Source organism: Photorhabdus kayaii, from assembly GCF_025384895.1.
Lineage (GTDB): Bacteria > Pseudomonadota > Gammaproteobacteria > Enterobacterales > Enterobacteriaceae > Photorhabdus > Photorhabdus kayaii.
Genome location: NZ_JAJAFZ010000018.1, coordinates 1 through 57,671, shown reverse-complemented (window position 1 = coordinate 57,671; position 57,671 = coordinate 1). Strand labels below are relative to the sequence as shown.

Here is a 57,671-nt window from a genome sequence, read left to right as displayed (position 1 = left end):
TTGTGCATCAAACACCAAATTAGAATCATTCTGTTCCCAGGTCTCTAATCTACGATACGGCGCACTGCGCATCTGTAATACCGCATCCCATGCGCCAAGTTGTTTGAACAAATCGACAGAAGCACAACTGATTGCTGATACGCGTACATCTGGCTGACTCTGTGTATCATAAGATTGTGGTGGTTGATGATCCAATAAAGCGACTTTCCAACCTTCCTGTGCCAACCCCAATGCTGTTGCAGCGCCGATCATGCCAGCACCGACCACCACTACATCAAAAATCTGTTGTGAATTATTCATATCAGCCATGCTATTAACCCATTGATTAGTACAGTGTACCGAATTTTTAATTCTCCGGTAGAGAATATCCTGTTTAACAGTCTGGTCACTGCTCCTGCAAATGACTACAATATCCGACAACTTTATGCCTAATACACAATTGCTTTTGCCGTGTAATAACACTTTTCAGCGCGGTAGAAAGCTCGGATGCACAAGAAAATGTCGACGATAAAAAAACTGTATATTAAAACTTGGGGCTGTCAGATGAATGAATATGATTCATCTAAAATGGCCGACCTGCTGGAAAGTACTCACGGTTATCAGTTAACCGATGTCGCCGAAGAAGCAGACATTTTGCTATTGAATACCTGTTCAATCCGCGAAAAAGCACAGGAAAAGGTTTTCCATCAATTAGGCCGCTGGAAAAACCTAAAAGATACTAATCCTGATATCATCATTGGAGTCGGTGGCTGTGTAGCCTCTCAGGAAGGAGATTTCATCCGTCAGCGCGCTCAATGTGTGGATATCATTTTCGGGCCGCAAACATTGCACCGTTTACCTGAAATGATCAACCAGGTGAAAGGCACCCGCAGCCCGGTTGTTGATATCAGCTTCCCGGAAATCGAGAAATTTGACCGTCTACCTGAGCCGCGTGCTGAAGGTCCGTCTGCATTCGTTTCTATTATGGAAGGCTGCAACAAATACTGTACTTTCTGTGTCGTACCTTATACTCGCGGAGAAGAAGTTAGCCGCCCATGTGATGATATTCTGTTTGAAATCGCTCAACTTGCCGCTCAAGGCGTACGTGAAGTCAACCTTCTCGGTCAAAACGTGAATGCTTATCGTGGTGCCACTTATGATGGTGATATCTGCTCTTTCGCTGAGTTAATTCGTTTGGTAGCGGCTATAGATGGTATTGACCGTATTCGCTTTACGACTAGCCACCCAATTGAGTTTACAGACGATATTATCGCTGTTTACGAAGATACACCGGAATTGGTTAGCTTCCTACATCTACCGGTGCAAAGTGGCTCGGACCGTATTCTAACGTTGATGAAACGTGCCCACACAGCCCTTGAGTATAAAAGCATTATCCGCAAACTGCGTAAAGCACGTCCTGATATCTTGATAAGCTCTGACTTCATTATCGGATTCCCAGGTGAAACCCAAGATGACTTCGAGAAAACCATGAAACTGATCGCTGATGTCAATTTCGATATGAGCTACAGCTTCATCTATTCTGCTCGTCCGGGAACGCCGGCAGCCGATCTGCCTGATGACGTCAGCGAAGAAGAGAAGAAACAGCGACTTTACCTGTTACAACAACGTATCAACCAACAAGCTATGAGCTACAGCCGTGCTATGTTGGGCAGTGTACAACGTATTCTGGTTGAAGGAACTTCCCGTAAGAATGTGATGGAACTTTCTGGCCGTACCGAAAACAATCGGGTTGTCAACTTTGAAGGCCAGCCTGATATGATTGGCAAATTCGTTGATGTTGAAATTGTTGATGTCTACGCCAACTCACTACGCGGTAAAGTTATCCGTACCGAAGATCAAATGGATCTTCGTACACACGAATCACCTGAGTCCGTTATAGCCCGTACCCGTAAAGAAGATGAAATCGGGGTCGGCACTTATCAGCCATAAATATAGAGATAATCAGTGATTCAACAAATTCATTCACAAATAGCAACTCAGGAAATTTTCCTCGAACCCGCCGACAATCAGCGCCTAATGAGCCTGTGTGGTCCGTTTGACGACAATTTGAAACAGCTTGAACGTCGGCTAGGTATTGAAATTAACCGTCGTGATAACCGTTTTAAACTGATGGGCAAACCGCTGTACGTTAGCGCAGCCACCAATATCCTACGGCATTTATATGCGGAAACTTCCCCTGTCCGTGGTGTGATCCCAGATATCAAGCCAGAACAGATTCATCTGGCAATTACCGAGAGCCGGGTTCTGGAGCAAACTGCCGAGAGCATACCCGAATACGGTAAATCCGTTAATATTCGCACCAAACGCGGCATGGTGAAACCACGTACGCCCAATCAGGCACAGTATATTGCCAATATTCTTAGCCACGATATTACGTTCGGGATTGGCCCCGCAGGCACAGGAAAAACTTACCTGGCCGTTGCAGCTGCGGTTGATGCACTGGAACGACAAGAGATTCGCCGTATCCTGCTAACCCGTCCGGCCGTCGAAGCAGGCGAAAAATTGGGTTTCCTACCGGGTGACCTGAGCCAAAAAGTGGATCCGTACTTGCGCCCACTCTACGACGCTTTGTTTGAAATGCTCGGCTTTGAAAAAGTTGAGAAGCTGATCGAACGTAACGTTATTGAAGTTGCTCCATTAGCTTATATGCGAGGACGAACCCTGAACGACGCTTTTATTATTCTGGATGAGAGCCAGAATACAACCATCGAACAGATGAAGATGTTCCTGACCCGTATCGGCTTCAACTCCAAAGCGGTTGTTACCGGTGACGTTACGCAGATTGACCTGCCTCGTGGGCAAAAATCCGGCCTACGCCATGCCATTGAAGTTCTATCAGGCGTCGGCGAGCTGAGTTTCAACTTTTTCCACAGTGATGATGTTGTCCGCCATCCTGTTGTTGCCAAAGTTGTCATTGCCTATGAAGAGTGGGAAGCAACCGAGCAAAAACGCAAACAGGCACTCAGTGAACAACGCAAGCAGGAAGCACAATGAGTTCAGTAATACTTGATTTACAAATTGCCTGTGAGCATTCACAAGGTCTTCCTGAAGAAACCCTGTTCCAGCGGTGGCTGGACGGGGTTTTACCTCAATTTCAATCTGAAAGCGAAGTCACTATCCGCATTGTTGATAAGGCAGAAAGCCACGATTTAAATCTGACCTACCGTGGTAAAGATAAGCCAACAAATGTGTTATCTTTCCCATTTGAGGCACCACCAGAGGTTGATTTACCCCTGCTTGGCGATTTAATTATTTGTCGTCAAGTCGTTGAAAAAGAAGCGGAGGAGCAACAAAAAACAATAGAAGAACATTGGGCGCATATGGTTGTCCACGGCTGTCTACATCTGCTGGGTTATGACCATATCGAAGATGATGAAGCTGAAGAAATGGAATCTTTGGAAACAGAAATTATGCAAAAGTTAGGTTATACTGACCCCTATCTTGCAGAAAAAGAGTAACCATTCGTACCATTTTTATGCTAAAAAATACCAACAATAACTTATTTAATGGGAAATTTTCATTAAAACTCCATGAGCGACGACCATCCTTCAAATAACGACAACCCTGGCCCTAAGAAAGGGTTTTTCACTCTTCTTCTTAACCAGCTTTTCCATGGTGAGCCAAAAAGCCGTGATGAACTGGTGGAATTGATCCGTGACTCTGAACAAAACGATCTGATTGATCCTGATACCCGCGATATGCTCGAAGGGGTAATGGATATTTCCGATCAGCGTGTCCGGGATATCATGATCCCCCGTTCTCAAATCGTTACCTTAAAACGTAACCAAACCCTGGACGAATGTCTGGATGTAATTATCGATTCGGCTCACTCTCGTTTCCCTGTGATCAGTGAAGATAAAGATCATATTGAAGGGATTTTAATGGCAAAAGATCTATTGCCATTTATGCGCACCGATGCCCCACCATTCAGCATAGATAAGGTTCTGCGTCAGGCTGTCGTTGTACCTGAAAGTAAACGGGTTGACCGCATGCTGAAAGAATTCCGTTCTCAACGTTATCATATGGCAATCGTCATTGATGAGTTTGGTGGTGTATCGGGCCTAGTCACTATCGAAGATATTCTTGAACTGATCGTCGGTGAAATTGAAGACGAATACGATGAAGAAGAAGATGTCGATATTCGTGCTTTGAGCCGTCATACCTATACGGTACGAGCGCTGACTCAGATTGAAGACTTTAATGAAGCCTTTAGCACCCAATTCAGTGATGAAGAAGTGGATACTATTGGCGGTCTGGTTATGCAGGCATTCGGTCATTTACCCGCCAGAGGAGAGTCCGTTGATATCAACGGCTATCTCTTTAAAGTTGCTATGGCCGACAGCCGAAGGATTATTCAGGTTTATGTTACGATACCGGACGATGCGCCAATACCTAATCTTGAAGAAGAATAAAATCTGAATGAACAAAGCTTCATTATTAAATTGCCAGCGGCTGCGCGCCTTACTGGCACTGTTTTTTGGAGCCAGTGGAACACTGGCTTTTTCGCCTTTTGACTTCTGGCCCGCCGCGATTATCTCCCTGTTTGGACTACAACTTCTGACTTTAAACAGAACACCCCGACAAGCGGCATTTATTGCTTTTTGTTGGGGGTTCGGTCTGTTCGGCAGTGGTACAAACTGGGTGTATGTCAGTATTGCTAATTTCGGTGGCATGCCAACAGCAGTCAATATTCTGCTGGTCATATTACTTGCCGCCTATCTCTCGCTCTATCCTGCTTTATTCGCTGGCTTACTCAATCGTTTCTTCGCAAAAACGAACGGGTTGAGGCTGGCTGTAGCGGCACCTGTATTATGGCAACTCACAGAATTCCTGCGAGGCTGGATTCTAACCGGTTTCCCCTGGCTACAATTCGGTTACAGTCAATTAGATGGTCCGATGAAGGCTATCGCGCCAATTTTCGGTGTTGAAGCAATCACTTTCCTGCTAATGGCTATCAGTGGGTTATTCGTTCTGGCTGTGGTACACCGGAAAATTGTCGCGGGTATTATCGCTATCGTCATTCTACTGTTACCATTGCCTATGCGTCATTATCAATGGTACAGCCTACAACCTGAAAAAACCGTTGATGTAGCGCTAGTTCAAGGAAATATTCCACAGTCCCTGAAATGGGACCCTAAAATGCTCAGCGAAACTATAGACATTTACATGGGCAACAGCCTGCCATACATCGGTAAAATACCGATAATCATCTGGCCGGAATCCGCTATTCCTTCATTGGAAAGTTATCAACGCCACTTTCTAACAAAATTGGATGAGCTATTACGTAATCAACATACCAGCCTTATTACCGGTATTGTCGATGAAAGAGCCGTTGGCGACAGTGATAAAATCTATAATAGCGTGATTGTCCTCGGCGATAAAAGACCTTATCAATATCCAGCAGCTATTCGCTACGATAAATATCATCTGGTACCATTCGGTGAATTTGTCCCGCTGGAATCCCTACTCCGGCCTCTGGCGCCATTCTTCAACTTACCCATGTCTTCATTCAGCCGTGGCAACTACATTCAACCGCAGCTTTCTGTTGCAGGATATAACCTGACGGCTGCTATTTGTTATGAAATCACACTGGGTGAACAAGTTCGTGCGAATTTCAAGCCGGATACCGAATTCTTACTCACTGTTTCCAATGATGCTTGGTTTGGTGGTTCAATCGGCCCTTGGCAGCATTTCCAAATGGCGCGCATGCGTTCCCTTGAATTAGGACGCCCGTTACTACGTGGTACCAATAACGGCATTACAGCCGTTATCCGCCCGGACGGAAAAGTGCAAGCAGCACTTCCACAATTTACCCGTAATGTTTTGGTAGCTAAAGTGACACCTGCAACCGGGATAACACCCTATGCACGCTGGGGTAACTGGCCGGTATGGATAATTACCGTATTGTTTGCCCTGTTTGCCTTAACGTATAACCGCCGTAAATCTTAATCCAAATATCCATATAGCCAAAAGGGAGCAAAAATGCTCCCTTGAGATTGTCGATTTAACATTATTAATCGGCCTTATCAACCTATGGAATCGTCTGGCGATTAGTATGAAATATACCTTGCCCAATTCAATCGTTGACCCATCCTAAAATAATTTGGCATGGTTAATAATCAACTATGCCAACTCTCAATAACTGATATCACTCTATGTTATACAAATAACCTACTTAAACAACTTATTGGTATTAATTTTACCCTTCTTTATTATTTTGGCACGCTAATTGCTGCTATATCTATGAATGAAAAGGAAAATAGCTGTTTCACTAATAAAAAATGGGAACATGCACCAAAAAAATGATAATCACGTATCTTTATTGTGCAAGATAAACAACATTGTTCATTTATAGTGCGAGACAGCTCCCGAAATAGAAACAATTCATTTTCATTATCTAACCCTTTTGTACTATTTTTTAACACTATATGTACATATAACAGCAAATGATCCTCGATAAAAAACAAATCCCAGAGAGTCTTTTGCAAACACAACATCGCAAACGATAGCCACATTAAAGGAGTTATATATGCGTATGCGTAACCTAGTATTAACCATGATGTTACTTGGCATCGCGGGGGCTGCTCAAGCCGAAGAATTAACGGGAACACTGAAAAAGGTTAAAGATGATGGTGTGATCATTGTGGGACATCGTGAATCCTCCGTACCTTTTGCTTACTACGATAACCATCAAAAAGTCGTCGGCTACTCTCAGGATTATTCTAATCTGATTGTTGAAGCAGTGAAGAAAAAACTGGACATGCCAAATCTGCAAGTAAAATTGATACCCGTGACTTCGCAAAATCGCATCCCATTGCTACAAAATGGAACTTATGATTTCGAATGCGGTTCCACTTCCAATAACCTTGAACGTCAGAAACAAGTCACTTTCTCTAACAGCATCTTTATTATTACGACGCGTTTGCTGACTAAAAAAGGTTCCGGTATAAAAGATTTCCCAGATTTGGCAGGTAAAAATGTCGTTGTCTCAGCAGGTACGACTTCTGAAATATTGCTGAATAAACTCAACGATGAGAAAAACATGAAAATGCGCATCATCAGTGCAAAAGATCATGGTGACTCATTCCGTACTCTGGAATCTGGCCGTGCAATCGCCTTTATGGTAGATGATGCACTACTAGCAGGTGAACGCGCTAAAGCGAAAAAACCTGATCAATGGGAAATTGTTGGTACACCTCAATCTAGAGAAGCCTATGGTTGCATATCACGCAAAGACGATCTTCAATTCAAGAAGCTGATCGATGAGACCATTGTTCAAGCGCAAACCTCCGGAGAGGCAGAGAAATCATTTGAGCGCTGGTTCAAACACCCCATTCCACCCAAGAACTTGAACTTGAATTTCTCTTTGTCTGATGAAATGAAAGCACTATTTAAATCGCCAAATGATAAGGCACTTGACTAGAAATATAATTAGAAAAATGACTATTTGATTGGCATCACAGGGTGCGAGGTGGCCGTTCCCTACCTCGCTTTTTTTTCTCAGCCAATCAATCGTTTTCAGGGGATCAAGCTACACCCTAACAGGGAGTATTATTATGTCAATCGATTGGAATTGGGGCATCTTTTTGCAAGCTGCCCCTTTCGGCAATACGACTTATCTAGGCTGGTTGATAGCTGGATTTCAGGTGACGATTGCCGTGTCTATCTGCGCCTGGATTATCGCTTTCATTGTCGGCTCACTGTTCGGCATCTTACGCACTGTTCCCAATAAAATATTATCTGGAATAGGTACCTGTTATGTTGAGCTCTTTCGTAACGTACCATTGATAGTTCAATTTTTTATCTGGTATCTGGTTGTACCTGAACTACTACCAGAAAAAATCAGTCTGTGGTTTAAAACTGAACTGGACCCTAATATCCAATTTTTTATCTCATCCACTGTCTGTTTAGGTCTTTTCACTGCTGCTCGGATGTGTGAGCAGGTTCGTGCCGCCATACAATCACTACCACGCGGTCAAAAAGCGGCAGGGCTGGCAATGGGGCTAACTCTGCCACAAACCTATCGCTATGTCCTATTACCCAATGCCTATCGAGTGATTATTCCACCCATGACATCAGAAATAATGAATCTGGTGAAAAACTCCGCCATTGCCTCCACTATTGGTCTGGTAGATATGGCAGCACAAGCAGGTAAGTTACTTGATTACTCAGCACATGCTTATGAAACATTTACGGCGATTACACTAGCTTATATCGGAATCAATCTGGTGATTATGCTTGCCATGCACTTGCTTGAGAAAAAAGTGCGTTTACCGGGTAATATTGGAGGTCAATAAATGTACGAGTTTGACTGGAGTTCGATTATCCCCAGTATCCCATTTCTGCTACAAGGCTTAGTCATTACCGCAAAAATCACGATTATTGCTGTTGTTGTCGGTATTCTCTGGGGAACTGTACTGGCTGTTATGCGCCTCTCTTCGGTAAAAATATTGAGCTGGTTTGCCACTTTATATGTCAATCTGTTCCGTTCTGTACCATTGGTTATGGTACTGTTATGGTTCTATTTGATTGTGCCTAGCCTGGTGCAAAACGTTCTGGGGATTTCTCCAAAGACTGATATTCGTTTAATTTCAGCTATGGTAGCGTTTGCCTTTTTCGAAGCTGCTTATTATTCAGAAATTATCCGGGCGGGAATTCAGAGTATCTCCCGCGGGCAATCTTCGGCAGCACTGGCATTGGGTATGACACCAATGCAAAGTATGAGGCTGGTTATCCTGCCTCAGGCATTCCGTGCGATGACCCCGCTGTTACTGACTCAGGGTATCGTACTGTTTCAAGACACCTCATTGGTGTATGTGCTCAGTCTAGCGGACTTTTTCCGTACTGCGGCAAATATCGGTGAGCGTGATGGCACTCAGGTCGAAATGATCCTATTTGCTGGTTTGGTTTATTTTATTATTAGTATTGCCGCATCTATGCTGGTTAACTATTTGAAGAAAAGGACTGTTTGATGATCTCCCTGAAAAATGTATCCAAGTGGTATGACCAATTTCAGGTTCTCTCCGACTGCTCAACTGAAGTTAAAAAAGGTGAAGTCGTTGTGGTCTGTGGCCCATCTGGCTCAGGCAAATCCACCCTGATAAAAACGGTCAATGGCCTGGAATCCATCCAACAGGGTGAAATTCTGGTTAATGACATTAAAGTTAATGATAAAAACACCAATCTGGCACAACTACGCTCTAAAGTCGGCATGGTGTTCCAACATTTTGAGCTTTTCCCCCATTTATCCATCATTGAGAATTTAACTCTAGCGCAGATTAAAGTGCTTAATCGCAATAAAAAAGCGGCGGAAGAAAAGGGGTTGAAATTACTTGAACGCGTTGGGCTTGCCAGCCAAGCGGATAAATTCCCGTCTCAACTTTCCGGTGGTCAACAACAACGTGTAGCAATCGCCCGTGCTCTTTGTATGGACCCAATTGCTATGCTATTTGACGAACCTACCTCCGCACTCGATCCTGAAATGATCAATGAAGTGCTCGATGTCATGGTTAAACTGGCAAATGAAGGGATGACCATGATGGTTGTTACTCACGAAATGGGCTTCGCTCGTAAAGTAGCCAACCGAGTTATCTTTATGGATGAAGGCAGAATTGTTGAAGATAGCAAAAAAGAAGATTTCTTTGCGAATCCAAAATCAGATCGCGCCAAAGAATTTCTAGCTAAAATTCTTCACTAACCTCATTTCATCCCCGGTGGTGGCTCCCGTCGCCATCGGATTTTCCCTCATAACCTCTGTTTCTTATATATCAAATCAGATATGCTATGCCGACCTCATATTTTACCAACTAAATGATTGCTACAAACGTAGCTTTTTACTCACCATAGGATCATCGGTGCCATGCAAGAACAATACCGTCCAGAAGATATAGAGCCGCAAGTTCAGCTTCACTGGCAAGAGAAGCAAACTTTCAAAGTGACAGAAGACAACAGCAAAGAAAAATATTACTGCCTGTCCATGCTACCTTACCCTTCTGGTCGACTACACATGGGCCATGTACGTAACTACACTATTGGCGATGTTATCTCCCGCTATCAACGTATGCTTGGTAAAAACGTCCTGCAACCTATCGGTTGGGATGCGTTTGGCCTGCCTGCGGAAGGTGCTGCGGTCAAAAACAATACCGCACCTGCTCCGTGGACCTACGCCAACATTGAATATATGAAAGGTCAATTGAAAACACTGGGCTTCGGTTACGACTGGGATCGTGAAGTCACAACCTGTACCCCGGAATATTACCGTTGGGAACAGTGGTTCTTCACCAAATTGTATGAAAAGGGCTTGGTTTATAAAAAAACCTCCGCAGTTAACTGGTGTCCCCACGATCTGACTGTTCTGGCTAATGAACAAGTGGTCGATGGCTGCTGCTGGCGTTGTGATAGCAAAGTTGAACGTAAAGAAATTCCGCAATGGTTTATCAAGATCACTGATTATGCCGAAGAGTTGTTAAATGATCTGGATACGCTGGAAGAGTGGCCTGAACAAGTCAAAACCATGCAGCGCAACTGGATTGGTCGTTCTGAAGGGGTAGAAATCACTTTTGATGTGGCTGATAGTCAGGAGAAGCTGACCGTTTATACCACTCGTCCTGATACGTTCCTGGGTGCCACTTATGTTGCGGTTGCCGCAGGTCATCCTCTGGCAAAACAAGCAGCAGAAAATAACCCCGAACTGGTTGCTTTCATTGATGAGTGCCGTAATACCAAAGTTGCAGAAGCAGATATGGCAACAATGGAGAAGAAAGGCATGGCAACCGGTATGTTTGCTATTCATCCATTGACCAAAGAAAAAGTGGCAATCTGGGTTGCAAACTTCGTCCTGATGGAATACGGCACCGGTGCTGTCATGGCAGTGCCTGGTCACGATCAACGCGACTGGGAATTTGCGACAAAATATAACCTGCCAATAAAAGCCGTTATTCTGGATAGCGAAGGCAATGAACCAAACGTCCATGAAGCGCCTGTAACAGATAAGAATATCCTGTTTAATTCCGGTGAATTTAGCGGTCTGAATCACGAAGATGGTTTCAATGCTATTGCTGATAAACTGGTGGAAATGGGCGTAGGTAAGCGTAAAGTCAACTATCGTCTGCGTGACTGGGGAGTTTCTCGTCAACGTTATTGGGGCGCTCCTATTCCAATGGCAACGCTGGAAGATGGCACAGTTGTTCCGGTTCCAGCAGCTCAACTGCCAGTTATTCTGCCAGAAGATGTCAAAATGGACGGCATCACCAGCCCAATTAAAGCTGATCCTGAGTGGGCGAAAACCACTATTAACGGCCAGCCAGCACTACGTGAAACAGATACCTTCGATACTTTTATGGAGTCTTCCTGGTACTACGCTCGCTACAGCTGTCCAGATTATGACAAGGGCCTGCTCAATCCAGCAGCAGCTAACTATTGGCTGCCAGTTGACCAATACATCGGTGGTATCGAACATGCTATCATGCATCTGATGTATTTCCGTTTCTTCCATAAACTGATGCGTGATGCTGGCCTGGTCAATTCCAATGAACCTGCTAAGCGCCTGTTATGTCAAGGCATGGTTCTAGCCGATGCTTTTTATTACATCGGCAAAGATGGTGAAAAAATCTGGGTTTCCCCAGCTGATACTATTGTTGAGCGTGATGATAAAACCCGAATCATTAAAGCGACGGATAAAGAAGGCCATGAACTGGTTTATACCGGCATGAGCAAAATGTCTAAATCCAAAAACAACGGTATTGACCCACAATTGATGGTAGAAAAATATGGGGCTGATACCGTTCGCCTGTTTATGATGTTCGCGGCTCCACCAGAGCTGACGCTAGAATGGCAAGAATCCAGTGTTGAAGGGGCAAATCGCTTCCTGAAACGTGTATGGCGCCTAGTTTATGAACATAGCAGCAAAGGGGCAACTCAACCGCTAGACATCACAAACCTGACAATGGAACAAAAAGATCTATTCCGAGATCTGCACAAAACCATTGCTAAAGTCACAGATGATGTCGGTCGCCGCCAGGCATTCAATACTGCTATCGCTGCCGTAATGGAATTGATGAATAAACTGGCCCGCGCACCACAGGAAACTGAACAGGATCGCGCTCTGATGCAAGAGGCTCTGCTGGCAGTTGTCCGTATGTTGTCACCAATAACTCCCCATGCTTGCTTTATTATGTGGCAAGCTCTGGGAGGTGAAGGTGATATTGATACGGCTGATTGGCCACAAGCTGATGAACAAGCAATGGTTGACGATACCAAGTTAGTCGTCATTCAAGTTAACGGTAAAGTGCGTGGTCGTATTACTGTGCCAGCTGAGGCGACTAAAGAATATGTTCATGATATGGCAGCAAAAGAGTATGGTGTGACGAAATATCTTGAAGGCGTCACTATTCGCAAAGTCATTTATGTACCAGGCAAACTGCTGAATCTGGTCGTCGGCTGATAAAGGAGGCAATGTGCGACATCGTATTTTAGCGTTGTTGCTGGGGTTAGCGGTGCTGGTCACCGCTGGCTGCGGTTTTCATCTGCGCGGTACCACCCAGGTGCCACCTGAACTCAAAAAGCTGCAATTAACAAGCAGTGACCCATATGGGCCACTGGCCCGTTCCGTTCGCCAACAGCTTCGTCTGAATAATGTCACTATCCTTGAGGATGGTAGCGCTGATGTTCCTGTTTTGAAGTTAATTAACTCTTCTGAAAATAAAGATACTGTCTCTATTTTCCAAGATGGTAAGGCGGCTGAACGTCAATTGACACTGAATGTCGATGCTCAGGTTATTATGCCAGACGGTAGCGTATACCCGCTGCGATCCAGGGTTGACCGCTCTTTTTTCGACAACCCATTAGAGGCCCTGGCGAAAGATGCTGAAAACGAGATAATCAATCAGGAAATGCGCGAACAAGCTGCTCGCCGGTTAGTTCGCCAGTTATTGACCGTTCACAACGCAGAAAAGCAGAAAGCCAGAGAAAAACAGGTGGGACAGCAAGCTGCGCAAGCACAATGATCAAACTCTATCCCGAACAACTGATTTCGCAGCTCAATGAGGGGCTGCGAAACTGTTATCTAATATGGGGTAATGAACCCCTACTATTACAGGAAAGCCAGGATCATATCCGCAAGGCTGCTGAAAAACACGCCTTCACTGAACACTTCACCTATACACTGGATAATCACACCGAGTGGGATGAGATATTCAGTGTTTGTCAGTCACTAAGTCTGTTTGCTAGCCGTCAAACACTCACTTTACTACTGCCGGAAAATGGCCCTAACACAACCATAGCCGAACAACTGGTGAAACTGGCAGGACTACTTCACCCAGATATACTGCTAATACTACGCGGTTTGAAATTGACCAAGGCTCAGGAGAACAGTAACTGGTTCAAAATACTAGGAAAAAATGGTGTTTATGTCAGTTGTCAGCCCCCCGAACAGAACCGTCTGCCGCAATGGGTTGCACACCGGGCCAAAGCCATGAAATTGGCACTGGAAGAACAAGCCAATCAACTCCTGTGTTATTGTTATGAAGGAAATTTACTGGCGTTAGCTCAGGCACTTGAGCGACTTTCCCTGCTATACCCAGACGGTAAACTAACCTTACATCGTGTCGAAAATGCGGTGAATGACGCGGCTCATTTTACACCTTATCACTGGGTAGACTCGCTATTATCAGGTAAAGCAAAACGAGCCTGGCATATTCTGAAACAGTTAAAACAGGAAGATTGCGAAGCTGTTATTCTATTACGTACCGTACAGCGTGAATTACTGCTGCTGCTCACTCTGAAACGTCAAAGTACCACAACCCCGATGAAAACACTGTTAGATCAGCATCGGGTATGGCAAAACCGCCGTCCATTACTGACAAGCGCACTGCAACGTCTCACTCAACATGATTTGCAGCGAGCAATTCATTTACTTGTACAGATGGAACGCCAGATCAAACAGGATTACGGCCAGTCTATTTGGTCAGATTTAGAAACTCTTTCCATGCTGTTATGTGGAAAAACCTTACCTGAGAGCTTTTTTAATGCCTCATACCATTGATTCTACTTGCCCGAAACAACCCGTTATTAAAGCATTATTTGGTGGAACATTCGATCCCATCCATTACGGGCACTTACAACCAGTTGAAACCCTGGCATATCAAACTGGCCTGAATCAAGTGATTTTACTACCAAATCACGTCCCCCCACACCGCCCACAACCGGAAGCCACTGCACAACAGCGGCTTGAAATGGTACAACTGGCAATACAGGATAGCCCACTGTTTACCGTCGATAAGCGTGAACTGGAGCGCACTATCCCCTCTTACACAATTGATACGCTAGAGTCATTCCGTCAGGAACTTGGTAACAAACAACCACTAGCATTTATAATCGGCCAGGATGCTTTGTTATCACTGCATACTTGGCATCGTTGGTCAGAACTACTGAGTTTCTGCCATTTGCTAGTTTGTGCTCGTCCTGGTTATCAAACTCAGTTTTCCACAACTGAAATGCAACAATGGCTTACAAAACATCAAATCTGCGATCCAAGCCAGCTTGGCAGTAAACCTAACGGTTATATCTATCTGGCAGATACACCTCTGCTGTCGATCTCAGCAACAGACATCCGTCAACGCCACCAGCAAGGGTTAAGTTGTGACGATTTACTCCCCCTTTCAGTACAAAAGTATATAGATTCACAGGGGTTATATCGCCAATAGCGGAATCTGCCTCGATTAGTCGCTTAGTTGACTTACCCTTAAGTGACCTGACATGCTATTATTCCGCACTATTTAATCAATTGTGATAAAAAATAAGGATGAGCCTTTTGCAAGGTAAAGAACTCCAACAGTTTGTTATTGATAAGCTTGAAAACTCCAAAGCACAGGATATTGTTTCCCTTGATGTCCAAGGGAAATCAAGTATTACCGATTGCATGATTGTCTGCACCGGAACTTCCAACCGCCATCTGATGTCTGTCGCAGATAATCTGGTTGATGACTGTCGTGCGAGCGGCCTGATCCCACTTGGCGTTGAAGGACAAGGCGTATCTGACTGGATTGTCGTAGACCTCGGTGAAGTTATCGTACATGTCATGCAAGAAGAGAGCCGCCGCATGTACGAACTCGAAAAGCTCTGGAGCTGAGTTTGAAGCTGCAATTAATCACTGTAGGTACAAAAATGCCGGACTGGATACAGGCCGGCTTTACAGATTATTTGCGTCGTTTTCCCAAAGACATGCCATTTGACCTGATAGAAATTCCGGCTGGCAAACGGGGGAAAAATGCGGATATTAAACGCATTCTGGAAAAAGAAGGCGAACAAATGCTGGCCGCTGTCAGCAAAGGCAGCCGTATTGTCACCCTGGACATTCCGGGTTCCCGCTGGGAAACGCCTCAATTGGCGCAACAGCTTGAACATTGGAAACGGGATGGTAGAGATGTCAGTTTGTTGATAGGTGGGCCCGAAGGTCTCGCTCCGGCATGTAAAGCTGCCGCAGAACAAAGCTGGTCACTGTCACCGCTAACCTTACCCCATCCTCTGGTGCGAGTTTTAGTTGCGGAAAGCCTGTACCGGGCATGGAGTATTACGACCAATCATCCCTATCATCGGGAATAATTTGGTTATCAACGGATAAAAGCGAATTTCTGGCAATGGGATGAAGAATAAACGTACCCCTTTTCGTGATTATACGGCTGAATCAGCCCTATTTGCTCGCCGCGCATTGGTGGCGTTTATTATCATCCTGGTACTGACTGGTATCCTGATGGCCAATCTTTACCATTTACAAATCACCCGCCACGAAGACTATCAAACCCGCTCAAACGAAAACCGTATTAAACTGGTTCCAATTGCGCCAAGCCGCGGGATCATTTATGACCGAAACGGCACGCCATTGGCACTTAATCGAACTATCTATCAGTTGGAAATCATACCTGAAAAGGTAGAACACCTTGAGCAAACGCTGAATGATTTACGTAATGTTATCGATCTGACTGACGAAGATATTGCCAATTTTGAAAAAGAGCGTAAACGCTCGCGCCGCTTTACCTCTATTCCATTGAAAACTTCACTTGATCATATTCAAGTAGCACGCTTTGCCGTTAACCAATATCGTTTCCCTGGTTTTGAAATAAAAGGCTACCAACGCCGCTTCTATCCTTATGGTTCAGCACTGACACATATCATCGGCTATGTTGCTAAAATTAATGATAAAGATGTAGAACGATTGGATAAAGAAGGTATTTTACCTAATTACGCCGCTACCCATGATATCGGCAAACTGGGTATTGAACGCTATTATGAAACTGTTTTACACGGCAAAACGGGTTATGAAGAAGTCGAAGTGAATAACCGAGGCCGGGTGATACGCCAATTACATGAACAACCACCACAGGCCGGACAAGATATTTACCTAACTATCGATCTCGAATTGCAGATTTACATTGAGAAACTCCTCACAACCAGCCGCGCTGCGGTCGTTGTCAGTGATCCACGGAATGGGGAAATTCTGGCACTGGTATCTAACCCAAGCTATGATCCAAACCTATTCGTAAACGGTATCTCCAATAAGAGCTACCAAGAGCTATTAAACAATCCTGATAGGCCGCTTATTAATCGTGCTACTCAAGGAATCTATCCTCCAGCTTCGACAGTGAAACCTTTTATTACCGTCGCAGCACTAAGTACAGGCGTTATCAATAAAAATACCACTATTTTTGATCCGGGTTGGTGGCAATTACCGGGTTCAGAAAAACGCTACCGTGACTGGAAACGTTGGGGGCACGGTAGTCTCAATGCACACAGAGCCATTGTAGAATCGGCGGATACTTTCTTCTATCAAGTAGCCTATGATATGGGAATTGATCGTCTATCTGAATGGATGACCAAGTTTGGCTATGGCGAACATACTGGCATCGACCTAGCCGAAGAGCGCACCGGTATCATGCCTACCCGCGAATGGAAACAAAGAAAATATAAAAAACCTTGGTATCAAGGAGATACCATTCCTGTGGGTATCGGCCAGGGATATTGGACAGCAACCCCCATTCAACTGGTAAAAGCGCTGACAACCTTAATTAACGACGGTAATGTAAAAACACCACATCTTCTGCTAAGCAAAAAGCTGAAAGGTGAGATGATCCCTTATCAACAAATAGAAAATATTCAGATCGGTGATATCCATTCAGGATATTGGGAATTAGCAAAAAACGGTATGTACGGTGTTGCTAACCTGCCAAACGGTACCGGCCACAAGAGTTTTATCGGCACGCCTTACAAAGCAGCGGCCAAATCAGGAACAGCACAGGTCTACAGTTATGAAACCTACAATGCCAGTAAAATTGCTGAGCATTTACGGGATCATAAGCTGATGATCGCTTTCGCTCCTTATGAAAATCCGACAGTAGCCCTTTCCATTATTTTAGAGAATGGTGGTGCAGGTCCAGCAGTGGGAACCCTTGTTCGCCAAATCCTCGACCATGTACTATTAGGGGATAACAACACAACATTGCCGAATGCTGTCCCTACACCTCCCGGAACAGAAAGTGACTGATTAACACCATGACAGAAAACCAAAAAAGGGTTCCTCTCTGGACCAGATTACATATCGACCTACCGTTACTCCTGTGCATTTTAGCATTGCTGATATACAGCGCTTTTGTTATGTGGAGTGCCAGCGGTCAAGATATGGGTATGATGGAGCGCAAAATTGGCCAAATTGGTGCTGGACTGGTTGTCATGCTCATCATGGCGCAAATTCCACCAAGAGTTTATGAAAGCTGGGCGCCCCATCTCTATATTGTTTGTGTCATTTTACTGATTTTTGTCGATGCTTTCGGCCAAATAAGTAAAGGTGCCCAACGCTGGCTAGATTTAGGGATCATCCGCTTCCAACCTTCAGAGATTGCCAAAATAGCCGTACCTCTGATGATCGCACGTTTTATGAACCGCGATTTATGCCCCCCATCACTGAAAAATACGACTATCGCTCTGATGCTCATTTTTCTGCCCACTTTACTGGTTGCCGCTCAGCCAGACCTAGGGACTTCAATACTGATCGCGGCTTCTGGTCTGTTTGTCTTGTTCCTTTCGGGCATGAGCTGGAGGTTGATCGGTATCGCCGCTCTACTGTTAACCTGTTTTATCCCCATCTTGTGGTTCTTCCTGATGCATGGCTATCAGCGTGATCGCGTCATGATGCTACTTGATCCAGAAAGCGATCCACTAGGTAAGGGTTACCATATTATTCAATCAAAAATCGCGATTGGCTCCGGTGGTTTATCAGGTAAAGGCTGGCTATTAGGAACACAATCTCAATTGGAATTTCTGCCAGAACGTCATACAGATTTCATATTTGCCGTACTGTCAGAAGAACTTGGTTTGATTGGCGTACTACTATTATTAACATTATATATGTTATTAATTACTCGTGGGCTGGTTATCGCAACCAGAGCACAGAACACTTTTGGTCGGGTTATGGTTGGCGGCCTAATGTTAATTCTATTTGTTTATATCTTCGTCAATATTGGCATGGTGAGTGGTATCCTGCCTGTAGTAGGCGTTCCTTTGCCATTTGTCAGTTATGGCGGCTCTGCGTTAATCGTCTTAATGGCGGGTTTCGGCATTATCATGTCGATTCACACACACAGAAAATTGTTGTCCAAAAGTTTATAGAGAAGAGGTTTCAATGCGTCAACACTGGCTTATATTCGGCATGATTGCAGCCCTGCTATCTGGCTGTACTACTCCTGACAAACAAAAACCTGCCCCGTTACCCGTAGTACCAACGCAGGATGTTCTGGGTGCAGAACCTCGTTATGAGCCTTATCATCCTAGCGCCAATGATGATTATCAGATGAACGGACATACTTATCACATTGTGCAAGCCCCCTCTCAGTTTAGTGAGACAGGTTACGCTAGTTGGTACGGTGAAGAATCTAGCGGCAAAATGACCGCAATTGGTGAACGTTTTAATCCTTATGCTCTGACAGCCGCCCATCCTACCCTGCCAATTCCAAGTTATGTCCGTGTGACCAACTTGAGCAATGGCCGCATGATGATTGTTAGAGTCAATGACCGTGGTCCTTATAAACCAGGGCGAATTATCGATCTATCGAAGGCTTCCGCTGAACGGTTAAACCTAACTCAAAGTACCAAAGTTAAGGTTGATTTTATTGCGGTTGCCCAGGACGGTTCTGTATCCGGTCCCGGTACCATTGGCAGCCAGATAGTTAAACAGAGTTATGCTCTACCGGGTAGACCAACGCTGACAACCAGTCCATTAGGAACACCAACAATGGAGAATATCCCTGATCAGACTAGCAGCCAGCCCTTAACAAATCAGCCGATGAAACTGACGATACAACCGGAAGCGACTGAACAGCTCCCCGCAATGAAGCTGCAACCACCTAAGCCTGTTACAAACAGTACTTCAATAGTCACAACGCCAACAGCCGCCTCAACAAATGGTTTTATAGTTCAAGTTGGTGCTGTTAGCAGTGAGCAACGAGCAAAAGAGTGGCAACAAACACTGGCGCAACGCTTTAATGTTCAAGGCCGCGTAACTCAATATAATAACGTTTATCGTGTACAGTTAGGGCCATTCAACAATCGCCAGCAAGCTGCCGATTTACAACAAAAACTGGCTGACCAGATACAGCAATCTTCTTTTATCGTCAGTCCTTAATCGTTCTCTTACTGATATCTCACTTTGATTCAAATATCAGTAAGAGGAGTAAAAAAATGTAAACCTGAGTCTTGTCAAAATTTGGCAATGTCAGTATTTTTTTCATTTGCTATGATGTGGCTCGATATCAATCTTTTCTCACGGATGTTGTCAAACTAACCATGAAATATACAACCACTTCTCGTTTTATAAAAAGCACCACCTTGGGTATTGCGCTGGCAATAAGTGCTTCTGCCTTTGCCAATGGGAATGATGTCAACCTGAAAACGATGATCCCAGGAGTGCCTCAGATTGATGCGGAAGCTTATATCCTTATCGACTATAACTCAGGCAAAGTGCTGGCTGAGATGAATGCAGATGCACGCCGTGATCCTGCCAGTCTGACAAAAATGATGACCAGCTATGTTATTGGTCAAGCAATCAAATCAGGCAAAATCCACCCAAATGATATGGTCACTGTTGGCACTGACGCATGGGCAACCGGTAATCCGGTATTTAAAGGCTCTTCCCTGATGTTCCTCAAGCCAGGCGATCAGGTCTCGGTTTCTATGTTATCCCGCGGTATAAACTTGCAATCCGGTAACGATGCCTGTGTTGCAATGGCAGATTATGTTGCCGGTAGCCAAGAGTCTTTCGTTAATTTAATGAATGGTTATGTGAAATCGCTTGGATTAAAGAATACGAATTTCAAAACCGCTCATGGCCTGGATGCAGAAGGCCAATACAGCTCTGCCCGTGACATGGCATTGATTGGTCAAGCGCTGATCCGTGATGTTCCTGAAGAGTACACCATCTATAAAGAGAAAGAATTTACCTACAACAATATCCGCCAGACAAACCGTAATGGCTTATTGTGGGATAAGAGCCTGAATGTCGATGGTATTAAAACCGGTCACACTAGCGCAGCGGGCTATAACCTAGTTGCTTCTGCAACGGAAGGCGATATGCGCCTGATTTCTGCGGTATTAGGAGGCCACACTCATAAAGGCCGTGAAACAGAAAGTAAGAAACTGCTGACCTGGGGTTTCCGTTTCTTTGAAACTGTTGCTCCTCTGAAAGCAAGCAAAGAATTCGCCTCTGAACCAGTCTGGTTTGGAGATAACGATAGGGTTCAATTAGGTGTTGATAAAGATGTTTATCTAACTATTCCCCGTGGTCGTCTGAAAGATCTGAAAGCCAGCTATGTCATGAATAATAGTGAATTACATGCACCACTGGCGAAAAATCAAGTCGTAGGTACTATCAACTTTCAACTTGATGGCAAAACTATTGAACAGCAGCCTTTAGTCGTCATGAATGAAGTAAAAGAAGGCAGCATCTTCGGCCGCTTTATCGATTACATCAAGCTACTATTTCATCATTGGTTTGGCTAATTCTTGAGATAATGAAGCGATAAACAGAGTCCATCAAAGCGAATCGGACTACTGCCCGATCGCAATAAGCACCTCCGCGTTTTAAGGCGGAGGAAAGTATCAAATTTTACAGAAGAAACTGACCGTACGTATCGCGGAAAGCAAAACAGGAGCGCCCATGAAAACGAAATTAAATGAACTGCTTGAGTTCCCTTGTTCATTCACTTACAAAGTGATGGGTTTGGCGGAGTCTGAGCTAGTCAATCAGGTCGTTGAAGTGGTTCAACGTCATGCGCCGGGCGATTACTCTCCACAAGTGAAGCCAAGCAGCAAAGGTAACTACCACTCAGTGTCCATTACTATCAATGCGACTCATATTGAACAAGTAGAAACGCTGTATGAAGAATTAGGTAACCTTGAATTGGTACGGGTAGTATTGTAATACACATTAGAGAAATCCCCTATAATTTCACAGGGGATTCTTTATCTATCAGGAATACTACAGTTTCAGGTGCACTAAACTGGTGAGAAGCTCTTCTGAGGGTTATACTGACCAAATCTTATAGCTATCAAATGAAGTTTCAATTGCAACATAAAACGATTTTCTTACGTCAATTAGGAATACAACCCTACGAGCCGATTTCTGATGCAATGCACTTGTTTACTGAGCAGCGAGATACTAATACACCTGATGAAATCTGGCTGGTACAGCATCCAAAAGTCTTTACTCAAGGACAAGCAGGTAAAGCTGAGCATTTGCTGTCCCTCGGTGATATTCCGGTTATTCAATCCGATCGTGGTGGACAAGTCACCTATCATGGCCCTGGTCAGCAGGTTATGTATGTCATGATTGACATTAAACGCGCCAAAATTGGTGTACGGCAACTGGTTACGGCGATAGAGGATACTGTCATTAAAACCCTTGCTCACTTTGGTGTGAAAGCCCATGCCCGCCCGGATGCCCCTGGTGTCTACGTCAATGAAGCAAAAATTTGCTCTCTTGGATTACGGATACGTAAAGGTTGTTCTTTCCACGGACTAGCCCTCAATATCGCAATGGATTTAGAACCCTTCCAGCGTATTAACCCTTGTGGCTATGCCGGTATGAAAATGATTCAACTCAGTGACTTAGTTCCTGGAATTACTGTTGAACAAGTACAGCCTGTTTTGGTAGAGAAATTTTGCCAGCAGTTAGGATTTAACCTGAACAGTTAAAGATGCTATAATTTTTTAACATTTTTCAAAAATTTTTAATTTTTTATCATACAGTAGACTGAATGATAAATCTCAACCTGATGAATTTAACACTGGAACCAGCACGATTATGAGTAAACCAATTCAGATGGAACGCGGAGTTAAGTACCGCGACGCAGACAAAATGGCGCTGATCCCTGTCAAAACAGTGATGACCGAACGTACAGAAATCTTGCGTAAACCTGAGTGGATGAAAATCAAACTTCCTGCGGATTCCAGCCGCATTCAGGGCATCAAATCTGCCATGCGCAAAAATGGTCTGCATTCCGTTTGTGAAGAAGCGTCTTGCCCTAACCTGGCAGAATGCTTCAATCACGGTACAGCAACCTTTATGATCCTTGGCGCAATTTGCACCCGCCGTTGCCCTTTCTGTGATGTTGCGCACGGCCGCCCAATGGCACCTGACACCAACGAACCCATAAAACTGGCACAAACCATTAAAGATATGGCACTGCGCTACGTTGTCATCACCTCCGTTGACCGTGATGATCTACGTGACGGTGGTGCTCAGCACTTTGCTGACTGCATCTCTGCTATTCGTGAAAAAAATCCATCTATTAAGATTGAAACCTTAGTTCCTGACTTCCGTGGACGTATGGATCGTGCACTTGAAATACTGACAGCGACACCGCCCGATGTCTTTAACCATAATCTGGAAAACGTACCCCGGGTTTACCGTCAGGTGCGCCCTGGTGCAAACTATGAGTGGTCATTAAAATTACTTGAAAAGTTTAAAGAAACCCATCCTGATATTCCAACCAAATCGGGTCTGATGGTCGGTCTTGGTGAAACCAACGAAGAAATTCTTGATGTTATGCGTGATCTGCGCCGCCACGGTGTGACTATGCTGACTTTGGGACAATATCTACAACCTAGTCGCCATCATTTACCGGTACAGCGCTACGTCAGCCCACAGGAATTTGATGAAATGAAAGAAGAAGCGTTAGCTATGGGGTTCACCCATGCCGCCTGTGGTCCATTTGTCCGTTCTTCTTATCATGCTGACTTGCAAGCCAAAGGTGAAGAGGTCAAATAACCCAGTTTCTTATACCCTATGGATTTCAAGCTGCATCGCGACGGCAAGGGAGTGAATCCCCGGGAGCATAGCAAACTATGTGACCGGGGTGAGCGAGTGCAGCCAACAAAGAGGCAGCTTGAAAGATGACGGGTATATTATGACTAATATTATTCTGGCTGTATTTATCGGAGGTGGCTTAGGCAGCGTATTACGCTGGTTTATCAGCCTCCGTCTTAATAATATTTCTTCTAATATCGCGATTGGCACCCTTACCGTTAACTGTATTGGTGCATTAATTATCGGACTAGGGTTAGCCTATTTTAATAAATCTACACATCTTGATCCGGCTTGGAAATTGATGTTGACCACCGGTTTTTGCGGAGGTTTAACAACCTTTTCTACATTCTCTGTTGAAGTTGCTTATTTGTTACTGGACGGGAAACTAGGATGGGCACTGGGAACAGTTTTGCTTAACCTTTTTGGATCATTACTGATGACCATGTTAGCTTTCGTATTGATGCATGAACTTTAAATTAAAATCACCTACATATCGGCCTCATACAAGCCAAAAAAAACCCGTTGTAATAACGGGTTTTCGAAATATGGAGTTAAAATCAGATAGCGACAACGTTTACAGCAGATGGACCTTTAGCGCCGTCAGTGATTTCAAACTCTACTTTTTGACCTTCTGCCAAAGTTTTAAATCCGTTACTCTGAATAGCAGAGAAATGCACGAATACGTCTTTGCTACCATCTTCTGGAGTGATAAACCCGAATCCTTTAGATTCATTAAACCACTTAACGTTACCTTTAATTTTTGACATCAAACTTACCTTTAACGTGAAAATTAAGACACAAAATCTGCGTCGCATACAGTACAACAAATAAGTTGGCTCACTGTCTACAACCAAGATCACGAAAAGCATAATAAAATACGATAGATGTTATCTTTATTTAGTTTTACTACTAAATAATACACATATATAAATATCTATAATCCTCCCTGGTCTTTTATCACACAAGTTATCTAATAAACAAATGACTAGGTTTTTTCATGTTCTAATAGCCAGCTTTTAATATTCAGGCCACCGGTATATCCCACCAATTTACCATCATGTCCAATAACACGATGACAAGGCACAATTAATGAGATCGGATTACGAGAATTAGCCATTCCTACCGCACGACAATAATTAACTGAACCTAATGCTAATGAAAGTTGCTTATAACTCCACACTTCTCCAAACGGGATCTTACATAACTGTAACCATACACGCTGCTGGAATTCAGTTCCTGCCGGGTTGAGTGGAACGGAAAACTCAGTTCGCTTACCCGCAAAATATCCTCGTAACTCTTTCACGCACTGCTTAGTAATATCATTTTTCACTTCAGGCGCTGTTTTTTCATCAACAAAATATAGACTGGTCACTCCCTTATCATCCGCAGTGATATGAATATACGGTTTAGGAAATCCTTTGGGTGTATCAAAATAGTGATGATACATAACCACCTCCATTGAAAAAAATATCAATCATTATAGAGATTAGAGTAAATCGTCTTTTCGACAAATTGCAATGATGAATTCAGTTGCTCCCTTACCACCGACTAGAAAACTTAAACTTGTCTGAAGACGAAAAGCCTGCCAACAAACAGAGAATAACCCACATCGTAATTTTAATGATAGTCACTCGATGTAAAATTAACACCACATATAGTATGGTTGAAATAAAATTTCACTATATATAGTATGATTCAAGTTCTGGCCTTTAGGTAAATTATTACTCATGAACCAAATTTTGCCATCACATGCCCACAAACTGACAAAGGAGTCGTTAATGAGCATTACCATTTATAGCAAACCGGACTGCGTACAATGCAGCGCAACCTATCAGGCGCTAAGCCGAAGAAATATTCCTTATCAGATTGTCGATTTAACCGAAAACCCGCAGGCTTTAGCGACTATCCGTGCTATGGGCTACCAGCAAATTCCTGTGGTTGTAGCAGGTACACAGCATTGGTCAGGATTTCGTCCAGATAAAATCAACGCATTAACCGAGGATTTATAGGTTTATTATGAATATAAATCCGCTGATCTATTTCTCCAGTTCATCCAGTAATAGCCATAGATTTGTTCAGAAACTGGAGATACCAGCCTTTCGTATTCCAATAAATCAATCAGACAGCCCATTAAACGTAACTTCTCCTTACATTTTACTGACCCCCAGTTACGGTGGTGGCAGTACTAAAGGCGCTGTTCCACCACAAGTGATCCGATTTCTCAATATCGCCGAAAACCGGGCATTCATCCGGGGAGTCATCGCGGCCGGGAATACCAACTTTGGCGAAGCTTACGGCATCGCTGGGCGGATAATTTCAGAGAAATGCCGGATACCCCTCCTATACCGTTTTGAACTGTTGGGTACTGAAGAAGATGTACAACGGGTACGCCAAGGTATTCAAAGGTTCTGGCAACATGATTCATTAGAGAATATGTAATTATGACTTTTCAAATTAATGCACAACAGGATTATCATGCTTTAAATGCCTTGCTCAATCTGTACGATAGTGAAGAAAAGATTCAATTTGACAAAGACAAACTGGCTATTCATTATTATTTTCGCCAGCATGTAAATCCAAACACACTATTTTTCCATAGCCTAAAAGAGAAACTGGATTTCCTCCAACAAGAGGGATATTACGAAACAAACGTGCTGGAGCAATACGATTTTGCTTTTATTAAAAAGCTCTTTCAGCAAGCCTATAGCAAAAAATTCCGCTTTCAAACCTTTCTGGGCGCATTCAAATATTACACCAGTTATACTCTGAAAACCTTCGATAATAAACGTTATCTAGAACGCTATGAAGATCGGGTATGCATGGTAGCACTGACCCTAGCCCAAGGCGATCAAGTGCTGGCTTGTCGTCTAGTGGATGAGATGATCAATGGCCGTTTTCAACCAGCAACGCCAACTTTTCTTAATTGCGGTAAGAAACAGCGAGGAGAATTGGTTTCCTGTTTCCTGCTACGCATTGAAGATAATATGGAGTCCATCGGACGTTCAGTTAATTCAGCCTTACAGCTTTCAAAACGTGGTGGAGGGGTCGCATTCTTACTCAGTAATCTACGGGAAACGGGTGCACCGATAAAAATAATTCAAAATCAATCATCAGGTGTTATCCCTGTGATGAAAATGCTGGAAGATGCGTTTTCATACGCCAATCAACTCGGTGCACGCCAAGGTGCAGGGGCCGTTTATCTCCATGCACATCATCCCGATATTCTTCGTTTTCTGGATACAAAACGGGAAAATACCGACGAAAAAATCCGTATAAAAACACTCTCTATTGGCGTTGTTATTCCTGATATCACTTTTAAGCTGGCTAAACATAATGAAGATATGTATCTATTCTCCCCTTATGATATTCAGCGGATTTATGGTGTGCCAATGTCCGAAATTAGCATGACAGAAAAATATACTGAAATGGTAAATAACCAACAAATTAGGAAATCAAAAATCAATGCTCGTGAATTTTTCATGACGTTAGCTGAGCTCCAGTTCGAATCTGGTTATCCCTATATTATGTATGAAGACACGGTGAATAATGCTAACCCGATTAAAGGTCGGATTAATATGAGTAATTTATGTTCCGAAATTTTACAGGTTAACAATGCCAGCGAATATAAAGAGGATTTAAGTTACCACCATATTGGGAAAGATATTAGTTGTAATCTGGGATCAATGAATATTGCTCATACAATGGATTCACCTGACTTTACCCTCTCTATTGAAACGGCTATCCGTGCTTTAACTGCGGTATCAGATATGAGCCATATCCGTTCAGTTCCTTCTATCGAAAAAGGAAATCAGGATTCCCATGCCATTGGTTTGGGGCAAATGAATCTTCACGGCTATCTGGCAAGGGAAAAAATTCATTATGGTTCTGAAGAGGGAATAGATTTCACCAATATCTATTTCTATATCGTCACTTATCACGCTCTGCGTACTTCCAATCAGATCGCCATTGAACGCAATAGCTACTTTAAAGGCTTTAAAGATTCTCGTTATGCCAGTGGTGAATTTTTCAATAAATATACAGAAAGAGCATGGCAACCTCAGACAAAAAAAGTCTCTCAATTGTTTGAGCAAGCAGGAATAACCATTCCTAATCAACAAGACTGGCTTGAATTAAAAGCCTCAATTATGACTCATGGTATTTACAATCAAAATCTCCAAGCTATTGCTCCTACAGGTTCTATTTCATATATCAACAATTCAACCTCAAGCATTCACCCGATTGTATCCCGTATTGAGATCCGTAAAGATGGTAAAACAGGACGGGTATATTATCCAGCACCATTTATGACGAATAATAATCTTGAATATTACCAAGATGCTTACGAAATAGGGCCGGAAAAGATTATTGATACTTATGCTACAGCCACTCAACACGTTGACCAAGGATTATCCCTGACACTTTTCTTCAAAGACGATGCTACTACCCGTGATATTAACAAAGCCCAAATTTATGCCTGGCGTAAAGGAATTAAAACACTTTATTACATCCGTCTGAAACAAACTGCTCTAGAAGGCACGGAAGTACAAGATTGTGTTTCATGCTCACTGTAAAATGAATTCTGGAAATGTATTATGATCAGTAATCCTATATGTGCAATTAACTGGAACCGAATTGAAGATGACAAAGATCTAGAAGTTTGGAACCGACTGACAACTAATTTTTGGTTACCGGAAAAAATTCCATTATCCAATGATATTACTTCATGGAATACACTGACGACAGAAGAAAAAAAGCTGACTATCCGGGTATTCACCGGGCTGACACTACTGGACACAATTCAGAACACTGTTGGTGCTCCAGCGTTAATGGAAGATGCCCTGACACCCCACGAAGAAGCAGTTATGTCCAACATTAGTTTCATGGAAGCTGTTCATGCACGTTCTTATAGCTCCATTTTTTCAACATTATGCCTAACAACTGATGTAGATGACGCCTATCGCTGGAGTGAAAAGAGTTTTTCATTACAGAATAAAGCCAAAATTATACTAAATTATTATAGTTATCATCATCCATTAAAGAAAAAAATCGCCAGTGTTTTTCTAGAATCATTTTTATTCTATTCAGGTTTCTATTTACCTATGTATTGGTCAAGTCGAGGAATATTAACAAATACAGCCGATTTAATCCGACTTATTATCCGAGATGAAGCCATCCACGGTTATTATATTGGATATAAATTTCAACAATCATTAAAAAAACATTCAACACTAGAGCAAAAAGAGATTAAAGAATTCACTTTTTCATTATTATTAGAATTATACGAAAATGAAATCAAATATACAGAAGAACTTTATGATATTGTTGGCTGGACTGAAGATATTAAAAAATTCTTGCATTATAATGCCAATAAAGCATTAATGAATCTTGGCTATGAAACCTTATTTCCGCCAGAAATAACAAATGTCAGCCCTACAATCCTCTCTGCATTATCACCGAATGCCAATGAAAACCATGATTTCTTTTCTGGTTCAGGTTCATCATATGTTATCGGTAAAGCAGTGAATACTGAGGATGAGGATTGGAATTTCTAAAGAGAATGATTTTATTTTATATAGAAGGAATACTTCAAAATAACCATAATACTCTAATACTTTAAAAACCAATATTATTGATCCTGTTTTTTAAACGATAAAACGCCATAAAATCCTTATATTTTTATGGCATTTTTTCATGACTATTGCCATTTCTATGGATATTTTTTGCCATCTCCGCCTCTTATATCATCCGAAACGACAAAAAACATTAATGTAGCTAATTAATTTTAAATTAAATTTCATTCTAATAAGACATAATCAACATGATAAACTAATAATCGATTCTATTTACAACATAGTGAATAATTCATTTGCCGATCAAATTTAAAATTCATTAATAACAACAGCATATATACAATTAACCCTTACAATGACAACATGAATTTGGGTAAAAGGAATGACTAATAACCATGAAATGACTACAAATATATCTAATTTAAGTCATTCAATATCACTATTTTTTACATTAATTATCATTAACATAGGGTTGTCAGGCTCTCTCAGTATGTTAGGGTATATATATTCAAAGAATCATGCAGAGATGAATAATGCATAACACCATTAAATAACCATTGAAAGGAAAGTAACTATTTCATGGCAATTAAACTCGAAGTTAAAAACCTCTATAAGATATTTGGCGACCATTCAGAATATGCTTTCAAGTTACTGAATTCTGGTTTGAGCAAAGATCAGATATTTGAAAAGACAGGTATGGTTGTTGGTATACAAAATGCCAATCTGACTATTGAAGAAGGCGAAATATTTGTCATCATGGGATTATCTGGCTCCGGCAAATCCACAATGGTACGCCTTCTCAATCGTCTGATAAAACCGACTCGCGGCCAAGTATTAATTGATGGTGAAGATATTTCTGAGATTTCAACAGCAGCGTTAAGAGAAATTCGCCGTAACAAAATCAGTATGGTTTTCCAATCATTTGCACTGATGCCACATTTAAACATACTGGAAAACAGCGCCTTTGGTATGGAACTTGCCGGAATCACCAAACAAGAACGCAATAAAAAAGCATTGGATGCACTGAAACAGGTAAACCTGGAAAATTATGCACAATCTTATCCAGATGAGCTCTCAGGCGGGATGCGCCAACGTGTAGGGCTTGCCAGGGCATTAGCTAATAACCCAGATATTTTGCTAATGGACGAAGCATTTTCTGCCCTTGATCCATTAATTCGTACAGAAATGCAAGATGAACTGCTAAGCCTGCAAGGCAATCAGCCACGGACTATCGTCTTTATCTCTCATGATTTGGATGAGGCAATGCGTATCGGAGACCGGATTGCCATTATGCAAGACGGTGTTGTTGTGCAGGTCGGGACACCTGATGAAATCTTGAATAATCCAGCGAATAACTATGTGAAAACTTTCTTTCGTGGCGTAGATATCAGCCATGTATTCAGTGCTAAAGACATTGCCCGTCGCCGTCCTGACTCTCTGCTTCATATTGCACCCGGTTTTGGTCCTCTTTCTGCATTGAAAGTCCTCGATGACGAAAACAGAAACTATGGTTACCTGATCGAACGTGGACAAAAATTCGCCGGTATCGTTTCCGTAAATTCATTGGAAAAAGCATTACGGGAAAAAAAACCTATCGAACACGCCATATTGGCGGAACCAACCTCCGTTGCCGCAGATATGCCCCTCAATGAGCTGATTGCTGTTGTAGCACAATCACCTTGTGCAGTTCCGGTGGTTGGAAATAATGACAAATATATCGGCGTTATTTCCAAAGGGATGCTATTGCAGGCATTAGATAAGGAGACACCAAATGAGTAATCAAAACGAACATCAAACTCAGCCTGTACAGAATTCAGAGGATACCCCGTCCATCGCTGCCGATAATTCCGACCCCTGGAGCAGTGGAACCAATGCTGACGATGCAACGGGTTCTGACTGGCTGGATGCCCCCGCAACTGCGGTACAGCCTGAACATTTTAATATCATGGACCCATTCCAGCACCCACTTATCCCTTTAGACTCATGGGTAACCCATGCTATTGATTGGATTGTGCTAAATTTTCGTCCTGCATTTCAGGGAATCCGCGTCCCCATTGATTTTGTTCTCAGTGGCTTTGAACAATGTCTGACATCAATACCTGCTCCCATTGCCATCCTATTTTTTGCCCTGATTGCCTGGCAGTTATCAGGCATTGGTATGGGTATTACTGCTCTGATTTCTCTGGTAATTATTGGTGCAATTGGTGCATGGCACGAATCGATGGTCACTTTATCACTGGCTCTGACATCGCTATTGTTCTGCATTATCGTTGGTTTACCACTCGGCATATGGCTGGCACACAGCAAGAGAGCCGCGAAAATTATCCAACCTCTGCTTGATGCTATGCAAACCACACCAGCATTCGTCTATCTGGTTCCGATTGTCATGCTGTTTGGCATCGGTAACGTGCCTGGAGTTATCGTCACCATTATCTTTGCTCTACCCCCAATTGTCCGTCTGACAATTTTAGGCATCAAACAGGTTCCAGCAGATCTGATAGAAGCAGCCGAATCTTTCGGCGCCAGCCCTCGTCAGATGCTGTTTAAAGTTCAATTACCACTGGCTATGCCAACCATTATGGCCGGTGTCAACCAAACCCTGATGCTGGCCCTATCAATGGTCGTTATTGCATCAATGATTGCCGTTGGTGGTTTAGGCCAAATGGTTTTGCGAGGTATTGGGCGTCTCGATATGGGGCTTGCTACAGTAGGTGGGGTCGGGATTGTTATTCTTGCGATTCTCCTTGACCGCCTAACACAGTCTTTTGGCTACAGCAACCGGGCTAAAGGCGTAAATCGCTGGTATGCCACTGGCCCAATTGGATTAGTTACCCGTTTATTTAGCCAAAAAGCATAACCTTCCAAAACACCTATCAAGCAACAATTGTTTGGTAAACACATGATGACTGCAACAGGAGGAAAAACCATGCGCAAAATAGTTATCTGGGCTATATCCCTGTCATCACTGATAAGTTCTCAATTATTCGCTGTCGAATTACCGGGTAAAGGTATCAGTGTACAACCCATACAAAGCACCCTTAGCGAAGAAACATTCCAGACGCTGATCGTCAGTAAAGCATTGGAAAAACTTGGTTATGATATCAAACCCATCAAAGAAGTGGACTACAACGTCGCCTATTCCTCTATTGCTTCTGGTGACGCAACCTTTATGGCCGTAAGTTGGGAACCACTGCACAACACCCAATATCAGGCAGCAGGTGGTAATGCCAAATTTTACCGTGTTGGTAACTACGTAGAAAATGCAGCACAAGGCTACTTGATCGATAAAAAAACAGCGGAAAAATACAACATTACTAATATTGCTCAATTAAAAGATCCGAAAATAGCCAAATTATTTGATACCAACGGTAACGGCAAAGCTGATTTAACTGGCTGTAATCCCGGTTGGGGCTGTGAAATCGCCATTAATCATCACCTTAAAGCCTATGGTTTAAACAATAGCGTTGAACACAATCAAGGTAACTATGCAGCCATGATGGCAGATACTATTACCCGCTATAAAGAAGGCAAACCCATCTTATATTACACATGGACACCTTATTGGGTTAGTGACGTGCTGAAACCAGGTAAAGATGTTGTCTGGCTGCAAGTTCCTTTCTCCGCTATGCCTAATGATGAGAAAATAGAGACGAAATTACCAAATGGCGCTAATTATGGTTTTCCACCAAGTATTATGCATATTGCTGCCAATAAAAAATGGGCAGAAGACAACCCAACCGCCGCTAAGTTATTTTCTATCATGAGAATGCCCCTTGCGGATATCAATGCCCAAAACTTGCGGATGCATAATGGTGAGGCATCACAAGCGGATATTGAACGTCACGCCAACGGTTGGATTAAGGCTCATCAGAAATTGTTTGATAGTTGGGTTAAAACTGCCGTTGAAGCCGCTGGAAAAAATTAATATTTAGAGCGTAACAGTGAATTGGTATAAAACAATTCACTGTTATTTTTTCTGATTCAGAATTCTTATTAAAATTTATATTTCAACAATTTTATACCCTATGGATTTCAAGATGGATCGCGACGGCAAGGGAGTGAATCCCCGGGAGCATAGGTAACTATGTGACCGGGGTGAGCGAGTGCAGCCAACAAAGAGGCAACTTGAAAGATGACGGGTATATAGTCATTATCGCTATATTATGGAAAATAATAGGAATTAATATCGATTTTATATTTCATTCTCAGTTCAATTTGATAGTTAAATCACAAGTTAAAGCTACCTAAAACAATGAATACTCAATAGAATTTCTTTAGTAACCATCCTCTCGGATTTATCATTGAACCTGAATAAAAATTCATTACAATGCAAAAAGTTTAGCTCGTGACTACAGACCTTTAACGAGCTGTCCACTCACCCCTAACCTGCCGTTTAAATATAAGAAAATACATTTATGGAAGAAAATATTTCCCGTACACCATTAAGTCCAGCTTTGATTGCACTGATCGCCATTGCCACAGGTCTGGTTGTCGCCAGCAACTACTATGCACAACCGCTACTCGATACGATTGCGTTACAATTTAATCTGACCGTCAACGAAGCGGGGTTTATTGTAACCACAGCTCAATTAAGCTATGCCGTTGGTCTAACATTCCTTGTGCCATTAGGTGATATGTTCGAACGACGCAGTTTAATTGTCTCAATGACAATATTAGCCACCATTGGATTACTGATTACCGCCACGTCGCAGAACATCTGGCAAATGTTACTAGGAACGGCAATGACGGGATTATTTTCGGTGGTCGCTCAAATACTGGTCCCGCTGGCCGCAACACTTGCTCTTCCCCATCAACGAGGAAAAGCTGTCGGTACGATTATGAGCGGTTTACTGCTTGGAATATTACTAGCAAGAACCATCTCAGGAACAATGGCAACTCTTGGTGGCTGGCGAACTGTTTTCTGGGTTGCCAGTGTCTCATTAGTGATTCTTTCTCTGACACTGTGGCGCTACCTGCCCCGTTATAAACAAGTAACCAATCTCAATTATTTCCAGTTACTTGGCTCTATTGTAAACCTTATCACTACAAGCCCGCTTCTAAGAGTACGCGCCCTACTAGGTGCACTGACATTTGCCAACTTCAGCCTGCTATGGACATCAATGGCATTCCTGCTTTCAGCACCTCCTTTTAACTATTCCGAAGGAGTCATCGGCTTATTTGGATTAGTCGGTGCTGCCGGAGCATTGATGGCAACCCAAACCGGGCAACTCGTTGATAAAGGAAAAGGCCCTCTGACCACCAGCATTTCTCTGGTGCTACTACTTCTTTCATGGATACCGATCGGCTTAGTCAAAGAATCACTAATTGGCTTTATAATTGGTGTTTTTCTCCTTGATATTGCGATTCAAGGTGTTCACGTTACAAATCAAAGTACGATATACCGCATCATGCCAGAAGCTAGAAATCGACTCACCGCCGCTTATATGACCAGCTATTTTATTGGTGGAGCCCTTGGCTCTCTGGTTTCAGGCTATGCTTACAAACATTCAGGTTGGTATGGCGTTGCCACCGCTGGCATGGCTATCTGTATAATAAGTCTAATCGTGTGGTTTTTAGGCAAAAAGTACGAACCAAAGACGTTGTAAGAAACAGATCATAGTAAAAGAATGCTTAAATAAAAACATTTATGAAACATTTGTTAGGGATGATATTTTCTATTTGGTTTCCTTTTGTTAATGTTATATAACATTCATATAACCAGATAGATTTTATGCCTTTTTCTGATACATCATCCCCCTTAGCCAGTAAAAAATCTTCTTTTACTGAAGGAATAATAGACAGTTTACCCATTGTTATCGGTTATATTCCCGTCGCCTTTGCTTTTGGTCTCAATGCTGTCAAACTTGGCTTCAACCCAATAGAAGCCATTTTCTTTTCATGCATCATCTACGCCGGTGCAAGCCAGTTCGTCATCACAGCTTTACTGAGTGCGGGTACATCATTATGGATTTCTGCCCTAACAATCATGGCAATGGATGTCCGCCATATTCTTTATGGTCCATCTTTAAGGCACCGTATCAAAGATAAGTTAACGGAGAAAAAAACCGTTATCTGGGCTTTCGGCCTGACAGATGAAGTTTTTGCCGCCGCTACTGCAAAACTCATTAAGAACCACCGGAGCTGGAGTGAAAATTGGATGGTTGCTATTGCCATCTGTTCCTGGCTGGCCTGGGTCGCAGGTACCGTAGCCGGCGCATTTCTTGGTAACGGTTATTTGGAATCCTATCCTGCTGTAGAAGCTGCCATGATTTTCATGTTACCAGCACTGTTTCTCAGTTTTCTTCTTGCTTCTTGTAGAAAGCAAAATAGTTATTGTGTTGCAACCGCACTAACCGGGGCACTTTTAGGGATTACATTTTTCTCAATTCCAATTGCTATTCTGGCAGGTATTGTCGGTGGTTGTATCGCGGCACTGTTACAACCACAAAACAATTGCAATGACTCTTCTGAACAAAAGGAAACACCATGATTGATAGCAAGATTTTGCTCATTGGACTATTTGTTGGGTTAGCTAACTTTTCATTTCGCTATCTGCCACTACGATTTGGGAAAGCACGCCAATCTGCCGGCAGGAAAAGTGGAAAAACAAGCATTATTCTTGACAGTATTGGTATTGCATCCATTTGTTCTTTACTCATTGTATCAGGTGTACCTGATGTGATGAGAGAGAGTCAAAAACTACTCCCTACCCTCATAGGTTGTCTGACCATCTGTTTAGTCTTTTACAAAACAAAGCAAATTATACTCGCAACACTATTTGGTGCGCTACTTTTTGGACTAACATTCAAAATATTTATGAATTAGGTATCAATATCAAAAGAAATATGATGATAACAAATAACTACAATTGCTAAATTTATCTTTTAATATACCATTTGGATGTTTGATAACAAAAGTTATCTTACCAGTTGAAACTAATAAGGTATCTAAATAATGGAAAGTTCGTTTACGCCTACCGAAGAATTACTGAATATTCGTGCAGCACAGCAAGCCAAATTAAATAAAGATATCCCTTATCAAGAGATCCTGTTGACTAGGTTATCAATGCACGTCCAAAGTAAATTGCTTGAAAACCGTAACAATATGCTGAAAGCTCAAGGTATCAATGAAACTTTGTTCATGGCCCTGATGATCCTTGATACTAAAGAAAGCCACAGCATCCAACCATCAGAATTAAGTGCCGCATTAGGTTCTTCCCGTACTAACGCCACGCGTATTGCTGATGAATTAGAAAAGCAGGAGTGGATTGAAAGAAAGGAAAGTCATAACGACCGCCGTTGCCTTCATCTTCATCTGACAGAACAAGGTACAAAATTTTTAAATAATTTGCTTCCACCTCAACATGAATGCCTGAGAAGACTTTGGTCATGCCTTGACCAGGAGGAACAAAAACAGTTAGAAAAGTTAATGAGAAAATTACTGGTCAGACTTGATACAATGGGCGATTGTATCAAAAAATAGCTTGTTGTTTAATCGATCAATTTTTATCCAAACAATACTTTCTTGGTTCAATTGTTCGAAAAAATTTTCCAGTTAGCCAAGATGATATTTTCTGCAAAAAGCTAACGACTATTCTTCGATAACATTGGATCCTGTGTCATTCATCTTTCCAGTAGTGATCTATACCGCTACTGGAAAGTGATCTAAAAATAGTATTACTAGAAGATAAACAACAAGCATGGGGAGTTACTATGAGTGCAGATGAGTCAATAGAAGTACAAGTGGCACAAGATCCAACCAGTAGCAAAAAAAGGCAACGCAGTCGTGCCTTAGTGTTATTAACCCTTATTTTTACCCTGCTCGGTGTTGCCTACTTTTTCTATTGGTTTCTCATTTCACGCCACCATCAAGAAACAGATAACGCCTATGTTACAGGTAATCAAGTTCAGATCATGTCGCAAGTTGCTGGCACTGTAATCACAGTTAACTTTGATAATACTGACTTTGTGAAAAGCGGTAGTATATTGGTACAGCTCGATCCCCGTGATGCAGAATTAGCATTAGAAAAAGCAAAAACAACATTAGCTAACAGCGTTCGCCAGACTCATCAACAGATAGTTAACAGCAAACAATATCAGGCTAACATCGCGCTACGCAGATCCGAATTAACTAAAGTTCAAAATGATCTTAGCCGTCGTGAAATACTTAGCGCTCAAAAAGTCATTGGTAAAGAAGAGCTACAACATGCACAGGAAGCTGTCGCCAGCGCCCGAGCTGCTCTAGATATTGCAATTGAACAATACAACGCTAATCAAGCAATTGTCCTGGATACACCTTTAGAGAAGCAACCGGCTATTGAACAAGCTGCAACGGAAGTCCGTAATGCTTGGCTAGCGTTACAACGCACGAAAATAGTCAGCCCAATCGATGGTTATGTCTCACGCCGTAGTGTACAAGTTGGTGCACAAATCAATAAAAATACTCCACTGATGGCGATAATTTCGGCAAACGATATGTGGATCGAAGCCAACTTCAAGGAGACACAAATTTCTGGTATGCGTATTGGTCAACCCGTGGAAATCACCAGCGATTTCTATGGTGGAAACAGAGTATTTAGCGGCAAAATCACTGGCCTTGATATGGGTACCGGCAGCGCTTTCTCTTTATTACCCGCTCAGAACGCCAGTGGTAATTGGATTAAGGTTGTACAACGTTTACCCGTCCGCATTGAGCTTAATCCTGGACAACTAGAAAAATACCCATTACGCATCGGCCTCTCGACTAAAGTCAGAGTAGATACTACGAATCCTGATGGACCCGTTCTGTCTGATAGAACACGCACTAAATCAGCTTATCACACCACTGCTCTGACAATAGATATGTCTCCTGCCAATAAAATAGTTAATGACATTACTAATAGTAATGCTGGAAAATAATATCGGAGGTCAAGGTGATGAGACAGCCGCTTACAGGTGCCAAACTTGCATGGATGACCATTGCGTTATCCTTGGCAACGTTCATGCAAGTGTTAGATTCTACCATTGCTAACGTAGCGATACCCACGATTTCAGGTAACTTAGGATCATCAAATTCTCAAGGGATCTGGGTAATTACCTCTTTCGGGGTTGCCAATGCGATTTCTATCCCAATTACTGGATGGCTGGCAAAACGCATCGGCGAAGTTAAGTTATTCATCTGGTCAACCGCTCTATTTTCCATAGCTTCTTGGTTATGCGGTATTTCCAACAGTCTTGGTATGCTAATCTTCTTCCGGGTTATTCAAGGATTAGTTGCGGGTCCTCTTATTCCCCTTTCACAAAGTCTACTACTGAACAATTATCCACCAGCCAAAGGAAATATGGCGTTGGCATTATGGTCAATCACGATTATCATCGCGCCAATTTTCGGCCCTATTTTGGGTGGCTACATCAGTGATAACTACCATTGGGGATGGATTTTCTTTATCAACGTTCCTGTTGGTATAGCGATTATTCTGATTACTATGCAAACGCTGAAAGGGCGTGAAACCCAAACAGAGATTAAACCTATCGACACAATAGGACTCGTGTTGTTAGTGGTCGGCGTTGGTTGTTTACAAATTATGCTAGATCAGGGGAAAGAACTGGACTGGTTTAATTCTACAGAAATTATCGTTTTGACCGTTATCGCAATCATCTCATTAGCATTTCTGGTGGTATGGGAACTGACCGATAATAGCCCAATTATTGACCTATCACTGTTTAAAGAGCGCAATTTTACCATTGGTTGCTTCTGTTTGAGCTTAGCTTATATGCTCTATTTCGGCACAATTGTGTTATTACCTCAGTTATTACAGGAAGTGTTCGGTTATACAGCAACCTGGTCAGGTCTTGCATCAGCACCGGTAGGATTGTTGCCACTAATCATTTCGCCACTGATTGGTAAATTCAGCAATAAAGCAGATATGCGCTACATAGTGACATTCAGTTTTGTTGTTTATGCCATCTGTTATTACTGGCGTGCATATACATTCGAACCAGGCATGGATTTTGCCGCAGTCGCATGGCCTCAGTTTATCCAGGGGTTTGCTATTGCCTGTTTCTTTATGCCACTCACAACCATTACCCTTTCCGGCTTGCCGGCAGAGCGAGTGGCATCTGCATCCAGTTTATCGAATTTTATTCGAACACTGGCGGGTTCAATAGGCACATCACTAACGACAACCATGTGGACCCAACGCGAGTCAATGCATCATTCCCATTTTACTGAGCATATCAATCCTTATAGTCCCGATACTCAACGGATCTATCAACAATTATCGGAATTAGGCATGAATAACCAGCAAATTTCTGCTTATCTAGCAAAAGAAGTTACCCATCAAGGACTCATAATCTCAGCCAATGAAATTTTTTGGCTTTCAGCCGGAGTATTCCTGATTTTGATTATGCTCGTCTGGCTAGCCAGGCCACCATTTACCCAAGGAAGTAAAAAAGGCATGGGCGGAGCCCACTGAATCTTAAATGGCAAAACCGGGAGCACTCCAGCTCCCGCTTTTCCTAATCAAGCTTTATTCTGTCGCCACCATTCAGCTAACAGAATGCCAGTTGCAACAGAAACGTTCAGACTTTCAACCAAACCCGACCCACCGACGAACAAACTCATATCACCATGTTCCCAAGCACTGTCACTCAAACCATCGCGTTCTTGACCAAGTACCAGAACCATTTTTTCCGGTAATTCAGCTTTAGCTAAAGCGGTACTACCTTTATGGCTGGATGTCGTAACAATGGTGTAACCCGCTTTACGAAAGTTATTCAGCGTAGTGACCAAGCTATCAGCATCAATACCTTTAATATGCTCAGCACCACCTTCTGCTGTACGAATAGCCGCGCCCGACTCCAGCAAGGCCACATCCTGCAAAATCACCCCTTGCACACCGAAATGTGCACAACTTCGCATAATCCCGCCAAGGTTATGAGGATTACCCACATCTTCAAGAGCCAAAACACAATCCTTTACTGGAGCATCTTTCAAGTAGGTCTCTGCATCCAAACCGTTGCGTTTCTTAATCAGAAAACAAACACCACCATGATGTTCAGTACCTGACACTTTTGTCAGTTCAGCCTCATCCACAACATGATAGGCTTTACGATTAGCAGCCATCCATTTCAGCGCATTGCGGAAACGTGGTGTCACTGACTCAACGAACCATGCACGAACTATCGCTTCAGAACGGTTTTTAAACATCGCCTGACAAGCATTTTCGCCATAAATCCGAGTTTCTTCCATTCGCTGACGACGGAGCTGTTCAGGATCAATCTGGCTTTTCCCACTGATACCACCATGCATTGGCGTTACAGAATCACTCTCAGGGCGTGACACTGTTTTCCAAGGCGATCTTTCACGCTCATTGGCACGCGGAGAACGGGATGTTCGCTCATTGTCCCGACGACGCTGACCCTGATCACGTCCCTTACCAGATGGACGTTTGTTATTATTACGGCTGTCATTATCGCCCTCACTGCGGACATACATCACTTTGACTTTGCCATTTTTACCACTGTATGAATCGTTCATTCGTTTCTCCAACTGCTTTATGGCGCGAAGATTACCTGATGTGCGCATCTTAAGCTACCTCTGACAACTATAATCCATTAAAATGCGCCCTTAATTTTCCTGCTTTCGGCGAGACATGCCGTACTTGCTATGGAAGGCACAATCTGGCTACCTGTTGAAACAGCCCCCCACCGAAGATATTCAAGCTACAGCTTGGTACTATTTTGCAACAAACTGGCAATTTAATTACTTCTCAGCAACTGCATCCGATAGCGTAAATCACAGCAACAATTTGCGAAATCCGCTACAGTTATCGACTAACCCCACGAATAAGGAGCCTCCTGATGAGCCAGCGCGGACTTGAAGCTTTATTACGCCCTAAATCCATTGCGGTAATTGGTGCCTCAGAAAAACCAGAACGAGCGGGTTCAGTTATGATGCGTAACTTGCTTGCAGGAGGCTTTGCCGGACCAATACTACCGATTACACCCAATAGCCGTTCTGTTCAAGGGGTTTTAGCTTACCCTTCAATAGATAAATTACCGATTACACCAGACTTGGCTGTTATTTGTACTCATCACCGCCGTAATTTGCAATGTTTAGAACAACTGGGGCAGTTGGGTTGCAAAACGGTGATTATCCTTTCTTCACCAACGTCCCAATTCGCTGAACTAAAGCAGTGCTGCCAGCACTATAGTATCCGACTACTTGGGCCAAACAGTTTAGGTGTATTAGCCCCCTGGCAAGGGCTGAATGCCAGCTTTTCTCCGGTTCCAATACTCAAAGGGAAATTGGCCTTTATTTCTCAATCGGCGGCAGTCTCAAATACGATTCTTGATTGGGCAAAACACCGGGGAGTCGGATTTTCCTACTTTATAGCATTAGGTGACAGTGTAGATATCGATATCGATCATCTGCTTGATTTTCTGGCTCGTGACAGTAAAACCAGCGCTATCCTGCTCTATCTAGAGCATATTCATGATGCCCGTCGCTTTCTTTCAGCATCTAGAAGTGCCTCCCGCAATAAACCTATTTTGGTGGTTAAAAGCGGCCGTACTAAGCGGGCACAGAAATTACTTGGTGAACAACAAAATCTGGATGCGGCTTATGATGCAGCAATTCAGCGAGCAGGGTTATTACGCGTGCAAGATACACATGAAATGTTTTCTGCTGTAGAAACGTTAAGCCATATGTCACCTTTACGGGGAGAACGGCTATTTATCGTCAGCAATGGTGCTGCTCCAGCCGCAATGGCGCTGGATGCGTTATTCCGCCGTAACGGTAAGCTCGCAATATTAGGTGAAGAGACAACAAAGGCATTAAAAACACAACTACCAGAAACTATCTCCCTACATAACCCGCTAGATTTAAAAGATGACTCCACGGTGGAACGTTATATCGCTGCGTTAAAACCGTTACTAGATAGCCACGACCATGATGCTCTGTTACTTATTCACTCTCCTAGCGCAATTGCTCCCGGTATTCAAACCGCAACCAAAGTCATTGAAACAATCCGCAAACACCCACGGGGAAAATGGCTAACTATCTTTACCAATTGGTGCGGTGAATACTCTTCACAAGAAGCCCGCCGTCTGTTCAGTGAAGCAGGTATTCCAACTTATCGCACCCCTGAAGGCGCGATTACTGCTTTCATGCACATGGTTGAATATCGCCGCAATCAGAAACAATTAACAGAAACACCCGCGCTACCAGCAAACATCACAGCTAACACAGCACGTGCCCATCAGTGCATACAACAGGCTCTGGAACAGGGAAATTCTCGTCTGGATACTCATGAAGTTCAACCTATTCTGGAAGCTTATGGTCTCAATACATTGCCAACATGGATTGCTCATAACAGTGATGAAGCAGTCAATATTGCCCAACAGATCGGTTATCCTGTTGCGTTGAAATTACGCTCGCCAGATATCCCGCATAAATCAGAAGTTCAGGGAGTGATGCTCTATTTGCGAAATGCAAATGAGGTCAAGGCTTCTGCTCAAGCGATTATCGAACGTGTCAATCAGAATTTCCCACACGCAAGAATTCAAGGACTATTAGTTCAGAGCATGGCAAACCGTGCTGGTGCACAAGAGCTACGAATTGCGGTTGAACAAGATGAAGTATTTGGCCCACTGATTATGTTAGGTGAAGGAGGTATTGAGTGGTCACAGGAAACACAAGCAGCCGTTGCGCTGCCACCTCTTAATATGGCGTTAGCGCGATATCTGGTTATTCAGGCGATTAAAAGTAGAAAAATTAAGCTCAGGGGAGCGCCTCAATCATTAGATGTACTGGCACTCAGCCGACTGTTAGTTCAGGTATCTAATCTGTTACTTGATTGCCCGCAAATTGTACGACTAGATATTCATCCATTACTGGCTTCTGGCGATGAATTCACATTATTGGATGTATCAATGGAATTATCTTCGATAGACGGTGATCCACGAACTAGATTAGCTATCCGTCCATATCCAAGCGAACTAGAAGAAACTATAAAACTCAAAGGGGGCGCAGAATGCCTGCTACGTCCGATTCTGCCAGAAGATGAACCGTTGCTGAAAGATTTTATCGGCCAGGTTACGAAAGAAGATCTCTATTACCGCTACTTTAGTGAAATCAGCGAATTCACACACGATGATCTGGCAAATATGACTCAGATTGATTACGACCGTGAAATGGCATTTGTTGCCGTACGACATCCTAAAACGACCCCAGAAATTATCGGGGTTACTCGTGCCATAGCTGACCCTGATAATGTCGAAGCAGAATTCGCTGTGCTAGTGCGTTCTGACTTAAAAGGGATCACACTTGGATATCAACTTATGACAAAACTGATTAACTATACACGAGAACATGGCATAAGCCGCCTCAACGCCATCACCATGCCAGAAAACCGTACTATGATAAAACTGGCTAAAAAACTGGGATTTACCATAGATGTTCAATTTGAGGATAGCATTGTAAACTTATCCCTTGAACTCTGAATCAACTACGTGATGAACCGCACAGACTTGCATCATTAGGCATTAGATCGTTAAATCATGCTCACAATTAGCCAGACTAATGGTATTATCGCCAGATCATTTGATTCATTGCTTTACATATACCCTATGGATTTCAAGATGGATCGCGACGGCAAGGGAGCGAATCCCCGGGAGCATAGATAACTATGTGACCGGGGTGAGTGAGTGCAGCCAACAAAGAGGCAACTTGAAAGATGACGGGTATAATAGTCTTTTAGCCATCCAACATAAGAGAAAAAGCGCACTGTGATGTTGTCTAAATTCAAACAAGCTAAACATCAACAACACCTTGCACAACTGCCTAAGCTACCTCAGTCAGTTGCTGATGTTAAAACACTTTATCAACCTGAAGTGTTCCGCAGCACCCTGCTGGAAAAAATTGCTAACGCTGAAAAACATATTTATATCATCTCCCTCTATCTGGAAAATGATGATGCAGGGAAAGATATCCTTAATGCACTTTATACAGCTAAACAACAACGCCCAGACTTGGACATTAAAGTGCTCGTTGACTGGCATCGAGCACAACGTGGACGAATTGGTGCGGCTGCAATGGTAACGAATGCCGATTGGTATTGTTCTATGGCAGAAGCTTATCCTGATGTGAAAATTCCGGTACTAGGTGTACCTGTAAATACCCGCGAAGCACTGGGTGTTTTACATTTAAAAGGTTTTATCTTTGACGATACTGTGGTTTATAGCGGAGCAAGTATTAATGATGTTTATCTCCACCAACATGATAAATACCGTTATGATCGCTACCACTTGCTTCACAATGCAAAACTTGCAGAAATAATGAAACACTTTGTTGATAATTACATTATCGCTACAGGAGCCGTACAGAAACTGGATTGTAAAAACCGTCCTCGTATTCCTGAAATTAAAAATTTGATCCGTCAATTACGTTTTTCTCTGCGGCACACTACCTATAAAATAAATAATCAGGCAACGAATGACGAACTATCTGTCACTCCACTTGCCGGTCTGGGAAAGAAAAATCTACTAAATAAAACCATTAGTCATCTGATCGCCAGCACAGAACAAAAGCTGATTATTTGCACTCCGTATTTTAATCTTCCAGCCATCATTGTCCGACGGATTGTTCATCTACTTCGTAAAGGTAAACATGTGGAAATTATTGTTGGCGATAAAACTGCCAACGATTTTTATATTCCACCGGAAGAACCATTTAAAATTATCGGTGCATTGCCCTATTTATATGAAATTAATCTGCGCCGTTTCATCAGTAGACTACAGCGTTATGTTGACAACAATCAACTGACTATCAGGTTATGGAAAGATGGTGATAATAGCTACCATCTAAAAGGTGTTTGGGTGGATAATCAATGGCAATTGATTACAGGAAATAATCTTAATCCTCGTGCCTGGGGACTGGATTTAGAAAATGCCATTCTTATCCACGATCCTCATAAAGAAATGCAGGAGCAACGTACAAAAGAACTGCACTGTATCCGTACTTATACTACGGTTGTCAGTGATTATCAGGAATTGGACAGCATCCAGCTTTACCCAGTCAAAGTACGTAAACTTATCCGCCGCTTACGTCGCATCCGGGTAGACAAACTGATTAGTCGTATTCTTTAATTGAATCGATAAAGCGAATTATCTTTTCTAAATCAAATCTCCTGATATTGAATAATCGCGGGAGATTTTTACCATCTAACTTTAATTTGATAAATCTCAACTTTGTTTAAATAATAGTAATATTCAAAAGTACGTAAATCTAGATTTATAGATTAAAAAAATATAAAACAACCAATTCTGTTAACACTCTATTTTCAACAAAAAATTAATCGAATTACAATCCTCAAATATTCTATTTTGAAATGTTATTTCTCTGCTCGGAATATCTTATTAATCATATACCGATTTAAAGTTTAATATATATAATTCCTTTTCCCAATTTCATTCATTTATATACCCAATGGATTTCAAGATGGATCGCGACGGCAAGGGAGTGAATCCCCGGGAGCATAGATAACGATGTGACCGGGGTGAGCGAGTGCAGCCAACAAAAAGGCAACTTGAAAGATGACGGGTATATAACGCGCGTCACTAATTATGCCTGGGGTAAAATAGAATTTTATTAAAACCTCAGGCATAAAAACACCTATTTTATCACCACAAGTAAATTTTAAATTAAAAATAAACCATTTAAAAATATATCGAAATAATATCGATTAATTACAAATTAAATAAATAAATTCATTAAAACAGAAAATAACTCAATTTATTTAACCATATTAAATCCGTTCATTTTATTTATATTAGCTAATAATTAAACCCAAAATTAAATATATAAAAACATTAAGTTAATTTAAATAAAAAACCTATTTAAACCCCTAATAAAAAGATATTAAAAAACATTCTTTCATCTAACAATATAAACAGAAAACCAAGAATTTTTAATTACCATTACAGATGAAAATATATATTAAACTCTTTTTAAATCAATAAGATACCCAATAAATATGGGCATCTTATTGGTAATTTTAAACGAGTTCTGTCATCACTAATTTCGCTATTTCGAAATAGATAATCAGCCCTGTACCATCAATAAACGTGGCAATAAAAGGAGCAGATACAACAGCCGGATCAACAGATAGCCTTTTCAATACCATTGGAATAATGGAAGAAACAATGGCACTCCAGAGGGTGATTGCAATGATGGCCAAACTAACAGCAATCGTCACTTCAATACCGACACCTAATACCCAGGCACGGATAAGCGCGGCAAAACCTATCGTTATTGCAACTAAAAATGAAGTGGAAATCTCTTTACGTAACACAGCCCATAGATTACGCAAACTCACTTCCCCCAATGCCATTGCTCTGACCAAAGTTGAGGTAATTTGCGTCCCGCTGTTGCCCCCCGTTCCTATTAATAACGGAATGAAAAATGCGAGAGAGATTACCGCTTCCAATTGATCTTCAAATGCTTTAAGCACAGCACCGGTATAAGCTTCTGCAACGAATAGTAATAATAACCACCCGACACGCTTACGCCATAATGTTATTGGGCTGGTACTAAGATAAGGCCGCTCCAGAGGTAAAGTTGCCCCCTGCAAATGAGCATCCAACGTATTTTCATCTTCAACCAACTCAGCAATATCCTGTGATCGTAGTACCCCAACCAATTTGCCAAAATGAGTAACCGGGACACTATCCATACCACTGTGATTTATCAAATTATAAACATCATGACGCGACTGTTCCGGTGATACGGAAAAATAGCTTTGCCTCATAATATCTGACACAAATAAATCATCGGCTACAGTGAATAACACTTTCACCGGTAATATGCCATTAAGATAGCCTTCAGCATCAATAACATATAGGTAAGTTGGGATCTGCTCACCTTCAAGCTGATCAATCAAATGACTTTTTACCGACAAAACAGAATCAGCAACAGATACAGAAATGAAACATTGGCTCATATATGCGCTGACCGTTGTCTCTTCATTTTTCAATCGATGTTTCCGCTGCTGATCAGCATTTATTTCATTAATAGAATGATTAGCAATCGCTAATGCATCCATTTTTTCATGGGATGTGACTTTCATGATGTTGGTCCCTATTACTGTTGTGAACTTCAAACAGCACTCACATAGGGGCGAAACCAGATGAGAGAATGCAACGACTATCTCTACGTCTCGGTTTTAGCACTATACAACGTATCCTGAGTTATCAGAAAGTTACATGGGGATATACCTTGGTTCGATATATCCTGTCCTAATCTTGGGCGTCTCTCGACGTCGTCAGATCAGCAACCTGTGTTTGTATAGGAGCCTCGCCTAACGAGATACTGCACTTAGAATGCGGCGCACATTGTAAACAAGAGTCGTAATAATTCAAAATTGAAAGTTAGTTTGTTTAATTTTCATTTAAGTTTTATTTAAGTTTTATTTAAGTTTCATTTAAGTTTATGATGATAATAAAAAAACGGCATAAATTTCCACCTCTCGCCGTTTAATGAGAATAATCCTATGAAGGAGTTATTCATTTTTTGATCTCTTAGACTCAATTTTTTCAACTTCAGCAATCAATTGGTCAGCCGTTTTACCATCCAGCAATTTATAAAACTTTTGTTTCGATTCTTTCATGTCATTATTAGAACCTGATTTAACCAAATCATTAAAATCGATACTATTAAACATAGCCGATTGAATTGATTCATCAAACTTCACTTTTTTATCATCAGGTAGCCTATCTCTTACTTTTTCAATGGATGCTTTCAACGCGATTTCATTAGAAGCATCCATTTTAGGTTGGCTATCACAGCCAGCTAATACACATCCTAATAAACAAATTACTAACAATCTTTTCATATTCATCACCACAGAATATTAAACAAGGGAATAATAACAGAAGCAGAAACAATAAACCGTTTATACCCGTTATCTTTCAAGTTGCCTCTTTGTTGGCTGCACTCACTCAGCCCAATCACATCGTTATCTATGCTCCCGGGGATTCGCTCCCTTGCCGTCGCGATCCATCTTGAAATCCATAGGGTATATAATTAGCCAAATTGATAAAAAATAGCAAATAAAATGAAATTTCTCATCATGTTATTCCAGAATAATTATCTTTGTGGTTAGCAGCTACGATGCCAAAATCCGATCATTTGTTATTTCTTCGACAACATAAAAAACGACTTTCTGCCAAATCGACCAAATGCTTAAAACACCCAATCAACCGACAACATGACAGATCCAGATACGATCACAGTAACTGCCGATATTCAGACCAATAATGTAGTTGGAACCATCATCTTACTGGAAAAAGCGGGTATCCCGGTTATCTTTGCTAAATTCCTGCCTCCGAAATTATTTGAAGATATCGATCCACAAGCTGACAGCCTATATCTGCATAAAACTTTTACCTCCCTTGATGGTAACGGGGTATTCTGGGTTACAGCAAAATAATATTGCCTTTCAATCCGTTGGTATATTCCAACAGATATTTAATCGCACCCTTTACTTATAATTTCTGTTCGTTAATATACCTAATATTTTATATAACACGCTAATAGACATCTATTATTTTGTAATCTACTATAGTTGATGCCAAAAAAAATATAAAACATGACAAGGTAAATTCGGTTAAGTAATAAATATAAAACACAAATATATTCACATAATGAAACTATACCCTATGGATTTCAAGATGTATCGCGACGGCAAGGGAGCGAATCCCCGGGAGCATAGATAACTATGTGACCGAGGTGAGTGAGTGCAGCCAACAAAGAGGCAACTTGAAAGATGACGGGTATATAGACAAGGTACAGAAACCAGATTATATGGATGATCTGCGAGGAATCATTCGCTCTTTACTAACAAAAATGAAAAATAAAATAATCCAACGAAATAGATTCTTTATGTAACTATTCTTAAACCAAAGTACTCGGAGTATGTTAATGAAACGATTACATGATATTGAGAAAGAGATGTTGCCCGTTGAATCCTACAAAATGCTTATTGGTGGGCAATGGGTAGATAGTGTATCCAAAGCAACGACCAAAAGTTATAACCCGGCGACAGGAGAACTATTGGCTGAATATGCATCCGGTAATGCTGAAGATGTCGATCTTGCTGTCAGCGCTGCAAAACAAGCCTTCCACGCCTGGAGTCAAACCTCCGCAATCGAAAGACAATCAGCTTTGCTGAAAATTGCTGACTTACTAGAAGCAGAACAAGAACGTTTTGCCATCCTTGAATCACTGGATACTGGCAAACCATTACATGAATCCCTGAATATGGATCTACCCGCCAGCATTGACCAGTTCCGCTATTTTGCGGGGGTGATCCGTTCCCATACCGATGAAGCTTCAGTTCTGGATACCAATACACTTAGCTTGGTGATCCGTGAACCCATTGGTGTTGTCGGACAGGTAATTCCCTGGAATTTCCCACTACTGATGGCAGCATGGAAACTGGCTCCTGCTCTTGCAGCGGGCAATACCATTGTTATTAATCCGGCAACACTGACATCAATCACTCTGCTTGAATTGGGCAGAATATTGGATAAAGTCCTGCCAGCCGGGGTGGTTAACATTGTTACAGGTCGTGGTTCAGTCGTTGGTCAAGCCATTCTGGATCATGAAGATGTCGAAAAAGTGGCATTCACTGGTTCCACCAGAGTAGGTTATACCGTGGCCGAAGCCGCAGCCAAAAAGCTGATCCCTGCAACACTGGAGCTTGGTGGTAAATCAGCCAATATTATCTTCCCTGATGCCAATATGAAAAAAGCAGTAAAATATGCGGCCAGAGCTATTTTGCTGAATCAGGGTCAAGCGTGTGAATCAGGCTCCCGGTTGTTCCTGCATAAAGATATTCATGATGAATTCCTCAAATCGCTGAAAGCAGAATTCGAATCCATCCAGGTTGGTGATCCATTGGAAAAAGAAACTCAGATGGGAAGCCAAGTCAGCCAGGAACAAATGGAAAAAATTCTCGGATACGTGGAAATTGCGAAAGAAGAGGGTGCAACCATTTTCACGGGTGGTAAACGCATTACTGGAAAAGGTTATGACGATGGTTTCTTTATTCAACCAACCATCATTACCGATGTCACTAATGACATGCGAGTCGCACGCGAAGAGATTTTTGGCCCTGTATTGGCCGTCATACCATTCAGCGAAGAAGAAGACGTCATCAGAATGGCAAATGATTCTGATTATGGCCTGGCTGGTGCTGTCTGGACACAAGATATCGACCGAGCACTACGCGTAGCTAAAGCTGTCAGAACCGGCCGTATGTGGATTAACACTTACCATGAACTGCCAGCTCACGCCCCATTTGGTGGCTACAAAAAATCAGGCATTGGCAGAGAAACACACAAAATGATGTTGGATGCTTACACTCAGGTCAAAAACATCTATATCAAAACCAGTGAAGAATAATCTCAATCAGTGATGAGAAAAGCCTTCCAAACGGAAGGCTTTTATTCAAATTTTTTCTTTAATATCAACACTATCTGCATTCACATCTTTAATATGTTCTTTCGTCAGCCGATAAACAACTGGGCTTAACAATGCTAATGCAATCAGGTTCGGTATTGCCATCATCGCATTCAATGTATCCGCCAATAACCAGACAAAATCCAATGACTGAGTAGCACCTACCATCAAAGCAATAATCCATACTACACGGAAAGGCGTAATGGCTTTTTGCCCAAATAGATACTGAGTACATTTTTCACCGTAGAAACTCCAGCCAAGAATTGTGGTAAAGGCAAATATTACCAGAGCGCCCACGACAATATAGTTGCCACCAGGAATCGCCATAGCGAAAGAAGTCGCTGTCAGTGTCGCACCTGTCTGACCGTTCAACCAACCACCAGTAATGACGATAGTTAAGCCAGTGATGGAGCAAACAATAATAGTATCGATGAAAGTACCTAGCATAGCGATCAACCCCTGGCGAATCGGGTTTTGAGTTTTAGCTGTTGCATGAGCAATCGGCGCGCTTCCCAATCCCGCTTCATTAGAGAAAATGCCACGAGCTACACCAAAACGAATTGCCGCCCACACTGCTGCGCCCGCAAAGCCACCTTGCGCCGCAACAGGTGTAAATGCAGATTTAACAATCAGAACAAATGCAGCGGGAATTTCACTGAAATTTATCCCCAGAACAATAATCCCGGCAGCAAGATAGGCAACCGTCATAAATGGCACTAATTTACCTGCTACATCAGCAATACGTTTAATACCCCCGATAAGCACTGCACCAACTAGAATTGCCAATACGACGGCCGTTACCATGGTAGAAACGCCAAAGTTACTTTGCAGCACATCAGCAACAGAATTCGCCTGTACGGTATTACCGATACCGAAACAAGCAATACTGCCAAATACCGCAAACAACGTCCCCAACCAGGCCCACTTTTTACCTAAACCGTTTTTTATGTAATACATGGGGCCACCAACATAGTGACCGTTTTTGTCAACCTCACGGAAACGGACTGCCAGTACTGCCTCTGAATATTTGGTTGCCATGCCCACTAATGCAGTTATCCACATCCAAAACAGTGCGCCTGGCCCACCCAATACAACTGCGGTAGCCACGCCAGCGATATTACCCGTTCCTATGGTGGCAGAAAGCGCAGTCATCAGTGCGTTAAATGGCGATATCTGCCCTTCTCCCCGCTGATGGTTACGCTCAAATAGTAATTTAAAACCCGTTCCCAATTTACGTATAGGCAGAAAAGAGAGGCGGAGCTGCATGAACAACCCAACCCCCAAAAGACCGATCATCATCGGTACTCCCAATACTACCCCGTTAATAGCACTCAGCCATTCTGTGATTAATCCCATATATTCCCTCGGATGTTTCATAACAAAATAACAACATATTCGCAGCAACTTAATAAAGAATATTTATAGAAAATATGCGAGAAAAAATTTCGTAAAAATGGAAAAAGATTTGATACTTGTGAGTGATATCACTTGATAGAATTTTAAGATTAGAATGTTCAAAAATTTATCACGCCCAATACATTAAAAAATATTTAGGTATAAACCGCTCCCTTAATCAAAATAACTTACTAGAATATTTAATTACTTAAACTAATAAAAACAAAACATTATTCTTTATACTCCGATTTTTATCAATTAATGAACTGATTAATATTATTTTTAAAAGCAATTTTTTAAGAAATAAATCATTGAGTATAAATTATCAGCGATTTTTCTGAGAATATCTTACTCGCTCTACCTATCATGTTTTTCCTTTTAAACAAACCACTATCCGAACTGACTCATTATTAAGAAACATATCAAAGAAAATAAGAGCGCATTGATAAAATTTCTCCGGCCTCATAAGCCGGAGAAAAGGCGATCAATCCTTATACCTTATACCTTATAACTGTATTGATAATATCCGCTAGAATCATAATAGAGACCAGACTTATTCTCTACCGCGTTTAGCAACACACCTTTAATATGAATGCCATTTTGCCTAAATCGGCGAATAGTAACATTAACTTCTTTAACCCTTGTTTTATGATAACGTGCAATTAACAATGAAGTTCCTGCATATCTCCCAATAATCGCAGCATCAGTTACAGCCAAAATAGGAGGAGTATCTACCAAGACATAATCATAATGCTCTTCTGCCCAAGATAATAATTCTTTAAGTCTATTATGCATAAGTAATTCTGACGGGTTTGGCGGAATAGCACCTCGATTGACAAAATCAAGCTCAGTAAGATACGTTCTGGTAATAATCCCTTTTAACTGATGTTGACCAGACAAATATTCAGAAAGCCCCATAGATTGAGGACTTTCCAAGATTTTATGTAAACGACCTCTTCTCATATCTGCATCGATTAAAAGCACGCGTTTATTACTTAATGCCAATACAGCGGCAAGATTTACTGAAATAAAAGACTTTCCTAATTCAGGAGCAGAACCTGAAAGAAGAATAATTTTGTTTGCAGATTCCATCATTGAAAAATGCAAGGTTGTTCTAAGGCTACGCAATGCTTCAATAGCTAAATCAGTGGGATCTTGAATAGCTAATAACCGCAATTTCTGACAATGAGTTTGCTTTTTCTGTTGTTGATCAAGTTTGATCTGAGTCTCAGATAGTGGAATAGTAGCGTAAACGGAAACACCGATTTCTTCCAATTGTTCGGGGCTTTCGATGCCTTTACGAAACATGACTCGTATGCAAATCAACCCAGCCGACAATATAAATCCCAATACCATCATCGATGCAATAATCAATAACTTCTTCGGTTTTACCGCTGAGCTTTCTACAATAGCTTCATCGATAATACGCACATTACCCACTGTCCCCGCTTTCACGATATTCAACTCTTGCTGTTTATTGAGTAACTGCACATAAATTTCTTGGTCAACTTGAACATCTCTGGTCAAACGTAAAATTTCCTGCTGTGTTTTAGGTAACCGTTTGATTGATTGATTCAGCCCCTTTTTGGTCTCAACCAAAGTCTTACGTTTATCAAGCAACGCAACATAAGCGGGATGTTGTTTGGTATACAACTGCTGTAATTCAGCTTCTTTGAAAGTCAATTCATTAATCTGTTTCTCAATTTGGACCAATGTCTCCAGAGCCGATTTTGCTTCAAGTGATAAATCGATAGATTCATTCGCTTGACGATATTGATTAAGCAATTCTTCAGAACGATTGAGCTCAATTTTAACTTTAGGCAAATGATTTTTTAAGAAATTAAGGCTACTTTCAGCCTCTTCCATCTTTCTTATCACATTTTGTTGCAAGTAATTTTTACCAATACTATCCAGTATCAATTTTATTCTTGCACGATCATCACCTTCTATTTCAAGCAAGATAATACCGGTATTATTACCTTTTTCTTTTACCCGCAAAGCTTGTTGCAGCCCGCGAATAACACCCAATTGTCCCCGTTTAACCAACGTGAAACTTTGCCCTGGAGCAGCTGAAATATTTGAGATAAGCAAATTTATACCATCGGTATCAAATACTTTGTTCACTTGTCCGTGGAAAACCTGATCGTCAAAAAACAACCGATAATTTTCTGCATTGTCAACATATATTTTTATCCCTTTATTAATATATTCAGGTGATATTGTAAAATGTTTAATAACAATATCAGGCTTTGGTATACCACGAAGACGGGCAATGCCCTTACCTATCACAGGAAAATAATCCGCTGTAACCTGAACATCCAAATTTAGCTCCTTTACTGTCTTTCCTAATATCATTCGGGAAGTTAATAACTCCAATTCTGCCGATATATCTGACGGTTTCCCAGAAAACATATCCGACATGTCGCCAATTAAAGTCAATGCACTACTTCTCTTTTCAACCTGCAATAAAGCATTTGCCTTGTATATCGGAGTCACAATCAGGGAATAACAAAGGCCAATAACGGTGAACAATAGGGTAATTCCACCAATCACCCAGCGATAATCGAATAAGGCACTAAGAAGACGGCCTAAATCAATTTCATCACTATCCGTATGAGTGTGACTTGATTTATCTGATGTAGTCATAAAAAGCCTATAATTACTTTATTGATAAGTAATGAAGAACAGCAAACCCATAATATAAAAATACTTATACCCGTCATCTTTCAAATTGCCTCTTTGTTGGCTGCACTCACTCACCCCGGTCTCATAGTTATCTATGCTCCCGGGGATTCGTTCCCTTGCCGTCGCGATGCATCTTGAAATCCATAGGGTATATAAGTTATAATTTTCCTAACCAACTATTAGCACTATTAAATAATAACTGATACACATATTCATAAACCTCGATATCAGACTTATAAGGATCGGGGATTACCATTTCATTTAACCAATGACCTAAAAGCATTGTTTTCCCCCTTGCCCCTAGATTTATCCTATTTACAGCCTCAATATGTTTTTTTTCCATAACCAAGATCAAACTTGACTTCTGGCATAATTCACTGGTTAGTTGGCGTGCTATATGCCCTTCTAAGGATAATCCATGTCTAGCCGCAACCCTACTTGAGAATTCATTTGCAGGTTTACCAATTAAAGCCGATATTCCCGCAGAATAAATCTCTTTCTGAGGAAATAGTTGCCGCAATAAACGCTCTCCTGTTGGCGATCGACAGATATTGCCCACACAAACAATCAGAATAGAATTGAACATTAATTCGGCCACTTACGAATCCATTTAGTTGTTTCAGTCAGGCTATTAATGCTTGATATCGTTGGCACCAACTGATTGATAACCCGATTCCAGCGAACGACTGGCGCACTAGTAACATAGACAATATCATAAGGTTGCAAATTAAACTCAGTTCCCAGGACTAACGCCGTCGCATCCTTAGCATTGAGCTGATAAATATTGGCTATTTTCCCCTTATTATCAGGCTCATTACGCAGCGAGCGGATAACAAAGATGCCATTAGCATCACTTGATAATTGATCTATACCTTCAGCATTACCCAATGCTTCGGTCAACGTCATTCCACTGCGATCCATACGTAGAGTGGTTTGTTTTCTGACTTCCCCCATAACAAACACTTTCAAATCATCATTACGAGGAATGTATAAGATATCGCCAGAATAGAGCAGACGATTTTGCTTCAGATCACCATTTTGCATCAAATCTTGAAGAGAAATAATCGTTTCTTTTCCCTTATGAGTCAAAATGATCCTCCTCCAGTCAGCATTTTCGGTTAAGCCGCCAGCATGGTTAATCGCATCAATAATAGTTAAAGGAACGTTAGTGATAGGTTGTTGGGCAGACCTGGCAACTTCACCTGTTACATAGGCTTTTTGTGAACGAAAAGCAGCAATATTGACATCAACTTGAGGTGATTCGATGTACTTCGATAACTTATCCGTAATTATCGTACGCACCTGAGTGACCGTTTTTCCTTTCACATGAAGTTTACCAACATAGGGATAAAAAATCGTCCCATCAGAATGCACCCAGTTACCCGTATCACTAGCACTACGATATTGTCCTGCCGGTATTGTCAATTCAGGATGATCCCAAACAGTAACCATAATGACATCCCCCACACCAATACGGTATTCATACTGTTGTAATTCTTTATCTAATTCAGGATTAGGACGAGCAATAGCAGAATTCACTCGTAAATTTTCAATTAATTTTGGTGTTACCGGATAAACATTTACCAAATTATTAATATCATAGTTACTATCATCATCATTGATTATTTCTTTATTATAAACAGTAAGGCCACTCCCAGGTATAACAGTACAACCACCTAATAGCATAGAACCGAACAATGCCAGAACTATAATTAATTCCTTAATATTCATAAGAAATTTATCCTTAAAAAATAATAAACAAAAAAGAATACAGAAAATAGTATTAATTATAATCTCCCTAACAAAACTAGATTATAATATAATAAGATATAATATAATATAAAGATTTTGCTTAAGAGCCGCAAGATTCCAGGCTACTGGTCATATCACTTGGTAAAAACAATAGAAATCAACTTAATAGCTTTGAAAAATTCAGACCATTAAATAATAGGTAGTAAATTCATTAATTATTCTATTATTTAATATATTTTATAAGGTATTATTACAAACAGAAAGTAAGAACAGACCTATCAAATAAAGGATAGTTAGGATAGTTAGGATATTTATCAGAATTTATCGAAACCAAATACATACTCTCGATGACATTGTGCAGAAAACACATACCTACTTACATCAAATCCGTGTTCATATCATCGACTTTGGTGCTTGAAATGGTGACAAAAATAAAAAAACAAACAATCAATTTATCAAACAATCCCAATTATAAAACCCTAAATTTAGTCATATTATAAATAATAGCTTGGTAGTATCGGATATTTTTAGATTGTTTTAACTTTAAAAATCACCACTTTGTACTTTTCACGTTTATCAACTACCATTACCGGTTGTTTTATATAGCAGTAGAAGATCTGAGAATTGGACATATTCCACAAAAACTTTATCAACTGGGATTACCATGAAAAAATCTACTATACTAAGAATCGCCAGGCCAACTGACAATTTAACTCAAGTTGCTGAAATGTACTGCCGAGGTTTAGGATTTATTCTCCTAGAGCAATTCGAAAATCATGAAAATTTTGATGGCATCATTCTAGGGCATCCAAATCATCTCTGGCATCTCGAATTTACGCATCATCGTGGCACAACAGTAGGAAGATCCCCCACACAGGACAATTTATTGGCCTTCTATATACCAGACCATTCAGAATGGTTAGATCAGATATCATTAATGGAAAACGCTGACTTTATTGCAGTCCCCTCTTACAACCCATATTGGGATATTGAAGGTAAAACATTTGAAGATATTGATGGTTATCGGGTTGTATTACAAAACACAGTATTCCTTGTTTGATTATTAATCGATCTTAAGCATACTTGCCCTAATAACCAACCCACACCTACGTTGTTTTACATTACGCAATAACATTATCAAAACTCAGCTATTGACACTGAGTTTTGATATATTCTTGCAAGTATTTCGTTTGCTGTTCATTTTCAACAATCATTCTTCGGAGATCGAAATAATCTTGTTCAGTTGCCGGGTTAAGTCTTGGGGTGGCTGCATGGCCCACGCTGCCGGAGGAGCCGGTTTGGCCTTGATGACAGGTGGCCGCGATGCGCAACCGGCGATGACCAGCGGCAACATCATTGCGCAGAACATCAATTTCAGATTTGGCATTAGCAAGTTCCTTTGTATGCTGATTATCCAG

At 41.7% G+C, this 57,671-nt stretch carries 55 protein-coding genes and 1 riboswitch (1 of these 56 running past the window's edge); of the genes, 44 read left to right on the top strand and 11 right to left on the bottom strand.

Going from position 1 to position 57,671, the window contains the following annotated elements:
• A protein-coding gene (gene ubiF / locus LGZ98_RS09245) for a 3-demethoxyubiquinol 3-hydroxylase (protein ID WP_262977997.1) crosses the window boundary here: on the bottom strand, positions 1 to 300 show its start. It extends 882 nt beyond the left edge of the window; the window shows 300 of its 1,182 coding nt (coding positions 1-300); it begins with the start codon at positions 298 to 300; its stop codon lies off the left edge, out of view.
• Positions 301 to 498: 198 nt separating this feature from the next.
• Between ubiF and miaB the strand changes: the two genes are divergently transcribed.
• The 23 genes from miaB (at position 499) to crcB (ending at position 23,825) form a co-directional block, all read left to right on the top strand.
• On the top strand, positions 499 to 1,929 hold the full coding sequence (miaB, locus tag LGZ98_RS09240; protein WP_113040928.1) for a tRNA (N6-isopentenyl adenosine(37)-C2)-methylthiotransferase MiaB: 1,431 nt from the start codon (positions 499 to 501) through the stop codon (positions 1,927 to 1,929).
• A gap of 87 nt (positions 1,930 to 2,016) precedes the next feature.
• A complete protein-coding gene (locus tag LGZ98_RS09235; RefSeq protein ID WP_191214707.1) occupies positions 2,017 to 2,994 on the top strand; it encodes a PhoH family protein in 978 nt (325 codons plus the stop codon).
• Positions 2,991 to 3,458: an rRNA maturation RNase YbeY gene (ybeY, locus tag LGZ98_RS09230; RefSeq protein WP_113040927.1), complete on the top strand. Its 468-nt coding sequence runs from the start codon at positions 2,991 to 2,993 to the stop codon at positions 3,456 to 3,458. Before LGZ98_RS09235 ends, ybeY begins: the two co-directional genes overlap by 4 nt.
• Before the next feature lie 72 nt (positions 3,459 to 3,530).
• Positions 3,531 to 4,412, top strand: a complete 882-nt coding sequence (gene corC / locus LGZ98_RS09225) for a CNNM family magnesium/cobalt transport protein CorC (RefSeq protein ID WP_113040926.1) — start codon at positions 3,531 to 3,533, stop codon at positions 4,410 to 4,412.
• Positions 4,413 to 4,419: 7 nt separating this feature from the next.
• A complete protein-coding gene (lnt, locus tag LGZ98_RS09220) occupies positions 4,420 to 5,949 on the top strand; it encodes an apolipoprotein N-acyltransferase (protein WP_113040925.1) in 1,530 nt (509 codons plus the stop codon).
• A 580-nt stretch (positions 5,950 to 6,529) separates the two neighbouring features.
• A complete protein-coding gene (locus LGZ98_RS09215; protein ID WP_113040924.1) occupies positions 6,530 to 7,423 on the top strand; it encodes an amino acid ABC transporter substrate-binding protein in 894 nt (297 codons plus the stop codon).
• 133 nt (positions 7,424 to 7,556) lie between these two features.
• Complete coding sequence (locus tag LGZ98_RS09210; RefSeq protein ID WP_262977996.1) at positions 7,557 to 8,297, top strand: amino acid ABC transporter permease; 741 nt, start codon at positions 7,557 to 7,559, stop codon at positions 8,295 to 8,297.
• Complete coding sequence (gene gltK / locus LGZ98_RS09205; protein WP_112878081.1) at positions 8,298 to 8,972, top strand: glutamate/aspartate ABC transporter permease GltK; 675 nt, start codon at positions 8,298 to 8,300, stop codon at positions 8,970 to 8,972.
• Complete coding sequence (locus tag LGZ98_RS09200) at positions 8,972 to 9,697, top strand: amino acid ABC transporter ATP-binding protein (RefSeq protein WP_113040922.1); 726 nt, start codon at positions 8,972 to 8,974, stop codon at positions 9,695 to 9,697. The genes gltK and LGZ98_RS09200 overlap by 1 nt, the downstream gene beginning before the upstream one ends.
• 162 nt (positions 9,698 to 9,859) lie before the next feature.
• Positions 9,860 to 12,442: a leucine--tRNA ligase gene (gene leuS / locus LGZ98_RS09195; protein WP_113040921.1), complete on the top strand. Its 2,583-nt coding sequence runs from the start codon at positions 9,860 to 9,862 to the stop codon at positions 12,440 to 12,442.
• 13 nt (positions 12,443 to 12,455) lie between these two features.
• Complete coding sequence (gene lptE, locus LGZ98_RS09190; RefSeq protein WP_113040920.1) at positions 12,456 to 13,004, top strand: LPS assembly lipoprotein LptE; 549 nt, start codon at positions 12,456 to 12,458, stop codon at positions 13,002 to 13,004.
• Positions 13,001 to 14,041, top strand: a complete 1,041-nt coding sequence (holA, locus tag LGZ98_RS09185) for a DNA polymerase III subunit delta (RefSeq protein WP_113040919.1) — start codon at positions 13,001 to 13,003, stop codon at positions 14,039 to 14,041. Before lptE ends, holA begins: the two co-directional genes overlap by 4 nt.
• Complete coding sequence (nadD, locus tag LGZ98_RS09180) at positions 14,025 to 14,702, top strand: nicotinate-nucleotide adenylyltransferase (RefSeq protein WP_113040918.1); 678 nt, start codon at positions 14,025 to 14,027, stop codon at positions 14,700 to 14,702. Before holA ends, nadD begins: the two co-directional genes overlap by 17 nt.
• 98 nt (positions 14,703 to 14,800) lie before the next feature.
• On the top strand, positions 14,801 to 15,127 hold the full coding sequence (rsfS, locus tag LGZ98_RS09175) for a ribosome silencing factor (protein ID WP_191214694.1): 327 nt from the start codon (positions 14,801 to 14,803) through the stop codon (positions 15,125 to 15,127).
• A gap of 2 nt (positions 15,128 to 15,129) precedes the next feature.
• A complete protein-coding gene (rlmH, locus tag LGZ98_RS09170; RefSeq protein WP_113040917.1) occupies positions 15,130 to 15,600 on the top strand; it encodes a 23S rRNA (pseudouridine(1915)-N(3))-methyltransferase RlmH in 471 nt (156 codons plus the stop codon).
• Positions 15,601 to 15,640: 40 nt separating this feature from the next.
• Complete coding sequence (gene mrdA / locus LGZ98_RS09165) at positions 15,641 to 17,536, top strand: peptidoglycan DD-transpeptidase MrdA (protein ID WP_113040916.1); 1,896 nt, start codon at positions 15,641 to 15,643, stop codon at positions 17,534 to 17,536.
• Positions 17,537 to 17,544: 8 nt separating this feature from the next.
• Positions 17,545 to 18,657: a peptidoglycan glycosyltransferase MrdB gene (gene mrdB / locus LGZ98_RS09160; protein ID WP_112895025.1), complete on the top strand. Its 1,113-nt coding sequence runs from the start codon at positions 17,545 to 17,547 to the stop codon at positions 18,655 to 18,657.
• Between the two features lie 13 nt (positions 18,658 to 18,670).
• Entirely contained in the window at positions 18,671 to 19,669 is a 999-nt protein-coding gene (rlpA, locus tag LGZ98_RS09155; RefSeq protein WP_113040915.1) for an endolytic peptidoglycan transglycosylase RlpA, read from the top strand.
• A 161-nt stretch (positions 19,670 to 19,830) separates the two neighbouring features.
• Positions 19,831 to 21,042, top strand: a complete 1,212-nt coding sequence (dacA, locus tag LGZ98_RS09150) for a D-alanyl-D-alanine carboxypeptidase DacA (RefSeq protein ID WP_113040961.1) — start codon at positions 19,831 to 19,833, stop codon at positions 21,040 to 21,042.
• A gap of 157 nt (positions 21,043 to 21,199) precedes the next feature.
• Complete coding sequence (gene ybeD, locus LGZ98_RS09145) at positions 21,200 to 21,463, top strand: DUF493 family protein YbeD (protein ID WP_112878070.1); 264 nt, start codon at positions 21,200 to 21,202, stop codon at positions 21,461 to 21,463.
• Positions 21,464 to 21,594: 131 nt separating this feature from the next.
• Positions 21,595 to 22,236, top strand: a complete 642-nt coding sequence (lipB, locus tag LGZ98_RS09140; RefSeq protein ID WP_191214697.1) for a lipoyl(octanoyl) transferase LipB — start codon at positions 21,595 to 21,597, stop codon at positions 22,234 to 22,236.
• A gap of 109 nt (positions 22,237 to 22,345) precedes the next feature.
• The gene (gene lipA / locus LGZ98_RS09135) at positions 22,346 to 23,311 is read left to right on the top strand and encodes a lipoyl synthase (RefSeq protein WP_113040914.1); all 966 of its coding nucleotides are present in this window, start codon (positions 22,346 to 22,348) and stop codon (positions 23,309 to 23,311) included.
• Between the two features lie 139 nt (positions 23,312 to 23,450).
• Positions 23,451 to 23,825, top strand: a complete 375-nt coding sequence (gene crcB / locus LGZ98_RS09130; RefSeq protein WP_228900402.1) for a fluoride efflux transporter CrcB — start codon at positions 23,451 to 23,453, stop codon at positions 23,823 to 23,825.
• Positions 23,826 to 23,907: 82 nt separating this feature from the next.
• Here the strand turns inward: crcB and cspE are convergent, their stop codons facing one another.
• Together cspE and LGZ98_RS09120 are read right to left on the bottom strand one after the other, a co-directional pair.
• Positions 23,908 to 24,117 carry a transcription antiterminator/RNA stability regulator CspE gene (gene cspE / locus LGZ98_RS09125; protein ID WP_021323071.1) on the bottom strand — a complete coding sequence of 70 codons (210 nt, stop codon included), beginning with the start codon at positions 24,115 to 24,117 and terminating at the stop codon, positions 23,908 to 23,910.
• 218 nt (positions 24,118 to 24,335) lie between these two features.
• Positions 24,336 to 24,797: a methylated-DNA--[protein]-cysteine S-methyltransferase gene (locus tag LGZ98_RS09120; RefSeq protein WP_011145612.1), complete on the bottom strand. Its 462-nt coding sequence runs from the start codon at positions 24,795 to 24,797 to the stop codon at positions 24,336 to 24,338.
• Between the two features lie 331 nt (positions 24,798 to 25,128).
• Here LGZ98_RS09120 and nrdH point away from each other — a divergent pair, with 331 nt between their 5' ends.
• The 14 genes from nrdH to emrB all read left to right on the top strand — a co-directional run bounded on the left by nrdH (position 25,129) and on the right by emrB (position 39,373).
• Positions 25,129 to 25,359 (top strand): glutaredoxin-like protein NrdH, encoded by a 231-nt coding sequence (gene nrdH, locus LGZ98_RS09115; RefSeq protein WP_113040913.1) that lies wholly within the window; start codon positions 25,129 to 25,131, stop codon positions 25,357 to 25,359.
• Positions 25,360 to 25,372: 13 nt separating this feature from the next.
• Positions 25,373 to 25,789 carry a class Ib ribonucleoside-diphosphate reductase assembly flavoprotein NrdI gene (gene nrdI / locus LGZ98_RS09110; RefSeq protein WP_162107608.1) on the top strand — a complete coding sequence of 139 codons (417 nt, stop codon included), beginning with the start codon at positions 25,373 to 25,375 and terminating at the stop codon, positions 25,787 to 25,789.
• 2 nt (positions 25,790 to 25,791) lie between these two features.
• Entirely contained in the window at positions 25,792 to 27,921 is a 2,130-nt protein-coding gene (gene nrdE, locus LGZ98_RS09105) for a class 1b ribonucleoside-diphosphate reductase subunit alpha (RefSeq protein ID WP_262977995.1), read from the top strand.
• Between the two features lie 21 nt (positions 27,922 to 27,942).
• Entirely contained in the window at positions 27,943 to 28,902 is a 960-nt protein-coding gene (gene nrdF, locus LGZ98_RS09100; RefSeq protein ID WP_011145608.1) for a class 1b ribonucleoside-diphosphate reductase subunit beta, read from the top strand.
• Positions 28,903 to 29,499: 597 nt separating this feature from the next.
• Complete coding sequence (gene proV, locus LGZ98_RS09095) at positions 29,500 to 30,699, top strand: glycine betaine/L-proline ABC transporter ATP-binding protein ProV (protein WP_011145607.1); 1,200 nt, start codon at positions 29,500 to 29,502, stop codon at positions 30,697 to 30,699.
• Positions 30,692 to 31,777: a glycine betaine/L-proline ABC transporter permease ProW gene (gene proW / locus LGZ98_RS09090; protein ID WP_113040910.1), complete on the top strand. Its 1,086-nt coding sequence runs from the start codon at positions 30,692 to 30,694 to the stop codon at positions 31,775 to 31,777. The genes proV and proW overlap by 8 nt, the downstream gene beginning before the upstream one ends.
• Positions 31,778 to 31,846: 69 nt before the next feature.
• Entirely contained in the window at positions 31,847 to 32,845 is a 999-nt protein-coding gene (proX, locus tag LGZ98_RS09085; protein WP_113040909.1) for a glycine betaine/L-proline ABC transporter substrate-binding protein ProX, read from the top strand.
• A gap of 161 nt (positions 32,846 to 33,006) precedes the next feature.
• Positions 33,007 to 33,168, top strand: coding sequence for a hypothetical protein (locus tag LGZ98_RS09080; protein WP_158536469.1), 162 nt, complete (start codon positions 33,007 to 33,009; stop codon positions 33,166 to 33,168).
• Between the two features lie 167 nt (positions 33,169 to 33,335).
• Complete coding sequence (locus tag LGZ98_RS09075) at positions 33,336 to 34,526, top strand: MFS transporter (RefSeq protein ID WP_113040908.1); 1,191 nt, start codon at positions 33,336 to 33,338, stop codon at positions 34,524 to 34,526.
• Between the two features lie 125 nt (positions 34,527 to 34,651).
• Positions 34,652 to 35,410 carry an AzlC family ABC transporter permease gene (locus tag LGZ98_RS09070; protein WP_113040907.1) on the top strand — a complete coding sequence of 253 codons (759 nt, stop codon included), beginning with the start codon at positions 34,652 to 34,654 and terminating at the stop codon, positions 35,408 to 35,410.
• Positions 35,407 to 35,745, top strand: coding sequence for an L-valine transporter subunit YgaH (gene ygaH, locus LGZ98_RS09065; RefSeq protein WP_113040906.1), 339 nt, complete (start codon positions 35,407 to 35,409; stop codon positions 35,743 to 35,745). Before LGZ98_RS09070 ends, ygaH begins: the two co-directional genes overlap by 4 nt.
• Before the next feature lie 129 nt (positions 35,746 to 35,874).
• The gene (gene mprA / locus LGZ98_RS09060; protein WP_112878058.1) at positions 35,875 to 36,402 is read left to right on the top strand and encodes a transcriptional repressor MprA; all 528 of its coding nucleotides are present in this window, start codon (positions 35,875 to 35,877) and stop codon (positions 36,400 to 36,402) included.
• Positions 36,403 to 36,632: 230 nt separating this feature from the next.
• Positions 36,633 to 37,817 (top strand): multidrug efflux MFS transporter periplasmic adaptor subunit EmrA, encoded by a 1,185-nt coding sequence (emrA, locus tag LGZ98_RS09055; RefSeq protein WP_113040905.1) that lies wholly within the window; start codon positions 36,633 to 36,635, stop codon positions 37,815 to 37,817.
• Positions 37,818 to 37,834: 17 nt separating this feature from the next.
• Positions 37,835 to 39,373 carry a multidrug efflux MFS transporter permease subunit EmrB gene (gene emrB / locus LGZ98_RS09050; RefSeq protein WP_390904662.1) on the top strand — a complete coding sequence of 513 codons (1,539 nt, stop codon included), beginning with the start codon at positions 37,835 to 37,837 and terminating at the stop codon, positions 39,371 to 39,373.
• A 47-nt stretch (positions 39,374 to 39,420) separates the two neighbouring features.
• Here the strand turns inward: emrB and LGZ98_RS09045 are convergent, their stop codons facing one another.
• Positions 39,421 to 40,437, bottom strand: a complete 1,017-nt coding sequence (locus tag LGZ98_RS09045; RefSeq protein ID WP_262977993.1) for a tRNA/rRNA methyltransferase — start codon at positions 40,435 to 40,437, stop codon at positions 39,421 to 39,423.
• Between the two features lie 323 nt (positions 40,438 to 40,760).
• Here LGZ98_RS09045 and LGZ98_RS09040 point away from each other — a divergent pair, with 323 nt between their 5' ends.
• The 3 genes from LGZ98_RS09040 (at position 40,761) to pssA (ending at position 45,047) form a co-directional block, all read left to right on the top strand.
• Complete coding sequence (locus tag LGZ98_RS09040; RefSeq protein ID WP_262977992.1) at positions 40,761 to 43,403, top strand: bifunctional acetate--CoA ligase family protein/GNAT family N-acetyltransferase; 2,643 nt, start codon at positions 40,761 to 40,763, stop codon at positions 43,401 to 43,403.
• Between the two features lie 79 nt (positions 43,404 to 43,482).
• The gene (locus tag LGZ98_RS09035; RefSeq protein ID WP_262977991.1) at positions 43,483 to 43,692 is read left to right on the top strand and encodes a hypothetical protein; all 210 of its coding nucleotides are present in this window, start codon (positions 43,483 to 43,485) and stop codon (positions 43,690 to 43,692) included.
• Positions 43,692 to 45,047, top strand: coding sequence for a CDP-diacylglycerol--serine O-phosphatidyltransferase (pssA, locus tag LGZ98_RS09030; RefSeq protein ID WP_191214699.1), 1,356 nt, complete (start codon positions 43,692 to 43,694; stop codon positions 45,045 to 45,047). Before LGZ98_RS09035 ends, pssA begins: the two co-directional genes overlap by 1 nt.
• 908 nt (positions 45,048 to 45,955) lie before the next feature.
• On the opposite strand, the gene LGZ98_RS09025 is transcribed toward pssA, so the two are convergent.
• Positions 45,956 to 47,026, bottom strand: a complete 1,071-nt coding sequence (locus LGZ98_RS09025; RefSeq protein ID WP_113040902.1) for a magnesium transporter — start codon at positions 47,024 to 47,026, stop codon at positions 45,956 to 45,958.
• Between the two features lie 74 nt (positions 47,027 to 47,100).
• Positions 47,101 to 47,272, bottom strand: a riboswitch (M-box (ykoK) riboswitch).
• A 186-nt stretch (positions 47,273 to 47,458) separates the two neighbouring features.
• Positions 47,459 to 47,791, bottom strand: coding sequence for a DUF6694 family lipoprotein (locus LGZ98_RS09020; RefSeq protein ID WP_113040901.1), 333 nt, complete (start codon positions 47,789 to 47,791; stop codon positions 47,459 to 47,461).
• A gap of 375 nt (positions 47,792 to 48,166) precedes the next feature.
• On the opposite strand from LGZ98_RS09020, the gene LGZ98_RS24230 reads away from it, so the two are divergent.
• The 3 genes from LGZ98_RS24230 (at position 48,167) to LGZ98_RS09005 (ending at position 50,364) form a co-directional block, all read left to right on the top strand.
• Positions 48,167 to 48,388, top strand: coding sequence for a hypothetical protein (locus LGZ98_RS24230; RefSeq protein WP_387488908.1), 222 nt, complete (start codon positions 48,167 to 48,169; stop codon positions 48,386 to 48,388).
• Positions 48,389 to 48,678: 290 nt separating this feature from the next.
• On the top strand, positions 48,679 to 48,846 hold the full coding sequence (locus LGZ98_RS09010; RefSeq protein WP_158536468.1) for a hypothetical protein: 168 nt from the start codon (positions 48,679 to 48,681) through the stop codon (positions 48,844 to 48,846).
• Positions 48,847 to 48,879: 33 nt separating this feature from the next.
• Entirely contained in the window at positions 48,880 to 50,364 is a 1,485-nt protein-coding gene (locus LGZ98_RS09005) for an aldehyde dehydrogenase family protein (protein WP_113040900.1), read from the top strand.
• Positions 50,365 to 50,409: 45 nt separating this feature from the next.
• Here LGZ98_RS09005 and LGZ98_RS09000 read toward each other — a convergent pair whose 3' ends face one another.
• The 4 genes from LGZ98_RS09000 to LGZ98_RS08985 form a co-directional block, all read right to left on the bottom strand.
• Positions 50,410 to 51,777: an alanine/glycine:cation symporter family protein gene (locus LGZ98_RS09000; RefSeq protein WP_113040899.1), complete on the bottom strand. Its 1,368-nt coding sequence runs from the start codon at positions 51,775 to 51,777 to the stop codon at positions 50,410 to 50,412.
• A 537-nt stretch (positions 51,778 to 52,314) separates the two neighbouring features.
• Positions 52,315 to 54,462, bottom strand: coding sequence for a polysaccharide biosynthesis tyrosine autokinase (locus tag LGZ98_RS08995; RefSeq protein ID WP_228903060.1), 2,148 nt, complete (start codon positions 54,460 to 54,462; stop codon positions 52,315 to 52,317).
• Between the two features lie 196 nt (positions 54,463 to 54,658).
• Positions 54,659 to 55,087 carry an arsenate reductase/protein-tyrosine-phosphatase family protein gene (locus LGZ98_RS08990; protein WP_112879068.1) on the bottom strand — a complete coding sequence of 143 codons (429 nt, stop codon included), beginning with the start codon at positions 55,085 to 55,087 and terminating at the stop codon, positions 54,659 to 54,661.
• Positions 55,087 to 56,232, bottom strand: a complete 1,146-nt coding sequence (locus tag LGZ98_RS08985; RefSeq protein WP_262977990.1) for a polysaccharide export protein — start codon at positions 56,230 to 56,232, stop codon at positions 55,087 to 55,089. Before LGZ98_RS08985 ends, LGZ98_RS08990 begins: the two co-directional genes overlap by 1 nt.
• A 685-nt stretch (positions 56,233 to 56,917) precedes the next feature.
• On the opposite strand from LGZ98_RS08985, the gene LGZ98_RS08980 reads away from it, so the two are divergent.
• Complete coding sequence (locus LGZ98_RS08980) at positions 56,918 to 57,313, top strand: VOC family protein (protein WP_113040896.1); 396 nt, start codon at positions 56,918 to 56,920, stop codon at positions 57,311 to 57,313.
• 88 nt (positions 57,314 to 57,401) lie between these two features.
• On the opposite strand, the gene LGZ98_RS08975 is transcribed toward LGZ98_RS08980, so the two are convergent.
• Positions 57,402 to 57,671, bottom strand: a 270-nt coding sequence (locus tag LGZ98_RS08975; RefSeq protein WP_262977989.1) for a lysis protein, incomplete at its 5' end; no start/stop codon positions are given.

What these genes read in the sequence shown, in the direction of transcription:
- LGZ98_RS09075 (WP_113040908.1), top strand. Translation starts at nt 33,336, where the DNA reads ATGGAAGAAAATATTTCCCGTACACCATTAAGTCCAGCTTTGATTGCA.
- LGZ98_RS09215 (WP_113040924.1), top strand. Translation starts at nt 6,530, where the DNA reads ATGCGTATGCGTAACCTAGTATTAACCATGATGTTACTTGGCATCGCG.
- LGZ98_RS09210 (WP_262977996.1), top strand. Translation starts at nt 7,557, where the DNA reads ATGTCAATCGATTGGAATTGGGGCATCTTTTTGCAAGCTGCCCCTTTC.
- LGZ98_RS09005 (WP_113040900.1), top strand. Translation starts at nt 48,880, where the DNA reads ATGAAACGATTACATGATATTGAGAAAGAGATGTTGCCCGTTGAATCC.
- LGZ98_RS09025 (WP_113040902.1), bottom strand. Translation starts at nt 47,026, where the DNA reads ATGAAAGTCACATCCCATGAAAAAATGGATGCATTAGCGATTGCTAAT.
- mrdA (WP_113040916.1), top strand. Translation starts at nt 15,641, where the DNA reads ATGAAGAATAAACGTACCCCTTTTCGTGATTATACGGCTGAATCAGCC.
- holA (WP_113040919.1), top strand. Translation starts at nt 13,001, where the DNA reads ATGATCAAACTCTATCCCGAACAACTGATTTCGCAGCTCAATGAGGGG.
- LGZ98_RS08980 (WP_113040896.1), top strand. Translation starts at nt 56,918, where the DNA reads ATGAAAAAATCTACTATACTAAGAATCGCCAGGCCAACTGACAATTTA.
- LGZ98_RS09045 (WP_262977993.1), bottom strand. Translation starts at nt 40,437, where the DNA reads ATGAACGATTCATACAGTGGTAAAAATGGCAAAGTCAAAGTGATGTAT.
- proW (WP_113040910.1), top strand. Translation starts at nt 30,692, where the DNA reads ATGAGTAATCAAAACGAACATCAAACTCAGCCTGTACAGAATTCAGAG.
- ybeY (WP_113040927.1), top strand. Translation starts at nt 2,991, where the DNA reads ATGAGTTCAGTAATACTTGATTTACAAATTGCCTGTGAGCATTCACAA.
- mprA (WP_112878058.1), top strand. Translation starts at nt 35,875, where the DNA reads ATGGAAAGTTCGTTTACGCCTACCGAAGAATTACTGAATATTCGTGCA.
- nrdH (WP_113040913.1), top strand. Translation starts at nt 25,129, where the DNA reads ATGAGCATTACCATTTATAGCAAACCGGACTGCGTACAATGCAGCGCA.
- lipA (WP_113040914.1), top strand. Translation starts at nt 22,346, where the DNA reads ATGAGTAAACCAATTCAGATGGAACGCGGAGTTAAGTACCGCGACGCA.
- ygaH (WP_113040906.1), top strand. Translation starts at nt 35,407, where the DNA reads ATGATTGATAGCAAGATTTTGCTCATTGGACTATTTGTTGGGTTAGCT.
- nrdE (WP_262977995.1), top strand. Translation starts at nt 25,792, where the DNA reads ATGACTTTTCAAATTAATGCACAACAGGATTATCATGCTTTAAATGCC.
- cspE (WP_021323071.1), bottom strand. Translation starts at nt 24,117, where the DNA reads ATGTCAAAAATTAAAGGTAACGTTAAGTGGTTTAATGAATCTAAAGGA.
- LGZ98_RS09235 (WP_191214707.1), top strand. Translation starts at nt 2,017, where the DNA reads ATGAGCCTGTGTGGTCCGTTTGACGACAATTTGAAACAGCTTGAACGT.
- lipB (WP_191214697.1), top strand. Translation starts at nt 21,595, where the DNA reads ATGAAGTTTCAATTGCAACATAAAACGATTTTCTTACGTCAATTAGGA.
- corC (WP_113040926.1), top strand. Translation starts at nt 3,531, where the DNA reads ATGAGCGACGACCATCCTTCAAATAACGACAACCCTGGCCCTAAGAAA.
- miaB (WP_113040928.1), top strand. Translation starts at nt 499, where the DNA reads ATGTCGACGATAAAAAAACTGTATATTAAAACTTGGGGCTGTCAGATG.
- rsfS (WP_191214694.1), top strand. Translation starts at nt 14,801, where the DNA reads ATGAGCCTTTTGCAAGGTAAAGAACTCCAACAGTTTGTTATTGATAAG.
- crcB (WP_228900402.1), top strand. Translation starts at nt 23,451, where the DNA reads ATGACTAATATTATTCTGGCTGTATTTATCGGAGGTGGCTTAGGCAGC.
- proX (WP_113040909.1), top strand. Translation starts at nt 31,847, where the DNA reads ATGCGCAAAATAGTTATCTGGGCTATATCCCTGTCATCACTGATAAGT.
- emrB (WP_390904662.1), top strand. Translation starts at nt 37,835, where the DNA reads ATGAGACAGCCGCTTACAGGTGCCAAACTTGCATGGATGACCATTGCG.
- nrdF (WP_011145608.1), top strand. Translation starts at nt 27,943, where the DNA reads ATGATCAGTAATCCTATATGTGCAATTAACTGGAACCGAATTGAAGAT.
- emrA (WP_113040905.1), top strand. Translation starts at nt 36,633, where the DNA reads ATGAGTGCAGATGAGTCAATAGAAGTACAAGTGGCACAAGATCCAACC.
- dacA (WP_113040961.1), top strand. Translation starts at nt 19,831, where the DNA reads ATGAAATATACAACCACTTCTCGTTTTATAAAAAGCACCACCTTGGGT.
- LGZ98_RS08985 (WP_262977990.1), bottom strand. Translation starts at nt 56,232, where the DNA reads ATGAATATTAAGGAATTAATTATAGTTCTGGCATTGTTCGGTTCTATG.
- rlpA (WP_113040915.1), top strand. Translation starts at nt 18,671, where the DNA reads ATGCGTCAACACTGGCTTATATTCGGCATGATTGCAGCCCTGCTATCT.
- LGZ98_RS24230 (WP_387488908.1), top strand. Translation starts at nt 48,167, where the DNA reads ATGACAGATCCAGATACGATCACAGTAACTGCCGATATTCAGACCAAT.
- nadD (WP_113040918.1), top strand. Translation starts at nt 14,025, where the DNA reads ATGCCTCATACCATTGATTCTACTTGCCCGAAACAACCCGTTATTAAA.
- LGZ98_RS09120 (WP_011145612.1), bottom strand. Translation starts at nt 24,797, where the DNA reads ATGTATCATCACTATTTTGATACACCCAAAGGATTTCCTAAACCGTAT.
- LGZ98_RS08990 (WP_112879068.1), bottom strand. Translation starts at nt 55,087, where the DNA reads ATGTTCAATTCTATTCTGATTGTTTGTGTGGGCAATATCTGTCGATCG.
- proV (WP_011145607.1), top strand. Translation starts at nt 29,500, where the DNA reads ATGGCAATTAAACTCGAAGTTAAAAACCTCTATAAGATATTTGGCGAC.
- LGZ98_RS09035 (WP_262977991.1), top strand. Translation starts at nt 43,483, where the DNA reads ATGGTATTATCGCCAGATCATTTGATTCATTGCTTTACATATACCCTA.
- ybeD (WP_112878070.1), top strand. Translation starts at nt 21,200, where the DNA reads ATGAAAACGAAATTAAATGAACTGCTTGAGTTCCCTTGTTCATTCACT.
- LGZ98_RS09200 (WP_113040922.1), top strand. Translation starts at nt 8,972, where the DNA reads ATGATCTCCCTGAAAAATGTATCCAAGTGGTATGACCAATTTCAGGTT.
- leuS (WP_113040921.1), top strand. Translation starts at nt 9,860, where the DNA reads ATGCAAGAACAATACCGTCCAGAAGATATAGAGCCGCAAGTTCAGCTT.
- lnt (WP_113040925.1), top strand. Translation starts at nt 4,420, where the DNA reads ATGAACAAAGCTTCATTATTAAATTGCCAGCGGCTGCGCGCCTTACTG.
- LGZ98_RS08995 (WP_228903060.1), bottom strand. Translation starts at nt 54,462, where the DNA reads ATGACTACATCAGATAAATCAAGTCACACTCATACGGATAGTGATGAA.
- LGZ98_RS09000 (WP_113040899.1), bottom strand. Translation starts at nt 51,777, where the DNA reads ATGGGATTAATCACAGAATGGCTGAGTGCTATTAACGGGGTAGTATTG.
- pssA (WP_191214699.1), top strand. Translation starts at nt 43,692, where the DNA reads ATGTTGTCTAAATTCAAACAAGCTAAACATCAACAACACCTTGCACAA.
- gltK (WP_112878081.1), top strand. Translation starts at nt 8,298, where the DNA reads ATGTACGAGTTTGACTGGAGTTCGATTATCCCCAGTATCCCATTTCTG.
- LGZ98_RS09070 (WP_113040907.1), top strand. Translation starts at nt 34,652, where the DNA reads ATGCCTTTTTCTGATACATCATCCCCCTTAGCCAGTAAAAAATCTTCT.
- mrdB (WP_112895025.1), top strand. Translation starts at nt 17,545, where the DNA reads ATGACAGAAAACCAAAAAAGGGTTCCTCTCTGGACCAGATTACATATC.
- LGZ98_RS09020 (WP_113040901.1), bottom strand. Translation starts at nt 47,791, where the DNA reads ATGAAAAGATTGTTAGTAATTTGTTTATTAGGATGTGTATTAGCTGGC.
- LGZ98_RS09040 (WP_262977992.1), top strand. Translation starts at nt 40,761, where the DNA reads ATGAGCCAGCGCGGACTTGAAGCTTTATTACGCCCTAAATCCATTGCG.